Annotated in this window: 52 protein-coding genes (2 of these 52 running past the window's edge); 30 read left to right on the top strand and 22 right to left on the bottom strand. The window is 73.9% G+C overall.

Annotated features, from left to right (window positions below):
- Together MA879_RS00545 and MA879_RS00540 are read right to left on the bottom strand one after the other, a co-directional pair.
- A protein-coding gene (locus MA879_RS00545; protein WP_248122328.1) for a FecCD family ABC transporter permease crosses the window boundary here: on the bottom strand, nt 1-678 show its 5' portion. 405 nt of this gene lie to the left of the window's left edge; 678 of the gene's 1,083 nt are visible here — the first part of the coding sequence; the start codon lies at nt 676-678; the stop codon falls past the left edge of the window.
- 7 nt (nt 679-685) lie between these two features.
- Entirely contained in the window at nt 686-1,768 is a 1,083-nt protein-coding gene (locus tag MA879_RS00540; protein ID WP_248122326.1) for an iron-siderophore ABC transporter substrate-binding protein, read from the bottom strand.
- 161 nt (nt 1,769-1,929) lie between these two features.
- Here MA879_RS00540 and MA879_RS00535 point away from each other — a divergent pair, with 161 nt between their 5' ends.
- The 3 genes from MA879_RS00535 (at nt 1,930) to MA879_RS00525 (ending at nt 4,299) form a co-directional block, all read left to right on the top strand.
- Nucleotides 1,930-2,682, top strand: coding sequence for a ubiquinone/menaquinone biosynthesis methyltransferase (locus tag MA879_RS00535; protein ID WP_248122324.1), 753 nt, complete (start codon nt 1,930-1,932; stop codon nt 2,680-2,682).
- 302 nt (nt 2,683-2,984) lie between these two features.
- Complete coding sequence (locus MA879_RS00530; RefSeq protein WP_282447466.1) at nt 2,985-3,719, top strand: response regulator transcription factor; 735 nt, start codon at nt 2,985-2,987, stop codon at nt 3,717-3,719.
- A 184-nt stretch (nt 3,720-3,903) separates the two neighbouring features.
- Entirely contained in the window at nt 3,904-4,299 is a 396-nt protein-coding gene (locus MA879_RS00525; protein WP_248122322.1) for a WGxxGxxG family protein, read from the top strand.
- 119 nt (nt 4,300-4,418) lie between these two features.
- Here MA879_RS00525 and MA879_RS00520 read toward each other — a convergent pair whose 3' ends face one another.
- On the bottom strand, nt 4,419-5,318 hold the full coding sequence (locus tag MA879_RS00520; RefSeq protein ID WP_248122320.1) for an ArgP/LysG family DNA-binding transcriptional regulator: 900 nt from the start codon (nt 5,316-5,318) through the stop codon (nt 4,419-4,421).
- A 93-nt stretch (nt 5,319-5,411) separates the two neighbouring features.
- Between MA879_RS00520 and MA879_RS00515 the strand changes: the two genes are divergently transcribed.
- The 3 genes from MA879_RS00515 (at nt 5,412) to MA879_RS00505 (ending at nt 8,707) form a co-directional block, all read left to right on the top strand.
- The gene (locus MA879_RS00515) at nt 5,412-6,227 is read left to right on the top strand and encodes a LysE/ArgO family amino acid transporter (protein ID WP_248122318.1); all 816 of its coding nucleotides are present in this window, start codon (nt 5,412-5,414) and stop codon (nt 6,225-6,227) included.
- 132 nt (nt 6,228-6,359) lie between these two features.
- On the top strand, nt 6,360-6,839 hold the full coding sequence (locus MA879_RS00510; RefSeq protein ID WP_248122316.1) for an NUDIX hydrolase: 480 nt from the start codon (nt 6,360-6,362) through the stop codon (nt 6,837-6,839).
- 59 nt (nt 6,840-6,898) lie between these two features.
- Nucleotides 6,899-8,707, top strand: coding sequence for an ABC transporter ATP-binding protein (locus tag MA879_RS00505; protein WP_248122314.1), 1,809 nt, complete (start codon nt 6,899-6,901; stop codon nt 8,705-8,707).
- A 146-nt stretch (nt 8,708-8,853) separates the two neighbouring features.
- Here MA879_RS00505 and MA879_RS00500 read toward each other — a convergent pair whose 3' ends face one another.
- The 9 genes from MA879_RS00500 to MA879_RS00460 all read right to left on the bottom strand — a co-directional run bounded on the left by MA879_RS00500 (nt 8,854) and on the right by MA879_RS00460 (nt 17,535).
- The gene (locus MA879_RS00500) at nt 8,854-9,624 is read right to left on the bottom strand and encodes a hypothetical protein (RefSeq protein WP_248122312.1); all 771 of its coding nucleotides are present in this window, start codon (nt 9,622-9,624) and stop codon (nt 8,854-8,856) included.
- 109 nt (nt 9,625-9,733) lie between these two features.
- On the bottom strand, nt 9,734-10,441 hold the full coding sequence (locus MA879_RS00495; RefSeq protein ID WP_248122310.1) for a hypothetical protein: 708 nt from the start codon (nt 10,439-10,441) through the stop codon (nt 9,734-9,736).
- Between the two features lie 32 nt (nt 10,442-10,473).
- On the bottom strand, nt 10,474-11,394 hold the full coding sequence (locus tag MA879_RS00490) for an aspartate dehydrogenase domain-containing protein (RefSeq protein WP_248122308.1): 921 nt from the start codon (nt 11,392-11,394) through the stop codon (nt 10,474-10,476).
- Nucleotides 11,395-11,445: 51 nt separating this feature from the next.
- The gene (locus tag MA879_RS00485) at nt 11,446-12,417 is read right to left on the bottom strand and encodes a bile acid:sodium symporter family protein (protein WP_248122306.1); all 972 of its coding nucleotides are present in this window, start codon (nt 12,415-12,417) and stop codon (nt 11,446-11,448) included.
- 118 nt (nt 12,418-12,535) lie between these two features.
- Complete coding sequence (locus tag MA879_RS00480) at nt 12,536-13,663, bottom strand: ABC transporter permease (RefSeq protein ID WP_248122304.1); 1,128 nt, start codon at nt 13,661-13,663, stop codon at nt 12,536-12,538.
- Entirely contained in the window at nt 13,660-14,544 is an 885-nt protein-coding gene (locus MA879_RS00475; protein WP_248122302.1) for an ABC transporter ATP-binding protein, read from the bottom strand. Before MA879_RS00475 ends, MA879_RS00480 begins: the two co-directional genes overlap by 4 nt.
- Before the next feature lie 111 nt (nt 14,545-14,655).
- A complete protein-coding gene (locus tag MA879_RS00470; RefSeq protein WP_248122300.1) occupies nt 14,656-15,336 on the bottom strand; it encodes a response regulator in 681 nt (226 codons plus the stop codon).
- On the bottom strand, nt 15,333-16,598 hold the full coding sequence (locus tag MA879_RS00465) for a sensor histidine kinase (RefSeq protein WP_248122298.1): 1,266 nt from the start codon (nt 16,596-16,598) through the stop codon (nt 15,333-15,335). The genes MA879_RS00470 and MA879_RS00465 overlap by 4 nt, the downstream gene beginning before the upstream one ends.
- An 85-nt stretch (nt 16,599-16,683) precedes the next feature.
- Nucleotides 16,684-17,535, bottom strand: a complete 852-nt coding sequence (locus MA879_RS00460; protein ID WP_248122297.1) for a VOC family protein — start codon at nt 17,533-17,535, stop codon at nt 16,684-16,686.
- 73 nt (nt 17,536-17,608) lie between these two features.
- On the opposite strand from MA879_RS00460, the gene MA879_RS00455 reads away from it, so the two are divergent.
- The 3 genes from MA879_RS00455 (at nt 17,609) to MA879_RS00445 (ending at nt 20,183) form a co-directional block, all read left to right on the top strand.
- Nucleotides 17,609-18,706 carry a hypothetical protein gene (locus tag MA879_RS00455; protein WP_248122295.1) on the top strand — a complete coding sequence of 366 codons (1,098 nt, stop codon included), beginning with the start codon at nt 17,609-17,611 and terminating at the stop codon, nt 18,704-18,706.
- Nucleotides 18,707-18,803: 97 nt separating this feature from the next.
- Nucleotides 18,804-19,340, top strand: coding sequence for a phytase (locus MA879_RS00450; protein ID WP_248122293.1), 537 nt, complete (start codon nt 18,804-18,806; stop codon nt 19,338-19,340).
- Nucleotides 19,341-19,388: 48 nt separating this feature from the next.
- On the top strand, nt 19,389-20,183 hold the full coding sequence (locus MA879_RS00445; protein WP_248122291.1) for a phytase: 795 nt from the start codon (nt 19,389-19,391) through the stop codon (nt 20,181-20,183).
- Nucleotides 20,184-20,252: 69 nt separating this feature from the next.
- Here MA879_RS00445 and MA879_RS00440 read toward each other — a convergent pair whose 3' ends face one another.
- Together MA879_RS00440 and MA879_RS00435 are read right to left on the bottom strand one after the other, a co-directional pair.
- Nucleotides 20,253-22,859, bottom strand: a complete 2,607-nt coding sequence (locus MA879_RS00440; RefSeq protein WP_248122289.1) for an FtsX-like permease family protein — start codon at nt 22,857-22,859, stop codon at nt 20,253-20,255.
- Nucleotides 22,860-22,861: 2 nt separating this feature from the next.
- Entirely contained in the window at nt 22,862-23,677 is an 816-nt protein-coding gene (locus MA879_RS00435; protein ID WP_248122287.1) for an ABC transporter ATP-binding protein, read from the bottom strand.
- A 129-nt stretch (nt 23,678-23,806) separates the two neighbouring features.
- Between MA879_RS00435 and MA879_RS00430 the strand changes: the two genes are divergently transcribed.
- Entirely contained in the window at nt 23,807-24,367 is a 561-nt protein-coding gene (locus tag MA879_RS00430) for a TetR/AcrR family transcriptional regulator (protein WP_248122284.1), read from the top strand.
- A 6-nt stretch (nt 24,368-24,373) separates the two neighbouring features.
- Here MA879_RS00430 and MA879_RS00425 read toward each other — a convergent pair whose 3' ends face one another.
- The gene (locus MA879_RS00425; protein WP_248122282.1) at nt 24,374-24,694 is read right to left on the bottom strand and encodes a hypothetical protein; all 321 of its coding nucleotides are present in this window, start codon (nt 24,692-24,694) and stop codon (nt 24,374-24,376) included.
- A gap of 348 nt (nt 24,695-25,042) precedes the next feature.
- Here MA879_RS00425 and MA879_RS00420 point away from each other — a divergent pair, with 348 nt between their 5' ends.
- Entirely contained in the window at nt 25,043-26,119 is a 1,077-nt protein-coding gene (locus MA879_RS00420) for an endonuclease domain-containing protein (protein ID WP_248122280.1), read from the top strand.
- Between the two features lie 79 nt (nt 26,120-26,198).
- On the opposite strand, the gene MA879_RS00415 is transcribed toward MA879_RS00420, so the two are convergent.
- The 3 genes from MA879_RS00415 to MA879_RS00405 form a co-directional block, all read right to left on the bottom strand.
- Nucleotides 26,199-26,900 carry a response regulator gene (locus MA879_RS00415; RefSeq protein WP_248122278.1) on the bottom strand — a complete coding sequence of 234 codons (702 nt, stop codon included), beginning with the start codon at nt 26,898-26,900 and terminating at the stop codon, nt 26,199-26,201.
- Nucleotides 26,901-26,910: 10 nt separating this feature from the next.
- Nucleotides 26,911-28,197, bottom strand: coding sequence for a sensor histidine kinase (locus tag MA879_RS00410; RefSeq protein WP_248122276.1), 1,287 nt, complete (start codon nt 28,195-28,197; stop codon nt 26,911-26,913).
- A gap of 67 nt (nt 28,198-28,264) precedes the next feature.
- On the bottom strand, nt 28,265-29,479 hold the full coding sequence (locus tag MA879_RS00405) for a nitronate monooxygenase (RefSeq protein WP_248122274.1): 1,215 nt from the start codon (nt 29,477-29,479) through the stop codon (nt 28,265-28,267).
- A gap of 148 nt (nt 29,480-29,627) precedes the next feature.
- Here MA879_RS00405 and MA879_RS00400 point away from each other — a divergent pair, with 148 nt between their 5' ends.
- From MA879_RS00400 to MA879_RS12490, 3 genes are all read left to right on the top strand, one after another.
- On the top strand, nt 29,628-31,067 hold the full coding sequence (locus MA879_RS00400; RefSeq protein WP_248122272.1) for an L-lactate permease: 1,440 nt from the start codon (nt 29,628-29,630) through the stop codon (nt 31,065-31,067).
- Nucleotides 31,068-31,222: 155 nt separating this feature from the next.
- The gene (locus MA879_RS00395) at nt 31,223-31,894 is read left to right on the top strand and encodes a response regulator transcription factor (protein WP_248122270.1); all 672 of its coding nucleotides are present in this window, start codon (nt 31,223-31,225) and stop codon (nt 31,892-31,894) included.
- Nucleotides 31,891-33,360: a sensor histidine kinase gene (locus tag MA879_RS12490; RefSeq protein WP_248122268.1), complete on the top strand. Its 1,470-nt coding sequence runs from the start codon at nt 31,891-31,893 to the stop codon at nt 33,358-33,360. Before MA879_RS00395 ends, MA879_RS12490 begins: the two co-directional genes overlap by 4 nt.
- Before the next feature lie 13 nt (nt 33,361-33,373).
- Here MA879_RS12490 and MA879_RS00385 read toward each other — a convergent pair whose 3' ends face one another.
- Nucleotides 33,374-36,757, bottom strand: coding sequence for a beta-phosphoglucomutase family hydrolase (locus MA879_RS00385; protein ID WP_248122265.1), 3,384 nt, complete (start codon nt 36,755-36,757; stop codon nt 33,374-33,376).
- Nucleotides 36,758-37,239: 482 nt separating this feature from the next.
- Here MA879_RS00385 and MA879_RS00380 point away from each other — a divergent pair, with 482 nt between their 5' ends.
- From MA879_RS00380 to MA879_RS00370, 3 genes are all read left to right on the top strand, one after another.
- Nucleotides 37,240-38,964 carry a carbon starvation CstA family protein gene (locus MA879_RS00380; protein ID WP_248122264.1) on the top strand — a complete coding sequence of 575 codons (1,725 nt, stop codon included), beginning with the start codon at nt 37,240-37,242 and terminating at the stop codon, nt 38,962-38,964.
- A gap of 15 nt (nt 38,965-38,979) precedes the next feature.
- Entirely contained in the window at nt 38,980-39,243 is a 264-nt protein-coding gene (locus MA879_RS00375) for a cory-CC-star protein (RefSeq protein ID WP_248122263.1), read from the top strand.
- Between the two features lie 63 nt (nt 39,244-39,306).
- Nucleotides 39,307-40,314 carry an ArsA family ATPase gene (locus MA879_RS00370; protein ID WP_248122261.1) on the top strand — a complete coding sequence of 336 codons (1,008 nt, stop codon included), beginning with the start codon at nt 39,307-39,309 and terminating at the stop codon, nt 40,312-40,314.
- Between the two features lie 13 nt (nt 40,315-40,327).
- On the opposite strand, the gene rlmC is transcribed toward MA879_RS00370, so the two are convergent.
- A complete protein-coding gene (gene rlmC, locus MA879_RS00365; RefSeq protein ID WP_248122259.1) occupies nt 40,328-41,542 on the bottom strand; it encodes a 23S rRNA (uracil(747)-C(5))-methyltransferase RlmC in 1,215 nt (404 codons plus the stop codon).
- 12 nt (nt 41,543-41,554) lie between these two features.
- A complete protein-coding gene (locus tag MA879_RS00360) occupies nt 41,555-42,163 on the bottom strand; it encodes a hypothetical protein (protein WP_248122257.1) in 609 nt (202 codons plus the stop codon).
- A 117-nt stretch (nt 42,164-42,280) separates the two neighbouring features.
- Here MA879_RS00360 and MA879_RS00355 point away from each other — a divergent pair, with 117 nt between their 5' ends.
- The 8 genes from MA879_RS00355 (at nt 42,281) to MA879_RS00320 (ending at nt 49,344) form a co-directional block, all read left to right on the top strand.
- Complete coding sequence (locus MA879_RS00355) at nt 42,281-43,255, top strand: acyl-CoA thioesterase (protein ID WP_248122255.1); 975 nt, start codon at nt 42,281-42,283, stop codon at nt 43,253-43,255.
- Nucleotides 43,256-43,316: 61 nt separating this feature from the next.
- Nucleotides 43,317-44,591, top strand: coding sequence for a phospholipase D-like domain-containing protein (locus tag MA879_RS00350; protein ID WP_418001200.1), 1,275 nt, complete (start codon nt 43,317-43,319; stop codon nt 44,589-44,591).
- Nucleotides 44,592-44,794: 203 nt separating this feature from the next.
- Nucleotides 44,795-46,198: an MBL fold metallo-hydrolase gene (locus MA879_RS00345; protein WP_248122252.1), complete on the top strand. Its 1,404-nt coding sequence runs from the start codon at nt 44,795-44,797 to the stop codon at nt 46,196-46,198.
- 34 nt (nt 46,199-46,232) lie between these two features.
- The gene (locus MA879_RS00340) at nt 46,233-46,826 is read left to right on the top strand and encodes a rhodanese-like domain-containing protein (RefSeq protein ID WP_248122250.1); all 594 of its coding nucleotides are present in this window, start codon (nt 46,233-46,235) and stop codon (nt 46,824-46,826) included.
- 6 nt (nt 46,827-46,832) lie between these two features.
- A complete protein-coding gene (locus tag MA879_RS00335) occupies nt 46,833-47,615 on the top strand; it encodes a sulfite exporter TauE/SafE family protein (RefSeq protein WP_248122641.1) in 783 nt (260 codons plus the stop codon).
- A 71-nt stretch (nt 47,616-47,686) separates the two neighbouring features.
- A complete protein-coding gene (locus MA879_RS00330; RefSeq protein ID WP_248122248.1) occupies nt 47,687-47,965 on the top strand; it encodes a metal-sensitive transcriptional regulator in 279 nt (92 codons plus the stop codon).
- A 156-nt stretch (nt 47,966-48,121) separates the two neighbouring features.
- On the top strand, nt 48,122-48,316 hold the full coding sequence (locus MA879_RS00325) for a hypothetical protein (protein ID WP_248122246.1): 195 nt from the start codon (nt 48,122-48,124) through the stop codon (nt 48,314-48,316).
- A 155-nt stretch (nt 48,317-48,471) separates the two neighbouring features.
- A complete protein-coding gene (locus tag MA879_RS00320) occupies nt 48,472-49,344 on the top strand; it encodes a TrmH family RNA methyltransferase (RefSeq protein WP_248122244.1) in 873 nt (290 codons plus the stop codon).
- 4 nt (nt 49,345-49,348) lie between these two features.
- Here the strand turns inward: MA879_RS00320 and MA879_RS00315 are convergent, their stop codons facing one another.
- Nucleotides 49,349-50,029 carry a hypothetical protein gene (locus MA879_RS00315; protein ID WP_248122242.1) on the bottom strand — a complete coding sequence of 227 codons (681 nt, stop codon included), beginning with the start codon at nt 50,027-50,029 and terminating at the stop codon, nt 49,349-49,351.
- A gap of 193 nt (nt 50,030-50,222) precedes the next feature.
- On the opposite strand from MA879_RS00315, the gene MA879_RS00310 reads away from it, so the two are divergent.
- The 5 genes from MA879_RS00310 to MA879_RS00290 all read left to right on the top strand — a co-directional run.
- The gene (locus MA879_RS00310; protein ID WP_248122240.1) at nt 50,223-51,980 is read left to right on the top strand and encodes an ABC transporter ATP-binding protein; all 1,758 of its coding nucleotides are present in this window, start codon (nt 50,223-50,225) and stop codon (nt 51,978-51,980) included.
- Nucleotides 51,977-53,980, top strand: coding sequence for an ABC transporter ATP-binding protein (locus MA879_RS00305; RefSeq protein ID WP_248122238.1), 2,004 nt, complete (start codon nt 51,977-51,979; stop codon nt 53,978-53,980). The genes MA879_RS00310 and MA879_RS00305 overlap by 4 nt, the downstream gene beginning before the upstream one ends.
- Nucleotides 53,977-54,588: a hypothetical protein gene (locus tag MA879_RS00300; RefSeq protein WP_248122235.1), complete on the top strand. Its 612-nt coding sequence runs from the start codon at nt 53,977-53,979 to the stop codon at nt 54,586-54,588. The genes MA879_RS00305 and MA879_RS00300 overlap by 4 nt, the downstream gene beginning before the upstream one ends.
- Nucleotides 54,589-55,230: 642 nt before the next feature.
- On the top strand, nt 55,231-55,836 hold the full coding sequence (locus tag MA879_RS00295; RefSeq protein WP_248122233.1) for a hypothetical protein: 606 nt from the start codon (nt 55,231-55,233) through the stop codon (nt 55,834-55,836).
- A protein-coding gene (locus tag MA879_RS00290; protein WP_248122231.1) for a hypothetical protein crosses the window boundary here: on the top strand, nt 55,833-56,165 show its start. 723 nt of this gene lie beyond the right edge of the window; only the first 333 of its 1,056 coding nucleotides appear in the window; its start codon is at nt 55,833-55,835; the stop codon falls past the right edge of the window. Before MA879_RS00295 ends, MA879_RS00290 begins: the two co-directional genes overlap by 4 nt.

Genomic DNA, 56,165 nt, shown 5'->3' with positions numbered 1-56,165 from the left:
CGCCAGCAGGACGGCGTCGCCGAGGTCCGCGCGCGCCACCGTGCCGATCGCCCAGAACCGGAACCGGTCCTGCACGGTGGGGGAGAGCACGAGCAGGGCGGTGGTGGCCGCCGTGGCCCCGGCCGTGACGGCCGCGCCGGCGAGCACGAGGGCCACGGGCGAGGGCGCCCCCGGTGCCCCGCCCGCGCGGGCCGCGGCCGCCGCCACCGCGTAGACCGCCACGGCGGCCGCTAGGGTGCCCAGGGCCGCCAGGCCCGCGATCGCGGCGGTGGAGCCGCCCAGTCCCACGGCGATGCCCGCGGCCGTGGCCAGGGAGGCCCCGGCCGAGAGGCCCAGGAGCCCCGGGTCGCCCAGGGGGTTGCGGGTGGCGCCCTGCAGCGCGGCGCCCGCCACGGCGAGCGCGGCCCCCACGAGGGTCGCGGTCACGGTGCGGGGCACGCGCGCGGCGACCGCGGCGGCGTCGATGCCCTCGGGGACGCCTCTCCCCGTGAGCAGGGCGCCGAGGGTGTCCAGGACCACGGCCGGTGGGACCGGCCGGGCGCCCAGGGCGAGGCCGGCCACCGTCGCGGCCGCGAGCAGGGCCAGCGGCAGGAGTCCGAACAGCACGCCCTCGCGCGCCGCGGAGGGGCGCGCCGGGGCGCGGCGGGCGGCCGGGGCGGCGAGGGCGGTCGGCGGCACGGCGGAGTCAGCCCCGCGCGGCCGCGGCGACCTCGGCGATCGGCGGGACGACCTTCTCCAGGGCGAACGGGATGGACAGCGGGGAGATCGCCGAGACGGAGAGGACTTCCTGGTCGTCCGTCTGCAGCACCAGGCCGCCGGCCTGCACCGCGGGGATGGAGCCCAGCAGCGGATCGGACTCGATGGCCTCGCGCACCTCCTCGCTCTGCGCCCAGGAGACCAGGACGTCGGACTCGAGCTCGTCGGCGCGCTCGGGGGACCACGTGATGTAGAAGGCCGTGTCGTCCTCCGCGTTCTCCGCGACCACGGGGGCCTGCTCCATGCCGAGGTCCTCGAGGAAGCGGGGGCGGTTGTCGACGTCGGTGTAGAGGCTGATCTGGTCCGCGGCGGCGGGGTCCACGGTCCCGTAGAGGAACGTGGTCCCGGACAGCGCCTCGTGCTGCGCAGCGGCGTCGGCGATCCGGCCCTCGACGTCGGCCACGAGGTCCTGCGCCTGCTGCTCCCGCCCGAGCACGCGGCCGATGACCTCGGTGGTGGTGCGCCACGGGGTGCCGAATGCCGGGACGTCCTTCGGGTAGGCGACCGTGGGGGCGATCTTGGAGAGGCGGTCGTAGTCCTCCTGGGTGATGCCGGAGTAGACGGCCAGGATGACGTCCGGCTGCACGGCGGCGATCGCCTCGGCGTCGATCCCGTCCGCCTCCGACCAGGTCACCGGCCGCTCCCCGCCGAGCTCCTCCAGCTTCGCGTCGAACCAGTCCGTGGACTGCTGAGCGTTGCCGCCGAACTCCACGGCCGCCATGCCCACGGGGACCACGCCGAGGGCCAGGACCACGTCCTGGTTCACCCAGGAGACGGTGGCCACGCGCGTGGGGGCCTCGGTGATCTCGGTGGTGCCGTAGACATGCTGCACGGTCACGGGGAAGGCGCCGCCCTCGGCCGGGGCGGACGAGGCGGACGACGCCGAGGAGGCCGAGCCGGAGCCGGCGGAGGCGCCGCCGTCGGCCGGGCCCGTGGAGCAGGCGGCGAGCAGCAGGGTCAGGCCGGAGCCGCCTGCGGCGAAGAAGGAGCGGCGGGACAGGGGCGACGGCATGTCGGTCCTCTCGGTCGGGATCCGGCGCGGGACGTCGGGGGACGGCCGACACGCGGGGGAGAATTAGGCGATGCGCTCATGCGCTAATCAGGCAGGTTAGCCGACCCTAAGTTCCAGGTGCAAACGGTCGGGTGGGTCCGCTGCGCCCGTACGATGGGCGGGTGACCGAGAACCCCTCCTCCTCGCTGCCGCGTCCCGCCTCCGCCTCCCCGTCCGTCGATGCCGACCACGGCACGCGCGTGGCCTCGATGTTCGACGGCATCGCCGGCCGGTACGACCTCATGAACGCCGTCATGACGTGGGGCCAGGAGCCGCGCCTGGTGCGCCGGACGGTGGAGCGCGCCAACATCCCCGCGGGCGCCCGCGTGCTCGACCTCGCCACCGGCACGGGGGACCTGGCCCTGGAGATCCTGCGCCGGCATCCGGACGCGCAGGTGGTGGGGGCGGACTTCGCCCCCGAGATGATGGCCGTCGGCAAGGAGCGCGAGGGCGGCGACCGCGTCGAGTGGGTCGAGGCGGACGCCCTGGACCTGCCCTTCGCGGACGAGGAGTTCGACGCGGTCACCCACGGCTACCTGCTGCGCAATGTGGCGGACATCCCCGCCGCGCTCGCCGAGCAGTTCCGCGTCCTGCGCCCCGGCGGCTGGGTGGCCGCTCTGGAGACCTCCCCGGCGCCGGACAACATCATCAAGCCGTTCTCCAGCTTCTACATCCACCGGGTCATGCCGCGCCTGGCGCGCCTGATCGCGGACCGGCCCGAGGCGTACGAGTACCTCTCCTCCTCCACGCAGGCGTTCCGCTCCCCCGAGGAGGTGGCGGGCCTGTTCGCCGATGCCGGGTTCGTGGACGTGGGGCATGAGCTGTTCATGTTCGGCACCCTCGCCGTGCACTGGGCCATGAAGCCCGTGGTGTGATACATCCCACTGAGGCGGTCCCGGTCTGATCCGGGCATGTGACGAGTAGGATGTCGATCCAGTCACGCTCCACGGCCTCGACTTGACCAGGGTCCCGGAGCGGAGCTGGACGGTGCGGAGGACGGACCCATCCCCTCTGAATCCCGGATCGTCCGCGCACCCGCGGGGCACCTCCTCCTCCGCCGCCGCCTACGGCCACAGGCCCTCGGCGTTGACGCTCCGGCAGGGTGCTGGCCCCCGTCAGCGACCACGAAGGGACTCACTCCGTGAGCACTTCCCAGCACACCGTCTCCCCCGCCTCCATGTCCGAGCTGCGGCAGGTCCTCCCGGACCTGGCCCACCCGGACGGCTCCCCGGTCCGCGCCCTCGTGGTGGACGCCGAGCCCCTCGTGGCGGACCTGCTCTCCATGGGCTTCTCCCTCTGCGGCTGGGAGACCCAGGTGGCCCGCGACGGCGCCATGGGCGTCCAGGAGGGCACCCGGCGCCGCCCCGACCTGGTCATCCTCGACACGCAGCTGCCGGACATGGACGGCCTCCAGGTCCTCGCGCGCCTGCGCGCGCACTGGGCCGACCTGCCGGTCCTGGTCCTCACCGCCCAGGCTGAGCCCGCGGACCGCATCCCGGCACTGTCCGCCGGCGCGGACGACGTCGTCGCCAAGCCGTTCGCGGTGGAGGAAGTCCTCCTGCGTGCGCACCGGATCGTGCAGCGCTCCGGCCTGGCCACGGCATCGGGCGAGGAGCTCGTGGTGGGCGACCTCATCATGAACACCCGCACCCACGAGGTGACCCGCGGCGGCGACCTGATCGAGCTCACCGCCACGCAGTTCAACCTGCTGAAGTTCCTCATGGCCAACGTGCGCACCGTGCTCTCCAAGGAGCGCATCCTCAAGGACGTGTGGGGCTACGACTTCGGCGGCCGCGCGAACATCGTGGAGCTGTACATCTCCTACCTGCGCAAGCGGATCGACGCCGGCCGCGAGCCGATGATCCACACCGTGCGGGGCGCCGGCTACGTGATCCGCCCGGTCGAGTCCTGAGCCCCAGCCGGGCGGGGCGCCCGAGTCGCGTGGTCCTCGAGATCACGGAGTGCGCCTGACAAGGGTTTCCTTTGACGGGGGTGGTGCGTAGCGTGGGCCTCGTTGCTTGACGAGCAACGCCCCGGGTGCACTCCGGGGTGCATCACCGAGAGTCGGACGCCGCGACGTCCGCGAAAGGAGCACCATGCAGTTCCGCAAGACCGCCACCGCCCTGACCCTGAGCGCCGCCGTGCTGATGGGTGCCGGCGTCCCCGCCGCCACCGCGTCCACCTCCGCCTCCCCCGCCGCCACCGCGTCCACCGCCGCGCCGGCCTCCTCCTCGGCCCCGGCCGAGCAGCAGGAGACCCGCGACGAGGACAACGGCGACTGGGGCCTGTGGGGCCTGCTGGGCCTCCTCGGCTTGGGCGGCCTCCTGGGCCGCAACAAGAAGCGCGAGACCGTGCGCCACGAGCCCGTGCGCGAGACGCACCGTGTGGACACCACCACCCACCACACCGACGGCCGCGTCACCGACGCCACGGACCGCCTGCGCGGCACCGACGGCACCCGCGGCGACGGCATCCCCGGCAACGGCCGCTGAGTCCCGCCGCACGCAGCATTCTGACGGCCCGCATCCGGGAGGCATCGGCCTCCCGGGGCGGGCCGTCAGCCTGTCTGGGGGCCTTGCGTGTCCCGTCCGTCCCGCGCCGGCGCCGGCCCTCACGCCCCCGGCGCCCAGCGGCGCACCGTCTGCGTGAGCCGGTCCAGGGCGGCGGGCCCGGCGCTCCACCGCTGCCAGTGGAGGGGGATCTCGGCGTCGCCGAGCTCGGGCACCAGCGTGAGGTCCGGGTGCGTGCCCGCGAAGACGGCCGCCGGCACCTGCTCCGTGGGGAGCATGCCCCAGCCCAGGCCGACCCGCACGGCCGTGGCGTAGGCGGCCACCGAGGGGACCTGGTGGTGAGGAGGAGCGGGGCGTCCGGCCGGGGCGTGCGCCCCCTCAGCGCCGGCGCGGGCCAGCACGGCCCGCTGCAGCCCGTCGCGGGGGCCGTAGTCCACCACCGGCAGCGCGCCGACGTCGATCCGCCCCGCCGCGTCCCGGTGCAGGTCCAAGAGGAAGGCCGCCGCCACCGCGTGGTAGCGCATGGTGCCGATCCGCTCCACCGTGCATCCCGTGACGGGCGCCGGGTCGTCCGTCACCGCGGCCACCGCGGTCCCGTCCCGCAGCAGCTCCGTGGTGTGGCCCTGGTCCTCGGCGTGCAGATGGAGGACGACGTCGTCCCACGTCGCCGCCTCGCGGAGCACGGGCCGCCACCACGTGTCCAGGGAGTCGGCGTTGACCGCCACGGACAGCGGGGCGCGCCCGCCCGCCCCTCGGCCGAGGGCGGCCAGGGCCTCGTCCTCGAGGGCGAGGGTCTGCCTGGCCAGGCGGAGCATGCGCTCTCCGGCGGGGGTGGGCCGCACGGGGACGGTGCGGGCGAGCAGCACCTGGCCGGTCTGCCGCTCGAGCGCCCTGATCCGCTGGGAGAAGGCGGAGCCGGAGATGCGCAGGGCCTCCGCACCGGCGTCGAAGGTGCCGTGGTCCACGGCGGCGGCCAGGGCGCGCAGATGGTCCGAGTTCACCGGTCCAGGCTAGCGGCCCGCTGAAGGATCCCTTCAGATCCTGAAGGGAAGCCTCCTGGAGCGGATGCCCCGGCGTGCCTAGCCTCGTCCCCCGTGACCGCCTTCGCCTCCGGATTCCTGACCTACCTCGCCCTCGTCGTCGCCATCGGCGCCCAGACCCTGTTCCTGCTGCGCCAGAGCGTGCGCGGCGACCGGGCGTGGACGGCCATCGGCATCTGCTTCCTCGGGGACGTCGTGCTGCTGAGCGCCGGCACGGCGGGGATCGGCGTGGTGGCCGAGCGCTGGCCGTGGCTGGTCACCGCCCTGACCGTGGCCGGCGTGGTCTACCTCGTGTGGTTCGCCCTCGCCGCGCTCCGCTCGTCCGTGCGCGGGCACCGCACCCTCGAGGAGGCCGCGGCCGAGGTCCGGGACGACGCCTGGGCCCCCTCCGCGGAGGAGGTCGCCGTGATGACCGGGCGGCTGCCCGTGCTGCCCGCCGCCGGGCGGGCGCCGGGAGGGGCCGTGGCAGTCCCGGCGGGGACCTCGGCCGAGGTGTCGGGGGCGGGCGGTGCGGCACCGGTGGCCGTCCGGACGAGGCCGGCCCCCGCGACGGTGCGCCCGTCCGCGGCCCCGCGGACCCCGCTGCGCCGGCTGGTGCTGCTCAGCCTGTCCGTGTCCCTGCTGAACCCGCACGCGATCCTGGACACCGTGGTGATGATGGGCACCTTCGCCCAGTCCTTCGGGACGCTGAAGTGGGCCTACGCCGGCGGGGCCGTCGCCGCCGGCGCCCTGTGGTTCGGCCTCCTGGGCTGGGGCGGGGCGAAGCTGGCCCCCGTGATGAACACGCCCCGCACCTGGCGGGTGGTGGACGCCGTGGTGGCCGTGCTGATGCTGGCCATCGCGGCGAAGGTGGGCCTGACCCTGCTCTGACCCGACGCGACCGGCCCCGCCCTCCACGTCCCCACGAATCGACTGCACTTCTGACCCTTCTGAGCGCCGTACGGGCCCGGAGAAGGGTCAGAAGCGCAGTCGATTCCCGCCGGGGCGGGGGAGGATGGAGGCATGCGCACCCGTCCCGATCTGAACACCCCCGCCGCCCGTCCCGACGCCGAGGCGCCCGCGCAGGTCATCCGGGTGGCCGCCGTCGTGATGGCCCGCCCGGACGGCCGGGTGCTCACCGTGCGCAGGGCAGGGACGGGGATGTTCCTGTTCCCCGGCGGGAAGCACCATGCGGGGGAGCAGCCCGTGGACACCGCCGTCCGGGAGACCGCCGAGGAGACCGGGCTGCGGATCCGCCCGGACGAGCTCGTGCACCTGGGCGCGTGGGACACCCCGGCCGCGAATGAGCCGGGCTCCGCCCTGCACGCCGAGGTCTACGGGCTGTGGCGGCCGATCGCCCGGCACGAGGTCCCCGAGCCCACGGACGAGATCGTGCAGCTGCACTGGATGGACTCGGCCGACCCGCAGGCCCCCGCCGGGTACGCGGTGGCTCCGCTGCTGCTCCCCGTCCTGGCCGCCGTGGCGGCGACGCCCCTGTTCTGACGGGAGCCGACGCCGGGGTGCCCCGCCGCGGGCGCCGCGCCACTGACTACCCTGAACCGGTGACCTCCCTGCTCCGCATCCTCCGCTTTGCGCCCGAGCTGAACCCCCTCTACCTCGGCATCGCCGTCAGCGCGATGCTGCGGGCGATGCTCGCGCTGGCCACGCCGTTCCTGATCGGCGCGGCCACGGACCGGATCGTGGACGCGATCGCGGGCCGCTCCACCGTGGCCGAGGCCGTCACCGCGGTGACGTGGCTGGCGGCGGCGTTCCTCGCCGTCGAGCTGGCGGCCACCGCCGTGGTGTCCGTGGGCGGCTACTGGGGGGACGTGATGGCCGCGCGCATGCGCACCCTCCTCTCCGCCCGGTACTTCGACCACCTGCTGCACCTGCCGCAGCGGTACTTCGACACGGAGATCACCGGCCGCATCACCAACCGGCTCAACCGCTCCATCACCGAGCTCACCCAGTTCCTGAACTTCTTCGCGAACAACGCGTTCACCATGCTCCTCACCACGGTGGCCGTCCTGGTGATCTCGGGGACCTACTGGTGGCCGCTGGCGGTGCTGCTCGCCGTCGTCTTCCCCGTGTACATGTGGCTGACCGCCAAGACCTCCTCCCGCTGGCAGGTGTGGGAGGGAGAGAAGAACACGGAGATCGACATCGCCTCGGGGCGCTTCACCGAGGTCGTCTCCCAGATGCCGGTGGTGCGCGCCTACAACCGGCAGGACACCGAGCTGGCCGGGTTCCACGAGCGGTTCGGGCGGACCATCGGCCTCACACGGGCGCAGTCGCGGTGGTGGCACTCCATGGATGCCGCCCGCCGTGTGGCGCTGAACGTCATCTTCGCCGTGCTCTACCTGCTGGTGTTCGTGCGGACGGCGCAGGGCGAGTTCTCCGTGGGGGACATGGTGATCCTCCTGCAGCTGATGAACATGGCCCGCGAGCCCATCTTCTCCATGAGCTACCTCGTGGACTCCGCCCAGCGCGCCGTGGCCGGCTCCCGCGACTACTTCGCCGTCCTCTCCGAGGAGCGCGAGGAGGACCTGCACGCCCGCCCCGCCGTCGTGCCCGCGGACGCCCGGACCGGCGACGACGCCCCCGCCGTGCGCTTCCGCGACGTGCACTTCGCCTACGGGGACGGCGAGGAGGTGCTCTCCGGGATCGACTTCGCGATCGGCCGGGGAGAGAAGGTGGCGCTCGTGGGGGAGTCCGGCGGCGGCAAGTCCACCATCACGAACCTGCTGATGGGCCTGTACCCCGTCACGTCCGGACGGATCGAGGTGTTCGGGCAGGACGTGGCCGCCCAGGACCTGGCCGAGCTGCGCGCGCGGGTCGCGGCCGTGTTCCAGGAGCCGCACCTGTTCTCCGGGACGGTGCGGGAGAACATCGCGTACGCGGACCCGGACGCCTCCGACGAGCGCGTGCGCGCGGCCGCTCGGGCGGCGTACGCGGACCGGTTCGTCTCCGAGTTCCCCGACGGCTACGAGCAGTTGATCGGCGAGCGCGGCCTGCGCCTGTCCGGCGGGCAGCGCCAGCGGATCGCCGTGGCCCGGGCCGTGCTCAAGGACGCCCCCGTGCTCATCCTGGACGAGGCCACCTCCAGCCTGGACACCAAGTCCGAGCGGCTCGTGCAGACCGCCCTCGATGAGCTCATGGTGGGCCGGTCCTCGCTGATCGTGGCGCATCGGCTCTCCACCATCGCGTCCGTGGACCGGATCGTCACCCTGCGCAAAGGGCGGGTGCAGGAGGTGGGCACGCCCGCCGAGCTCGCGGTGTCCGGGGGCATCTACTCCCAGCTGCTCGAGCTGCAGCAGGCCGGCACCAAGCAGGCCCGGAAGCTGCTCAAGGAGTACGGAATCTCCGGCTGAGCTCCGGCCGGGTGTGGAGCGCTCTGTGGCCGAGCCCCCACGGAGAATCCACTGCACTTGTGACCCTTCTGAGCGGTGACATGGCCGCCAGAAGGGTCAGAACTGCAGCGGATTCGTGGGGGAGCGGTGGGGGGAGCCTCCTGCGCTCAGCGGTCCCGGATCTCTGCGGTGGAGTACCGCACGTCCGCGGGGACGTCCACCGTCACCGCGGTGCCCGCCTCCCCCTCGGCCGCGTCCGGGATCTCCCCGCTGAAGCCGCCGCACCCCTCGGACCACGCCACCGGCACGTAGTGGAGGTCCTGGGGGTCCAGGTAGCCGATCGAGGACGGGCCGGCGTCGGGGTCGTCGCACACCAGCAGCACCCGGTGGGGGCGGACGTCGTTCGGGGCGCCGCTGGAGGTCTCCCTGCCGTCCTCGCCCGTGCCGGTGGTCCCGCCGGCGAGTTCCTCGGCGGTCTCGTCCACGACCGGGGCGTCCTCACCCGCGGCGAGCACGCCGTGCAGGCCGTCGAGGTCGGGCCCGTCCTGAAACGCGAGCACAGACAGGTCCGGCTCCCACAGGTCCGGGAACGCGACCGCGGTGTTCTCCCTGTCCGGAGCACCGATGACGACCCCGGCGTCGGTCAGCAGGACGCGCGGGTCGCGCCGGATCGAGGCGAGCTCGGCCTCCCGGGCCGCGGAGACCTCGGCCTCCTGCGCGGCCGGGGACGACGACGTCGCCCCCGCGGTGCCGTCGGTCGCAGTCGCGGGGGAGGGGCTCGAGATGGAAGGGCTCGAGGTGACGGAGCCGGCCGCCGAGGAGGCCGGAGCCGCGGACGGCTCGGCGGGGGCGGCGCACCCGGCCAGGCCCAGCGCGAGGGCGAGGGCCGCCGTCGTGCGGGAGACGGGGCGGTGCGGGCGGGCGGCGGTGACGGCCATGGCGGACCTCCGAGCGAGGGGGAGGCGGGGCTCCCGGCGCCCGCCCGGCCTGCCGCCGTGCGGTGCGTGAGGCGAGCCTAGGCGTTCAATGTGACCGATGTCACCCCCGTCAGCGGCCCTTCATCACCGCCAGTCGTCCGGCCTCGCCAGCGGCGACGCCGAACTCGTACCGGATGGCCCCGTCCACGATGTGCTCGGCGGCCACGGTGTACCGCACGTCGATCGGGGAGCAGCGCGGCCCGGTGCCGATCACGAGGTAGGTCTGGCCGGCCACGACGTCCACCCCGGAGGTGTCCGACTCCGGGAGGGGCGAGCCGTGCTCGCACAGCAGGACCACCCGGTGGACCTCGCCCGGCCCGGAGACGGGCACGGTGAGCGCTCCGGGCCGGCTCACCGGGTCCCGCTCGGCCGGCACGATTGTCTCCGCGACCACGGGCTCGGCCTCGGGATCCCACTCCTCCGCCTGCCACACGTCGGTGGTCCGCGCCCAGGCCTCGAACGTGAGGCCGCCCTCGCCCTCGGTGAAGAGCGCCGCCGGGACGTCGACCACGGCGTACCGCGGCTCTGCGGTCGCCGCGGACTCCGACGCAGCCCGGATGGACGCGCGCGCCGAGGCCGCGGGATCCTCGCCCTGCGCGGCCGCCCGGGCGTTGGAGAGCGGCTCGCGGCTCTCCTCGGGGGCCGGATCGGCGGCGTCCGCGGACGACGACGGCGCCGGACCGGGCTCGGTCCCCGCGCAGCCGCTCAAGCCCAGCGCCAGGGTGAGGGCCGCCGTCGTGAGGGTCAGGGGGAGCCGGAGGCGGCGCGGGGATTCCATGGGGCCAGCCTATGCGCTGGATGTGCCGAGGGTCACCCGCCGAGTCTGAGCGCCCGGCGGATCGTGCGGGTGACGGACAGGGCCGCCAGCTGCGAGGTGCGCGGATTGTCCGGGGAGGGCGCGGACGCGACGGCCAGCTCGATCCGACCCGCCGGACCCGCGGCGGTGACCTCATGCCGGGTCCACTCCGCGGCGGCGTCCGCCACGAGCTCCACACGCACCCGCTCGAGGGACCGGGCGAGGAGAGCGGCGTCGTCGTCCCCGGGGCGGGCCGGGCGGCCGCGCGTGGCCCAGGCCAGGGCCACCGCCACGTTCACGTTGGCGGGGAAGCGCTCCACGGCCTCGGCGGGGTCTCCCTCCAGCACGACGACGGGCCCGTCCGCCGGCCGCAGGCCCTTCAGCCGGGCGGCCTCCGCGGCGGACATCCACGGGCGGACCAGCCCGCGGGGGTGCTTGACGCTGCGGATCCGCACCTCGTCCAGGCCGTCCGCCTCTGCGGCGGCCCCGAGGACGTCGAACCCGCCGATCGCCCCGTTGCTCACGTGGAGGCGGCCCGGACCGGCCAGCAGTGCCTCCGCCGCCTCACGACGGGCGAGGGCGCCCACGCTGGAGAGCACCAGGTCAGTGCCGCGGGCCACCACGGCCGGCCCGAACCGCCGGGCCGGGACGATCCCGGCGCACTCCACCACCAGGTCCGCGGCGGGCAGGCCGACGGTCGGGCCTTCCGGGTCCGCGAGGGGGACGAGCCGCACGCCGAGGTCTCCGCGGGCCCGGTGCACCGCCACGTCCCGCACGGCGGCCGTGAGCCGCACCCGGTCGGATTCGCGCTCCGGGGCGAGGCCCGCGGCCACGGCCCGGCCGACCGCGCCGAAGCCCAGCAGCAGCACGGAGCGGGGCCGCGCGTCGTCCGTGGAGGCGGGGGCGCCGGTGCGGGCGGGGAAGTGCGGGGTCATGGCGACCATCCTGGCATCCGCCCCGGAGCGTGGGGGCGGGCGGCGCGCCCGTCAGGCGCGGTCGGCGGTCCGGGCGTCCGACCGGCGGAAGAGCAGGGCGAGGACGGCGCCCGAGAGGTTGTGCCACAGGGAGAACACCGCGCCGGGCAGAGCCGCGGCGGGGGAGATGTACTGCGCCGCCAGGCCCGCGGCGAGACCGGAGTTCTGCATGCCCACCTCGATGGACACCGTGCGTGCCGAGCGGACCGGCACGCGGAGGGCACGCGCCACGCCGTAGCCGAGCGCGTACCCGAGGCCGTTGTGCAGGACCACCGCGGCCAGGACGAGCGCGCCCGCGGAGAGCACGGTGGCCGCGGAGTTCCCGACGACGGCGGCCACCACCAGGGCGATGAACACCACCGACACCCACGGCAGGGCGGGCAGGAGGCGGTCCACGAGGCGGTGCAGGAGCAGCCGGACCACCAGGCCGCCGAGCACCGGCAGGAGCACGATCGTGACGATCGAGGCGGCCATGGCGGCGCCGTCGACCGCCATGTACTGGCCCGCGAGCCAGAGCGTGAGCAGGGGGGTCAGCAGCGGGGCGAGCAGCGTGGACACGGAGGTCATGGCCACGGACAGCGCCGTGTCCGCGCGGGCCAGGTAGCTGATCACATTGGAGGACGTGCCGCCCGGCGCCGACCCCACCAGGATCACGCCCGCCGCGAGCTCCGGGGGCAGGCGCAGCAGCAGGGCGACGGCCAGGCCCAGCAGCGGCATGATCGCGTACTGCGCCACCACGCCCAGCAGTACCGGGAGGGGCCGCTTCGCCACCAGGGCGAAGTCCGGGAGGGTCAGGGTCAGTCCCATCCCGAACATGATGATCCCGAGGAAGAGGTTCACCTGCGGCAGCAGGGTCTTCGCCGTCTCCGGGGCCAGGAAGCCCACGAGGGCGGCCGCCAGGATCAGCAGGGGGAAGACGGTGACGGCGATGCGGGCCGAGCGGTCCTCGGCCTGCCGGGAGTCGGGTGCGAGGGAGGCGGTCATGGCGACGAGGGTAGGGGCTCGAGGGCGTGCCGTCCGCATCCCAGACGAACGATGTCCAGCAGGCGGACGGCGGGCGGGGTCCGACCGCTGCCCAGCGGCGGAGGGACACGTGCAGGGGTCAGACGGCCCGGGAGCGGAGAGCCTGGGACCACGTCATCGCCTTGCCGGTGCGCAGGATCGAGCGCTCGTAGATCGTCGCCGCGAACCAGATCGCCAGGCCCGTGGAGAGCACGAGGACACCGAGGGCGGCCACGTGCTCCCACGTCTCGCCCTGGCCCAGGAACACGCGCAGCGGCACGGCCACCGGAGCGCAGAACGGGATGAAGGACATGATCCGCAGCGCCTGCGGGTCGTCGTTGAAGAAGATCACCGCGAAGTACGGGAGCATGATCAGCATCATCACGGGCAGGGACGTGGAGCCGATGTCCTCCTGGCGGGACACGAGGGACGCGGCCGCCGCATACAGAGAGGCGATCATCACGAATCCGATCGCGAACAGCAGGACGAACCAGAGGATCGGTGCGCCCAGCCCGTCCAACGGCAGGACGGTCTCGTTGATCTGCATGCCCAGCAGGAGCACACCGGCGACCAGCGCCACCTGGAACAGGGCCATCGCGGAGTTGCCGATCACCTTGCCGGCCATCATGGCCTTCGCCGGGATCGCGGCGAGCAGGATCTCCACCACGCGCGACTGCTTCTCCTCGATCACCGAGACCGCGATCTGCTGACCGTAGGTGATGGCGATCGTGAAGAACACGATGCCGAAGCCGAAGGCGATCAGGTACTGCAGGCCCGGGGCCGCGGCGTTCGGATCCAGAAGCTCCACGGCCGGGGTTGTGGACAGCGCCTGGACCAGATCGGTCGGTGCGGAGTCCAGGCCAACGACGGCCAGGCCCGCCGGGCCGGCCTCGTCCGGCACCACGGCGGCCTCGACTTCGCCGGCGCGCACGGCCTCCCGGGCGGCGTCCGTCGAGCCCACCGTCCGAAGGTCGTAGGAGTCCCCGAGTGCTCCCACGGCCTGTGCCGTCTCGGCTGTCACGGCCACGTCCGCTCCGGCGGTCCCGCCGAGCCAGTCGGCCAGGCGGGGTCCGACCAGCACGGCCGCCAGGAGCAGGCCCAGCATGATCGCGGTGGTCACCACGAACGCCTTGGAGCTCATCTTGACCTTCATCTCGCGACCGGCCACCAGGCCGACGGCGATCCAGAAGGGGGTGCGAGCAGGGGCAGGCCGGGCCTGGGCGTTCATCGGGTGACCTCCGTGAAGATGTCGTGCAGGGAATGGTGGACGAGGCCGAAGGCGCGGACGGTGCCGCGGCTGCTGGCCTCGCGCAGGACGGCGTTCGCCGCGTCCCCCGACTCCGCATGGAAGCGGACCCAGCCACCGTCGAGGCTGGTGACCCGGACGCCCGGGGCGCAGCGGACCCAGCCGGCGTCCGTGTCGGCGGCCAGCTCCCATTCGGTCTCGGCGTGCCGCTCGAGCAGCTCCTGGCGGGTGCCGTTCGCCACCACGCGGCCGTCGGCGAGGATGACGAGCTCGTCGCAGAGCCGCTCCACCACGTCCAGCTGATGGGAGGAGAACAGCACGGGGACGCCGTTGTCGGCGGTCTCCCGCAGCACCTGAAGGGTGGTGTCCACGGCGTGCGGGTCAAGGCCGGAGAACGGCTCGTCCAGCACGAGGGCAATCGGCTCGTGCACCAGGGCGGCGGCCACCTGGGCGCGCTGCTGGTTGCCGAGGGAGAGCTCCTCGAGCTTGTCCGTGGCGCGCGGGCCGAGGTCCAGGCGCTCCAGGAGGTCCGTGGCGCGGGCCCTCGCGGCCTCGGCGGAGGACCCGTGCAGGCGGGCGAGGTAGACGAGTTGGTCGATCACCGTCATCTTCGGGTAGAGCCCGCGCTCCTCCGGCATGTAGCCGATGCCCGCGCGGTGGTCGGCGGTGATGGGGGAGCCGTCCACGAGGACCTCTCCCGAGTCAGGGGAGAGAACGCCCAGCAGGATGCGCATGGTGGTGGTCTTCCCAGCGCCGTTGCCGCCTACGAAGCCGGTCATGACGCCGGGCTTGATGTCGAAGGTGAGCCCGTGGAGGACCTGGTGGTCTCCGTAGGACTTGGTGAGGTCTCTGACGCTGATCATGTCCTCGACGCTAGGCGTCGGGCACCTCGCTGCGGATCCTCCGGGCGGGTGAGATCGGCGGATCCGTCTCCCGGGGGGCCTCCTCCTCCCGGGGAGGGAGATGGCGGCGGGTCAGCCGGCCAGGCCGTGCTGGAAGGCCCAGATGACCGCGTGCACGCGGTCCCGGGCCGGCAGCTTCATGAGCACGTTGGACACGTGCGTCTTCACCGTGGACTCACCCACCACGAGCTCCGCCGCGATCTCCGCGTTGGACAGTCCACGCGCCATCAGCCGCAGAATCTCCGTCTCCCGGGCGGTCAGAGCTGCCGTCCCGAGGGCGTCGTCCGCCTCCGCACGCGCCTCGAAGGGTGCCGGGGCCGGGCCCGACGCGCCCGGCGCCAAGCGTGCCAGGACGCGGCGGGTGACCTGCGGGTCGAGGAGCGCGTCGCCACGGCCGAGGACGCGGACGGCCGCCAGGAGCTCCTCGGGGCCGGCGGACTTCAGCAGGAACCCCGAGGCCCCGGCGGTCAGGGTGTCGAAGAGGAAGTCGTCCCGGTCGAAGGTGGTGAGGATCAGGACGGCCGCACGGGCCCCGGACGCGGCCAGCGCCCGGGTGGCCTCGATCCCGTCCATCACGGGCATCTGCACGTCCATGCAGACCACGTCGGGGTCCAGCTCGGCGGCCTTGGCCAGGGCGTCCCGACCGTCCTCAGCCTCGCCGACCACCTCGATGCCGTCCTCGGATCCGAGGATCGCGGCGAAGCCGAGGCGGATCAGGGGCTGGTCGTCCACCAGCAGGACGCGGATGGTCATCGGGTCTCCTCGGGTACGGATGCCGCGGGCACGGTGGCCCGCACGAGCCATCCTCCGGCAGGCTTGGGGCCGGCCTCCAGTGTGCCGCCCACGGAGTCCATCCGTTCGCGCATGCCACGCAGGCCCATGCGGGTGCCGGGCAGGGCGGGACGGCCACGGTCTCCACGGCCGTCGTCCGAGACCTCGAGCTCCACCCTGTCTTGACCGGTGCGCAGCCGTAGGGTCACGGCGGCGCGAGGTCCGGCGTGCTTGCGGGCGTTCGTCAGGCCCTCCTGCGCCACGCGGTACAGGGCGAGCTCGGCGGCCGGGGGGAGCTGCGGTGCCGCACCGATGCGTTCCAGCGCCACCGTCTGCGCGGACGCGGAGCGGGCCTCCGCGGCGAGGGTCTCGAGGTCGGACAGACGGGGGATGGAGGAGATCGGGCCGTCGTCGTCCCGCAAGGTGTGGACCAGGGTCTGGAGCTCCCGCACGGCCTGGCGGGAGGACTCCTCCACCCCCTTCAGGTGGGCCGACGCGGCCTCGAGGTCCGTGCCCTGCAGCAGCCGTGCCGCGCCGGCCTGCACGCCCATGGCCGTGACATGGTGGGCCACCACGTCGTGCAGCTCGCGAGCGATCCGCACCCGTTCCAGGGCGACCGCCTGCTCGGCCAGCCTGACCTGCTGGCCGTGGATCTCCGCGTGGGCGCGCTCGAGCTCCTGACGCTCCATGGCCTGCTGCCACGCGCGGTCGCCGAACGTCCAGGCGCCCGTGAAGTAGGCGGCGTTGATCAGCCACTGGATCAGCAGGAACGCGAAGAAGGCGTTCACGCCGCGCTCGCCGGTCTCCGGGTCGGAGAAGCCGTCCACGGAGACCACCAGCAGCCACACCGCCATGGCCACCACGATGGCGAGCCGGGTCCAGAACGCCCGACGCCGGTCGGGGCACCACGCACCGACCGTGTACATGCCGAGGAACAGCACCACCTGGGAGGCGTAGACCTCGATGCCCACCCAGGTGGCCAGTCCGATGTACCCGGCGGCGTAGACGATCGCCACGGTGAGCGGGGCGATGCGCCGTGCGGCCAGCAGCAGGGCGGCGGCGCCACTGGCCACCGCCACCACGTGGACCGGGGCCTTGTACCCGGCGTCCGTGCCGGCCCACTGGGACAGGTAGGCCATCTCCACGCTGGCGATCGCCAGCACGACGGCGATGATGACATCCGTGCGAAGCCAATGCTCCGGCAAGGCGCGGCCGGTCGGGGACGTGCAGGGCGTCATGGGCATGGGTTCACCCTAGGCAGGAGGGGGCACTGCCACCTCCGTCCGCAGAGGGAGAAGAGGGCGGCCGCCCGCCGGCGTCCAGCCCTCCTCAGCCCTCCGGCGCCTGGATCAGCTGGAACGTCGCGCCGGCGGGGTCCAGCACGGTGGCCACAACGCCGAACGGCGAGTCCATCGGCCCGTCCACCACGCGGCCGCCGTGCTCCTCGAGGGTCCGCACCGAGCCGGCCATCTCCGTGGTGCGGAAGTACACCCGCCAGTGGCTCGGCACGTCGTCGGGCAGCCACCGCGCCGCATCGCACAGGCCCGCGGTGGCCGCCTCGCCCGCCCCGTTCGTGGCGTAGCCGGGGCTCTCGCCGTCGACGGCGGGCTCGTCGCCCGAGCCCGCGCCGTCGTCCTGACCCTCCGCGCCCATCGGCACGACGTCCCAGCCGCACACCGCACGGTAGAACGCCGCGTCCGCCGAGAAGTCCTTGGACATCACCTCGAACCACACGGAGGTCCCCGGCGCCAGCGGCAGGTCGTGACCGCTGAACTCGCCGGGCTGCCAGAACCCCAGGTACTCGCCGCCCGGGGTGACGGCCACCGCCATCCGGCCCAGCGTCCCCACGTCCACCGGCTCCATGTGCACGGTCCCGCCGTGCTCCTGGACCAGGTCCATGGTCGCGTCGATGTCGTCGCTGCGCAGGTACACGGACCACACGGCGGGCCCCTCGGCCGCGGCCCCGTCCGGGCCGGCCGGCATCTGCTCGACGTCCATGGCGCCGGCCACCGTGGCCGCGCCCGCCCGGATCATGCGGTAGTGGCCGAACTCCTCGCCCTGGTCCTCGAAGGTCCAGCCGAAAAGGGCCTCGTAGAACTCCTGCTGCCGGGCGAAGCCCCCGGTCATGAGGTCGATCCAGATCGGGGAGCCGGAGGGGATGGTGTGCTGCTGATCGCTCATGGTGCCCAGCATGCGGGCGGGGTCCCGGATGCGCCAGAGGCCCGGGGGTGAACTCTCGGGGACAATGGCCGGGATGAGCACCGCCGCCTCCGACTCCCCGTCCCCCCTGCCCACCGACGGAGCCGCTGCCCCCACCCGCATCCGCCTCGGCGTGCTCGTGGCGCCGGACGTGGACCCGGCCGCGGCGGCCGCCCTCGACCCCGCCGCCCTGGCGGCCCGCCTCGACGCCGCCTACCCGGGGCTGGCCTGGGACGTCCGGGTGAGCGCAGAGGAGGTGGGCGATGACGACGACGACTCCCTCGACCTCCTCGAGATCACCCGCGACCGCATGCTGGACGAGGACTGGGACGTCGCCGTCGGCTTGACGGGCCACGCCCTGGTGCAGGGGCCGCACACGATCGCCGAGCAGGTCTCGCCCGTCCACTCGACCGGCGTCACGTCCTTGGGGCTCGCGGAGGGGGACGCGCCGGCGACCGTGGAGCGCGTCGTCGCCCGGCTGCTCGGCCTGGACCCGGACGAGGGGGAGCCGCACGCGGACGACGTCCGGGACGCGGTGCGCTGGGCGCGCCAGCTGGCCGACGACGTCGAGCACCGCGCCGGCGAGTCCGGCGCCTCCTTCGCCGGGCGCGTGGCCGGGCGCAACGCCCGCATGATCCTGGGGACCGTGCGGGCGAACCGGCCGTGGATGGTGGCGATCTCCCTGACCCGGTCCATGTCCACCGCGCTCGCCACCGGCGCGCTGACCCTGCTGACCACGGACCTGTGGATGCTCTCCGCCGAGTACTCGGGCGTGCAGATGGCGGTGCTGGGCGCGCTGTCGATCGTGGCGGTCACGCTGTCCCTCGTGGTGGGCGCGAAGCTGTGGGAGCGCCCGCGCCGTGCCGCCGAGCGGGAGCAGGTGACGGTGTTCAACATCGCGACGGTCCTGACGGTGCTGATCGGCGTGCTCGTGCTCCACGCCCTGCTCATGCTCGTCGCCCTGGCCGGGGGCCTGCTGCTCGTGGACGGGGACGTGTTCGAGGAGGTCACGGGCGATCCCGCGACCCTGTGGCAGTACCTGAAGCTCGCGTGGTTCGTGGGCGGGCTGGCCACGATCGGCTCCGCGCTCGGCGCCGGCCTCGAGGAGGCCGACGACGTCCGCGAGGCGATCTTCACGCGCGGCTCGCGCTGAGCCCGGGCCCGCGCGTCACCCGGGCGTGACCGGCGCGTCACTCGGGCGCCACCCGGGCACCACCCGGGCGTCAGGCGCAGGGAGCACCATGCCCTCCATGAGCATCCTCTCCCGCGCACCCCTCGCCCCCGCCCTCACCGGTCTCGCCTCCGCCGCCCTGCTGGCCGCCCTCTGCCCCCCGGCCGCCGTCTCCGCTCCGCCGGCCCACGCCCCCGCCCACGGCGTGGACCGCGGCGCCGCCACTCAGCGTGCCGTCCCCGCCGTCGAGGTCACCACGGACAACGAGACGCCCGTCCTCTACGACTCCGAGGAGGGCGGCAACGCGTCCGGCGACGACCCCGCGATCTGGGTCGACGCGCAGGACTCCGCGAACTCGATCGTCGTGGTGACCGCCAAGGAGGGCGGCCTGCGCGTCTATGACCTGGACTCGAACGAGCTCCAGGCCGTCGCGGCCGCCGAGGCCCCCCGTGAGGACGCCGCCGCGGGCCGGTACAACAACGTGGACATCGCCTACGGCGTGCCGCTGGGCGGCGAGCGCGTCGACGTCGCCGTGGTCTCTGACCGCTACAACGACCAGGTGCGCTTCTTCGCGATCGACCCGGCCGGTGCGCGCGCGCAGACCCCGCTGACCTAGGTCACCGCCGCGGACCTGCCCTTCCTCTTCCACGCCGACCGCGCCGGCGTGGACACCGAGCAGACCGCCTACGGCCTGGCCGTGTGGCAGCCCCGCCAGGGCGGCACCTACGTCGTGGTCACCCAGGAGGGCACCACCGCCCTGACGCTCGTGGAGGTCATGGAGCAGGACGGCGCCCTGGGCTACGTCCCGGTGGACACCGTCTCCATGCCCGCGCAGTTCGACCTGCCGGACGGCACCGTGTGGACCCCGTGCGAGGAGCCGGGCGTGGGCCCGCAGTTCGAGGGCGTGGCCGTGGACCGCCGGACGGGCACCCTGTTCGCGGCCCAGGAGGACGTGGGCCTGTGGGAGATCGGCCTGAGCACCCAGGGGTTCACGGGCAAGCAGGGCCTGATCGACCGCGTGAAGGACTTCGGCGTGCACGACCGCTTCGACCCGGAGACGGAGGAGTGCGAACCGATCGACCCGGCCGACGAGGGCGTCGGCGGGAGCCTGCTCGAGGCCGACGCCGAGGGCGTCGACATCTACTACGGGCGCGGCGCGAACGGCTACGTCGTCGTCTCTTCGCAGGGTGACGACTCCTTCGCCGTCTACGAGCGCAACGGCCGCCACGCCCCCGTCGGCTCCTTCCGCGTGCGCGGGGTGGACGGCGTGGACGACATCCACGGTTCCGACGGGCTGGCGATCGCCTCCGTGCCGGTGGGCGAGTACACCCGCGGCCTGCTGGTGACCCATGACGAGCCGGAGTCCGGCCCGGGCGTCGACGACGAGCAGGACCCGACGAACTTCTCCTACGTGGACGTCGGGGACGTCCTCGACGCGCTGGGGCTGCGCGGCCGCTGACGCGCCGCGTTCCGCTGACGCGCCGCCCCACCCGCCGGCGAGGGCGGGTGGGGCGGGCCCGCGGCACGGTCAGACCGTGGCCAGGCCCTCCACCGGGCTGAGCCGCGCCGCGCGGCGGGCCGGCAGCAACGAGGCCACGAGCCCCGCGAGGGCCGCCACCGCCACGATCAGCAGCAGCTCCACCCACGGCACGGCCGGCCACACGAGCCCGGCCGTGCCCGTCACCTGCGCCACCAGCTCACCGAGGATCAGCTGCGACCCGGCCCAGCCGTAGAACACGCCGAGCGCGCACCCGAGGGCGGCGGCCACGGCCGCGATCAGCACCGCCTCAACGGCGATCATCCCGCGCAGCCCGCGCCGGGTGAGCCCGAGGGCCCGCAGCAGCGCGTTCTCCCGGGTCCGCTCGATCACGGACAGGCTCAGCGTGTTGGCCACGCCGATCAGCGCGATCAGCACGGACACCGCCAGCAGCGCCACCACGATCCCCAGCAGGGCGTCGATCACCTGCGAGTACAGGGCGCGTTCACCGAGCCCTCCCTCGACCACCTGGGCGCCGTCGCCGGCGGCCGCGGTGACGCCCTCGGCGAGGTCCTGCAGGTCGCGGACGGCAGCGTCGCCGCCCGCGTCTACGAGCACCAGCCCCCCGCCCTCGGGACCGGGCCCCGCGCCGGACCCGGCACCGTCCCCGCCGTCCGCACCGACGGCGGGTCGGCCCTCGGCGCGGACCTGCTCGGCGGTCTCCGGGGTGAGGAGCACGGCGGTCTGCAGCCCGGAGCCGCGCACGGAGCGCAGGTCCTGGGTACGCCCGTCCACGGTGACGCCGGTGGTGGGATCGGCCCAGCTGGGCACGTACACGGTGCCGTCGGCGGCGAGGGCGCCGGCGTCCCGTTCGGGCTCACGGGCGACCACGGCGCGCAGGCCGTCGGCGGCCACCGCATAGGCGGGGGTGCCGTTCACGGTGGCCCCCACGGGCACGGAGCCCGCGGCGGCGCTCACCCCCGCCACCTCCGCGACGGCCCGCGCGGCGGCCGCCGGGTCCTGGCCCGGCGCCACGGACACCACGAGGTCCACGGGGAACTCGGTGTCCAGGAGGCGGTCCGTCTCGGCCTGGGCCGTGCGGCCGCCGGTGAGCACGAGCGCCACGAGCGTGGTGCCGATCAGCAGCGCCGCCGCGGTGGCGGCCGTGCGGGAGCGGTGGCGCGTGGCGTTGAGCCCGGCCAGCCGTCCCGGCACGCCCGCGGGCCGGGCCAGCACGGCCGCGCCCCGCACCGCCGTTGGCACGAACAGGCGCGCCAGCAGCAGCATCCCCAGGAAGGACAGGACGCCGCCGCCCACCGCCGGCAGGAACTGCTGCCCCAGCGCGCCGGACCACATGAGCACGGCGCCGCCCACGGCCAGCACCGCCCCGACGACGGCGCGCACCAGCCCGGCTCGGGAGAGCACCTCGGTCTCGGCGGCCGGGCGCAGCGCCTGCAGCGGGGCCACGCGGGTGGCGGCCCGGGCCGGGCCCAGGGCGGCCACCACGGCCACCCCCGTGCCGACGGCCGCCACGGCCGCCAGCTGCAGCGGGTCCCCGCCGAAGCTCAGCGCCGGCACCCCGAGCGCCTGCCGCGCCACTGCCACGACGCCGGCCGTCAGCGCCACGGCCAGCCCGACCCCCAGCAGGGCGCCGAGCAACCCGGTGAGCAGCGCCTCGAGGAGGACGGCACCGCGGATCTGGCGCACGCTCGCGCCCACGGTGCGCAGCAGCGCGAGGTCACGCGTGCGCTGGGCCACGAGCACCTGGAAGGTGTTGGCGATCACCAGCGCGGTCACCACCAGGGCCAGCACCGCGAACCCGCCGAGCACCCAGCCGAACAGGTCCGTGCCGCCGGCCATGCGGCTGAGCTGGTCGCGTGAGGCCTCGTCCGGGGTGGCCACAGCGGCGGCCACGCCCTCGCCGCGCAGCAGCTCCGCCACGTCCGCGCGCACCGACTGCGGGTCCGCGCGGTCCTCCAGCCGCAGCAGGGCCGCGGTGGCGAACGGGGCGGCCTCCGGCATCTGCAGGGCGTCCACGACGCCCGCGCCGCCCCACACCTGGGCCTGCGAGGACAGCATCGGGTCGGGGGAGACGGAGGTCAGGCCGGAGACGACGGCCTCCACGGCGCCCTGCCCGGAGCCGGCGGTCAGCGTCACGGTGTCGCCCACGCCCACGGCGAGCGTCTCGGCGGTGCCCTCGTCGAGGGCCACGGCACGGGCGTCGCCCGGGGCGGGCAGCGTCCCCTCGAGGACCCGCACGCCCGCCAGGGAGGCGTCCTGCGGCAGGGGGACGGCGACGCCAGCCCGCGGCTCCCCGCCGGCGGCCACCTCAGCCCAGGTCAGCGTGGGGGCGAACGCCTCGGCGACGCCGGGCACGCCCGCGAGCGGACCGGGCGCGTCGGCGGTGCCGGCCAGGGACGGGAGGCGGTCCATGGCGGAGGCGGCCGTCTCGCCGGAGGCGTCCCCGCCGTCGTCGGGAAGGACCACGAGGTCCGCGCCGGCGTACGTGGCGCCGAGGGTGGCGCGCAGGGTGGCCTGCGCGGAGGAGGCCACCAGGGAGGCGGCGGCCAGGAACATGGTGCCGATCAGCACCGCCAGAACCACGGAGACGTACCGGCGGGGCTGCGTGCGCAGCTGCGCGAGGGCGACGGTCCACATGCTCAGATCGCCCTCCCCTGCTGCAGCGCGGTGAGGGCCTCGGCCACGCGCTCGGCCGTGGGGGCGTGCAGCTCCCCGGCCAGGGCGCCGTCCGCGAGCAGCACCACGCGGTCCGCGGAGGCGGCGGCCACCGGGTCGTGGGTGACCATGATGACGGTCTGGCCCATCTCCCACGTCGCGCGGCGCAGCAGGCCCAGCACCTCGGCGCCCGTGGCGGTGTCCAGGTTGCCGGTGGGCTCGTCCCCGAACACGACGTCAGGCCGCGTCAGCAGGGCGCGGGCCACGGCCACGCGCTGCTGCTGGCCGCCGGAGAGCTCATGCGGGCGGTGGGTGAGCCGGTCGCTCAGGCCCAGTGCGCCGACGATCTCCTCCAGCCACGCCCGGTCCGGGCTGCGGCCGGCCAGCTCGAGCGGGAGCACGATGTTCTGCTCCGCCGTGAGGGTGGGCACCAGGTTGAAGGCCTGGAACACGAAGCCCACGCGGTCCCGGCGCACGCGGGTCAGGTCGGCGTCCGAGAGGCCGGTGATGACGGTGTCGCCCAGGGTCACGGTGCCGGCGTCCGGGGTGTCCAGGCCGGCGAGGCAGTGCATCAGCGTGGACTTGCCCGAGCCGGAGGGGCCCATGATCGCGGTGAAGCGGCCGGCCTCCACGTCCACGTCCACGCCGCGCAGGGCGTGCACGGCGGTGTCCCCGCGGCCGTAGGTCTTGGTGAGGCCGCGCGCGGCGACGGCGGGCGGCGTCGTCGTGGGGGAGGACGCGGAGGCGAGGTGGTGGGCGCCGACGGCGTGGGAGGCGCCGGGTGCGGGTGAGGCGTTCATGGGACCAGCCTCGCGCCGGGGGCGGGTCGGACGGATCGGAGCGGGGGATGGACCCGGCGGGCCCCGGGGTTCCCCCACGGGATGACCGGCGACCGGCCGCAGGCAGACCGGGGTGGGAGGATGGACGGCATGAGATCGGACGCCCTCGCCAACCGCCGGGACCTCGTGTCCGCCGCCTCCGGGCTGCTCGCGGAGCAGGGCGCGGGGATGTCCCTGCGCGCGGTGGCGCAGGCGGCCGGCGTGGGCGTCGGCACGCTGTACCGGCACTTCCCCTCCCGCGTGGACCTGCTCACCGCGGTGCTCGAGGACGTGGTGGAGCGGCTGACCGCGCATCTGGAGAGGTTCATCGAGGGGGACGAGCCGGCCGCCGAGCGCTGGCTGCGGCTGTCCCGGGCGCTCGCGGACGAGGATCTCGCCAACCTGCTGGCCGCGCGGGACTCCCTGGGGCCGGACGAGGGTCCCCCGCCCGAGCGGATGGCGGAGGCCGAGCGCGTGATCATGGCCCTGACCGACCGCGCGGTGGACCTTGCGCGCCGGGGCGGGCTCGTGGCCGACGGGGTCGGCGGGCACGACTGGTTCACCGGGCTGCTGGTCGTCACCCGGCCGCCGCTGCCCGCCCTCGAGGCGTACGTGAGCGAGCAGCGCGACTGGCTGCTGCGCGTCTACCTGCGCGGCCTCCGGCCCGACTGAGTCCGGTCAGGCCCGCCGCGGCCGCGCCAGGGTGATCGTCACCGCCGCCACCAGGGCCGCGGCGCCGAAGCCGAGCAGCACGCGCGGGATCCCCACCACGTCCGTGGCCAGCGTCAGCCCGGAGGTCACGAGGGCGGCCGTGACCAGCGCCAGGAACAGGGCCAGGCACTCGGCGTCCGCGCATTCGCGCTCGAGGTCGGCCTGGGTGCGGTCGGCGACGGCGGGGGCCGGCTCCACCACGGAGTGGCGGTCCGCCTCCTCCGTGGGAGCGGGGGCGGGAGCGGATGCGACGTCGGCGGTGCGGTGCGGTGCGGTGGCGGTGGCCATGGGGCTCTCCTCGGGTGGGTCGCCGGTCTGGGCGGGCACGGCCCAGCCTCCCGCGCAGTGGGCATGCGGCGGGACCGTCTTGAGGGGGAACTGTGCGCGGCGTGCATCATCCCCAGGGATGACCCACCCCCACGGATCCACTGCACTTCTGACCCTTCTGAGGCGCGGATCGGGCGTCGGAAGGGTCAGAACTGCAGTCGATTGTCCGGGCGCGGGCGCGAGGGCAGGCGGGGCGGGGGTGAGGGACAGGTCTGTCCCCTCCTGCACAGGCGCCCCCGAGCACTCCGGGCTCCCCACCGTCGCCCGCCCACCGGGCGGGAGAGGCCGTCCGCACGCAGGATCCCGGCCATGCGCACCCCTGGAGACTTCCCCGCCCACCTCCGCAACGCCCCCTTCACCCGTGCCGCCGCCCTGGCCGCAGGCCTCTCCGGTTCGCGCCTGCGCAGCCGAGACGTGACCCGGGTCGGCCACGGCGTCTACCGGTGGACCGGCGCGCCAGGCCCGACGACGACGCCCCCCACCCCGACGGCGCCGCCCGCGGAGGCGGCCTCCGCCACTCCGCCCGACGAGGAGCGGAGGGCGAGGGAGGCGCGGAAGGAGTCGGCCCGGCGTCGTGAGGTGGACCGGCTCCAGGAGCTGCTCGCCCGGCACCCGGACCTCGTGGTCACGGGGGCGTCGGCGGCGCGGCTGTGGGGGCTGCCGCTGCCGTCCTGGGCGGAGGCGTCCACCGAGCTGACGGTGCTGCGCGCGGAAGGCCTCCGGGCCTGCCCCGAGGCCGGCGTGCGCACCCGGCTGGCGGACCTCACCCGGATCCGTCTCCACCCGGAGCCGCTGCACGGTCTGCCCGTGACCGCCTACGCCGACACCTGGTTCCACCTGGCGGACGACCTGCCGGTGGACCTGCTCGTCGCGGTGGGGGACCGGCTCGTCCGATCGCGTCCGCAGTGGGGTGAGGAGGCCCTCGCGAGCCGTGCCGCGCTCGCCGAGTGCCTGCAGCGCCAGCGGGGGCGCCGCGGCGTCGTGAAGGCCCGCGCGGCCCACGCGCTCGTGCGCGACGGCGCCGACTCGCCCCAGGAGACCGCGCTCCGGCTGGCGCTGCTGGATGCCGGCCTGCCGGAGCCGGAGCTGCAGATCGAGCTGCGGGACCCAGAGTTCCCGAGCCGGAACCCGGCCACCGCGGATCTCGGGTACCGCCGGTGGAAGATCGCCGTGCAGTACGAGGGCGCCGGCCATGACGACCCCGTGCAGGTCGCACGGGACACGCACCGGGACGCTGTGTTCCAGCGGGCGGGCTGGCTGGTCGTCCGGGTCTCGAACTCGGACCGCAGGGCGGGGTTCGCCGGGACGATCGCGCTGATCCGGCAGGCGATCGCCGCGCATGGTCGCCTCGAGATGGCCGCCCCCGGGGATCCACTGCACTTCTGACCCTTCTCAGCTCCGCATGGGGCGTCAGAAGGGTCAGAAGTGCAGTCGATTCGCCAGGGGAGGTGTGGGGGCGGGGAGGTCAGAAGCGCACGAGCCCGGCGCGGTGGGCGACCAGCACGGCCTGCACGCGGTCCCGTGCCGCGAGCTTGGCCAGCACCCGGCCCACGTGCGTCTTCACGGTGGCCTCGGAGAGCACCAGCTCCGACGCGATCTCCGGGTTCGAGGCGCCGGAGGCCATGGCGGTGAGCACCTCCCGCTCGCGCGGGGTCAGGGACGCCACCGCGGCCACCTCCCGCTCGCACTCGGTTTCCCGCGCGGCGTCCTGGCGCAGCCGCGGCGCCATGTGGGCCATGAGCCGGCGCGTGGTGGACGGGGCGATCACGGCGTCGCCCCGGTGCACGGTGCGGATCGCGGCGAGCAGCTCCTCCGGCGGGGCGTCCTTGAGCAGGAACCCGGACGCGCCGGCCTCGATCGCGTCCATCACGTGCTCGTCCAGGTCGAAGGTGGTCAGCACCACCACCCGCGGGGCGTCCGGGCGGCGCAGCAGCGCGCGGGTCGCCTCGATCCCGTCCATGCCGGGCATCCGCACGTCCATCAGCACGACGTCGGCGCCCGCCACCGCCACGGAGGCCGCCGCCTCGCGGCCGTCGCCGGCCTGGGCCACCACCTCGAGGTCGGGCTGGGAGTCGATCAGCATGGCCAGGCCCGAGCGGATCAGCGCCTGGTCGTCCACGAGGCCCACACGGATGGGGGCGGTGTCCGGGCTTGTCGTCTCGGTCATGGGAGGGACCTCAGATCTCGGTGTAGGGAAGATGCGCGTGCACACGGTAACCGGCGCCGACGCGCGGGCCGGTCTCCACCGTGCAGCCGAACAGCGCCACCCGCTCGGCGATGCCGCGCAGACCCTGGCCCGAGCCCGCGGTGGCGGGATCGGCCGCGGCGCCCCGGCCGTCGTCGTCGACCTGCACGTCCAGGCCGTGCGGCGTCCAGGCGAGGGTGACGAAGGAGCGGGCGTCCGGGCCGGCGTGCCGCAGCGTGTTGGTGAGCGCCTCCTGCACCACGCGGTATGCCGTGAGCTCGCCGCCGCCGGGCAGGGCCCGCCGCGGGGTCCCGTCCTCGAGCAGGGAGACCTCCATGCCGGACAGGCGCATGGTCGCCAGCAGGTCCGGCACGTCCGCGAGGCCCGGCGGGGCGCGGTGGGCGTCCCGGGAGGCGGGGTCGCGGCGGCCGCGATCGGCGCCGGCGTCGGCGGGCCCGCGGAGTACGCCGAGCAGCTGGCGCATGTCCGCGAGCGCCGCCCGCCCGGTCTGCCCGATGGTCTCGAGCGTGGCGACGGCCAGCTCCGGCTTGGCGGCGGCGGCATAGCGGGCGCCGTCGGCCTGGCTGATGATCACCTGCAGGGAGTGCGCCACGATGTCGTGCATCTCGCGGGCGATGTGGCTGCGCTCGTCCGCGGCGGCGAGCTCGCGCTCCTGCCGGGCCTGCGTCTCGAGGCGCCGGGTGCGGTCCTCGAGGGCCTGCACGGCCAGGCGCCGGTTGCGGACCACGTCCCCGAACGCCCACGCGGTGAGGACGGTGAGCCCGCAGCCGACGGTCATGACCACCATGCCGGCGGGGTCCGCGGGGGAGCGGATCATGAGGCCGTCCGGGGTGGTGAACGCGGGCGGGAACAGCCAGACCTTCATCCCGTTGGCGGCGCCGCCGGCCAGGCCGGCCAGCAGCCCCGCGATCGACGCGCGGCGCGGGGCGAGCGCGGCCAGGTTGTAGACGGTGAGCGGCACCATCACCAGGGCGGCGCTGAACTCCGGGCCGAAGGCCAGGTGGACCAGGGCCGCCAGCACGGTCACCCCGGCCGAGGCCATGGGCCAGCGCCGGCGCGCCGCCCACGGCAGGGTCAGGCCGAAGCCGGTGAGCACGGCCACGAGGGCGCGGGTGCCCTCCGGGCTGGGGCTCGGGACGTAGCCGAGGACGAACCACGGCACCACCACGAGGACCAGGGCGAGCACCGCCGCCGTGATCGCGTCCGCGCGCACGGGATGACGGCGCAGCAGGTGGTCGACGCGGCGCAGGGGGTTCACGCGTTCAGCCTAGGAGGACGTCGGGCGGGGGCGCGTCCGACCGCGGGATGACCTTCGATGTGCCCGGTCACTCCCCGGGGGTCAGCGCGGCGAGGACCACCGCCGCGTCCCGCTCCGCGATCCGGTGCGCGCCGGTGCCGGCCCACAGGTGCACGTGCTCGAGGTCACCCCGCTCGGCGGCGACCCGGCGCAGCGGCCCGGTCAGGGCGTTGACCTCGGGATAGGCGGCGGGGGCGTCGGCGAACTCGTCCATGAACGGGGTCACCAGGGACCGTGCCCAGCGCCCCGTGAAGGCGCGGGTCACGGCGGTGGCGGCGCCGCCGTCGTCGGGGTGGGCGAACGCCGCCCCGGCCACGGTCTGGCGCAGGGCCGTGCGGTGCACCGCGGACGTGCCGGCCTCCGGGGTGAGCAGGAACGCCGTGCCCGCGGAGACGGCCGTGGCGCCGGTCGCCAGGAGGCGAGCGACCTGCGCGGCGTCCGTCACGCCGCCCGCGGCGACGAGCGGCACGGAGGCCGCACCGAGGGTGCGGCGCATCTCGGACAGGAGCGTGCGCAGGTCCGTGATGCCCGGCCGTGCGGCGGGGTCCAGCGTGCCCCGGTGCCCGCCCGCCTCGGGGCCCTGGACCACCAGGAACACCGCCCCGTTCCCGACGGCGGCGCGCGCCTCCGCCGCGCTCGTCACCGTGACGCCGGCCGGGATCCCCGCCGCGGCGAGCCGGGCGAAGACGGCGGCCTCCGGCAGTCCGAACGTGAAGGAGACCGCGGGCCACGCCTGCTCCTCGGCTGCGGCGAGGAAGGCCTCGAACCCCTCCCGCTCGGCCGCCGGGTCCGGTGTGACGTCCTCCGCCGCGGGCAGCGGGGCGTCCAGGTCCCGGGCCAGCGCGGTCAGGCGCTCGCGGTGGGCGGCGACGGCCTCGGCCCGCGCGGCGAGGGCGCCGGGGGTGCGAGCGGCGTCGGGGATCGCGGTGTTCACCGCGTCCGGGACGAACAGGTTCACGCCGAACCGGGTGGCGAGGGGCGAGGCCGGGGCGTCTGTGGCGGCGGGGGCGCCGTCGTCGTCGGCGAGGAGGGCGCGGAGCCGGTCCACCTGCTCCCGGACCTCGTCCGGGGTGCGCATGCCGCCGGCCAGGAAGCCGCCGCCGCCGGCGCGGACCACCGCGGCCACGAGCTCCGGGGTGGTCGGACCGCCGGCCATGGGGGCCACCAGCACGGGGACGGGCGGGGCGAGGACGGCGTCGAGGGCGGCCGGGCACGGGGCGGGTCGGGACGGGGGCGGGGTCATGGGGCCAGCGTAGGACGTCCCGCGGAGGCGGACCGGCCTGGTGACCGGCGCCGGAGGGAGGACAATCGGGGGCGGCCCTGCTCGACCCGCTTGACCCGCCCGACTCCGCCCGTTCTCGCGCCCCCTGCCTGAAAGGCTCCGCCCCGCCGTGACCGTCCTCCTGGCCCTTGCGCCGATCCTCGTGACCCTCGCGCTGCTGCTCACCCGGCTGCCCGCGTGGGCGGCTCCCGCGGCCGGCTGCGTCACGGCCGCGGTGCTCGGCGTCGCCGTGTTCGGCACGGACCCGGCGCGGCTGGGCGCCGCGCTCGTCGGCGGCGCGCCCACGCTCCTGGAGGTGGCGGCGATCATCGCCGGCGGCATCACGCTCTCGCGGATCATGGAGCGCTCGGGGGCCAACGGGCGGCTGGGGGAGTGGCTGTCCGCCGGGGCCGGGCCCACGCTGGCCACCGCGCTGCTGATGGTCCACGGCGTGGTCCCGTTCCTGGAGGCGGTCACGGGGTTCGGGGTGTCCCTGATCATCGGCGTGCCGCTGCTGGTGGGGCTCGGCTTCACGCCCTTCCGGGCCGCGGTGCTCAGCCTGTGCGGCCTGGCGATCGCCCCCTGGGGGTCCATGGCGCCCGGCACCCTGCTCGGGGCGCGCCTCACCGGGCTGGACTTCCAGCAGATCGGCGTGGCGGCCGCCCTCTGGAACGTGGTCCCCACCGTGGCCGGGGCGGTGGTCGCGGCGGTCCTGGTGCTGCGCGGCCGGGGCCGGCGCGGGCCCACGGTGCTGCGCGGCACCGCGGTGGCCGTGGGGTCGGCCGTCCTGCAGTCCGGCCTGATCCTGGCGGCCAACATCGCCCTCGGCACCGCCCCGGCCGGAGCCGTCGGCACCGCCTCGATGATCCTTCTCTGGCTCCTCGTGATCCACCGGGGCCGGCTCACCCCCGGCCCGGGCCGGGACGTGGTGCCGTACGCGCTGCTGGTGGCCGGCGTCGTCGCGGGCACCCTGGCGGCCACCGCCGAGCCCGCCCTGAACGCGCTCGGCTCCCCCGCGGTGTGGTCCCTGGCCGCGTGCGCCGCGGCCGTCCCCCTGCTGCGCCTGCCCGCCGCGGACCGGCGCGCCGTGCCGGGGGAGGCTGCCGTGCTGTGGTGGCGCACCGCGGTGCCCACCGCTCTGTACCTGGCGTTCGGGCTGGTGCTCACCGCCGGCGGGATGTCCGGGGCGCTCGCGGACGCCCTGGGTGGCATGGGCCCCGTGTACCTGTTCCTCGCCCCGTTCGTGGGCGGGGCCGGCGGCTTCATCACGGCGTCCAACACGGGCTCCATGGCCATGTTCGGCGCCCTCCAGTTGGACACGGCCCACGCCCTGGGCGTCTCCCCGGTGCTGCTCAACGGGCTGCACAACTCCGCCACGGGCTGGGGGATCGTCACCGGCCCGGTGCGCATCCAGGTGGCCTCGGCCCTCGCCGCGCCGCTGCAGCGTTCGGGCATGCCCGGGCTCACCGCGAGCCCCCGGAACCTGGCGGCCGTGATGCTTCCGGCCGTGGTGATCCCGCTGGCCGTGATGGGTGCGATCGCCGCGGCCGTCCTGCCCCGGGTGGGGTGAGGCCCGCCGTCGGGTGAGGCCGGCTCACACCTTGGGGGCGTTTTCCATCGTCATGGGCGCCCCATGCCGACGGAAAACGCCCCCGAAACGATCCGGCCCGGACCCCGACTTTCGGGGGAGCCGCGCCCCGCACAGCCCCCGTTAGGCTCGGCCGCATGATCCGAGTCCTCGTCGCCGACGACCAGCAGCTGATGCGCACCGCCCTGGAGCACTTCGTGGCCACCGCTCAGGACCTCGAGGTCGCGGGCTCGGCGGCCGACGGCGAGGAGGCGGTGGCCGTCGCCCGCCAGGTGCGTCCCGACGTCGTGCTGATGGACATGCAGATGCCCCGCCTGGACGGGGTGGAGGCCACCGCGCGGATCACGGCCGAGCTGCCGGACACCCGTGTCCTGGCGATCACCACCTTCTCCTCCGAGCAGTACCTCGTGCCCGCGCTGCAGGCCGGCGCCTCGGGCTACCTCGTGAAGGACGCGCCGCCGTCGGAGGTCACCGACGCCATCCGCCGGGTGCACGCCGGCGACGTCGTGTTCTCCCCGGCCGTCGCCCGGGACCTCATCGCCGCCGCCACCTCCGCGGACGCCCGCCGCCCCGAGCACGGCCCGGAGCAGGCCCTGGCGGACCACGAGCGCCTCACCGAGCGCGAGCTGGACGTCGTCCGCGAGCTTGCCCTCGGCTCCTCCAACGCGGAGATCGCCGCGGCGCTGTTCGTCGCCGAGGCCACCGTCAAGACGCACATGGGCAACGTCATGGAGAAGTGGCAGGTCCGGGACCGCGTGCAGGTGCTCATCAAGGCCGCCCGCCACGGGCTGGTGGAGATCGGCGCGTGAGCACGGCCGGCCCCGCCACCGGCACGACGACGGCGTCGCCCGCCCTCCGCGGCCGCCTCGCCGGGGGCTGGGGGCGGCTGCGCCCGCTCGCCCGTCGGCACCGGGGCGAGGATGTCGGGGACGGCTCCGCGCACGGCGGCGACGACGGCCTGCTGCGGCTGCTGCGCACCGACCCCGTCTCCCGGCACACCCGGATCCTGCTGTGGGTGCTGGCGGGGCTCATGCTCGTGTGGGAGGTCGGGTTCTTCTTCCTGGAGCCCGTGGTGAACGAGTGGGCGGTGTCCCAGGCCGGGGTGGACGCGGAGACCGTCAGGGAGCAGGGGATGGCGGACGCCCTCCCGCGCTCCGGCGCCGGGCTCGCCGTGCGGGGGGCGATCGGGCTGTTCGGCGTGCTGGTGACCCTGGCGTTCGCCTGGCAGCCCTCACTGGCGGCCCTCGCGGTCCTCACCGGCAGCGCCGTCCTGCTGACCGGACTGGCCGGACCGGACCACGCGCACTTCACCCCCGTGGGCCTCGGCGGCGGCTGGCTGCTGGGCTCGCTGATGACCGTGCGGTACTCCCACCGCGGGTTCGTGTGGCTGGCCGCCACCGGCCTCCTGGGGATCGTGGTGGCCTCGGAGCTGCTCGCGGACCCGGCGCCCGCTCCGGAGGCGTTCACGTGGCAGGGCGGGGCCACCGCCCTGGGGGTGCTCGCCGTGCTGGCCGCGGTGCCCGCCTACCTGGTGCGCCGGGTCCGGCACCGCGCCCGGGACCGGCTGGCCGCGCTCGCCGCGCAGGAGGAGCGCGTGCGCCAGGCGGCCGAGGCCGAGCGGCAGCGGATCGCGGTGGAGCTGCACGACGTCGTCGCCCACGGGCTCACCGTGATCTCCATGCAGGCGGCCATGCTGCCCACGCTCACGGACGCGGACCGGCGCCGCGGGGCGGAGGAGGCCATCGCGACGGCGGCCCGGCAGTCGCTCGTGGACCTGCGCCGCATGCTGACCGCCCTGCGGGGCACCTCCCGCAACGAGGACACCCAGGACCCCGACGCCGTCGCCGACCTCCCCGGCCGCCTCGCCGAGCTGCAGGCGCGCCTGCGCGGGGCCGGCTACGCGGTGGACGGCGAGTTCGAGGGACTGGACCTGCTGCCGGACTCGATGCGACTGACCGTGCTGCGCATCGCCCAGGAGGCCACCACCAACGTGCTCAAGCACGGGCCCGGGACCGGGCGGGTGTGCCTGTGGACGCGCGTGGACGAGGACGCCCGTGTCACCGTGCGGGTGGAGAGCCCGCTGGCACCGTCGCGGCCCGAGGCCGATCGGGCCCCGGGAGCGCGTGGCCCCGCGACGGCGGCGCAGCTCCCGTTCCCGGCGTCCGGCTTCGGACTGGCGGGCATGGCCGAGCGGGTCAGCCTGTTCGGCGGGACCATCTCCGCCGGCGCCCGGGACGGCCGCTGGGTGGTGGAGGCGGTCCTGCCGACGCGCTGACCGGCGTCACGGATCAGCGCTCCAGCGCCACCGTGACCTCCCCGCCGGGCTCGAGCGTGTGCTCGGCCCCCGCGATCACCATGGGCACGGGGTGCCACATGCCCTCGCCGGCCGTGACCGTCACGTCCTCCTGGGTCATGTGGATCACCACCGGCTGCTGGTGGTACCGGATCACGAAGCGCGCGCCGGGCAGCTGGCGGGGCAGGCGCGGGTCCAGGCGGACGACGTCGTCGCGCGTCTCCAGGCCGGAGTAGCAGCGGATCACGGTGTCCACGGTGCCCGCCATGAGGCCCAGGTGGATGCCCTCGCGGGTGGTGCCGCCCTGCGTGTCGGACAGGTCCGACTCGAGCGCCTCGGTGAACAGGTCCCACGAGCGGTCCGGGTCCGTGCGGGCCGCCACCCACGCGTGCACCAGGCGGGAGAGCGTGGAGCCGTGGGTGGAGCGGGCCTCGTAGTACTCCACGGTGCGCTCGAGCGCCTCCTGCGGCAGCTCGTAGCCCATCCGGCCCAGGATCTCCTCCAGCTCGGCGCCGGAGAACAGGTAGGGGAGCATGAGGGTGTCCGCCTGCTTGGAGAGCTTGTACCGGTTGGTGGCGTCGCCCTCGGACTGCAGGATCAGGTCCATGCGGCCGATGTTCCCGTACTTCGCGCGGTAGCGGCCCCAGTCGAACTCGATCAGGTCCTGATAGCCCTCGAACTGCGCGAGGATGCCCTTCTCCGGGCCCTCCTCGAAGAACGGGACGGTCAGCTTGGCGCTGATGTCCTCCCAGTGCTGGATCTCCTCCTCGTGGACCTCCATGACCTCGGGCAGGCCGTCGTCCAGGGTGTCCAGCCAGCGCAGCAGGCGGGCGGTCTCGGACAGCACCCACGAGGTCAGCACGTTGGTGTACGCGTTGTTGCGCAGCCCCGAGCCGGGGGTCTCCGGGTAGCCGTCGTGGAACTCGTCCGGGCCCATGACGCCGTGGATCTCGTAGCGGCCGGTCTCCTGGTTGAACAGGGTCATGGACGCGAAGAACCGGGAGATCTCCACGAGCATCTCCGCGGCGTAGTCGGAGATGAAGCTCGCGTCCTTGGCGATCTCGATGTACCGCAGCACCGAGTAGGCGATGTCCAGGGACACGTGGCGCTGGTTGTGGGAGTTGTCCGGCATCCACATGCGCGAGCGCGGGTTCCACAGCTCGGTGGGGGTCTCCTCGCGGCCGTCCGAGCCGGACTGCCACGGGTACATGGCGCCGGCCCAGCCCTCGGCCTGCGCGTTGGCGCGGGCCTCGTTGAGGCGGCGGTAGCGGTACATCAGCAGGCCGCGGGTGATCTCGGGGCGGCGCAGCGTCAGCATGGGGTAGACGAAGATCTCGTCCCAGAAGATGTGGCCGCGGTAGCCCTCACCGTGCAGGCCGCGCGCGCCCACGGAGGCGTCCAGGTCGCGGCGCTTGCCGAACGCGGTCTGGAGCACGTGGAACGTGTGCAGGTTCAGGGCCAGCTGCTGGCGCAGGGACGCGCCGTCCTTGCCCTCCGTGGCGGCGACGCCGACAGCGGCGGAGCGGCCGACGTCGAACACGGGCGCCTCGAAGTCCTCGCCCGGGGCGAGGTCCGCGGTGGAGCGGCGCTGGTCCCGGTGCTGCTCGGCCAGGTCGATCCGCACGCTGAACCGGTCCCAGTTCATGCCCCACCGCTGCTCGTGCAGGGTCAGCAGGTTGCGGAAGTTCTGCGCGCGCTGGGCCCGCTTGACGGCCGAGTGGGACACGGAGGCCATCGCGTGGTCGTGGGTGTTGGCCACCGCCGCGGTCTTCTCCAGCACCACGGGCACGTGCTGCTCGATGTGCAGGTGGATGTCCTGGCCCACCAGCAGGTCCGAGCCCTCCACGGGCCGGCGGATGGGCTGGTGGTGGCCCACCGGCGCCATCTGGCGGGTGCGGGTGGCGACGGCCACGTGCACGCGGGACTGGCTCGTGACCGTCTCCAGCAGGACGGTCTCCCCGTCCACCTCGCGGGCGAGGGACGGCTCGAGGTGCTGGTTCGCCAGCGTGCGGTCGTCCGAGACGTTGAGGTTGGCCACGCGCCCGTCGATCTGGCTGCGCACGGTCATCTGGCCGGACCAGTTCTCCGCCTCCACCGTCAGCTCGAGGGCGGCGAGGTGGCGGTCGGCCAGGGACTGGAACTGCCGCGTGTGCAGGGTGGTGATGCGCCCCTGCGCGTCCTCGAACCGCATGGTGCGGGACAGGACGCCGCGGCGCAGGTCCATCTCCTGGTGGTAGTCCAGCATCTCCTCCGAGCCGGGCAGCAGGGGACGGCCTCCCTCGGGCGTGACGACCAGGGGCGTCCAGTCCTGGATGTTGACCATGTGCTCGGTCTCCACGTGGCGGCCCTGCACGGTGGAGGTCAGGCGGTTGAACACGCCGGCCAGGTAGGTGCCGGGGTAGTGCACGTCGGAGATGCGGGTGCCGGGGACGGAGCCGCGGGTGCCCCAGTAGCCGTTGGCCAGGGTGCACAGCACCTCGCGGGTGCCCTCGGACTCGGGGTCGAAGCGGTCCCAGCGCAGCACCCAGGCGGCGTCGAAGGGGGTGGTGGTGCGCTTGTGCAGCTCGAGCGTGCCGTAGTCCTCCACCACGATGTGCGCGCCGGCGTCCTTGAGCCGGCCCTTGCCGTTCTCCGGCTCGCGGTTGACGCCGATCACCAGGCCGAAGCGGCCATCCGAGGCGGCCTTCACGCCGGAGACCGCGTCCTCGAGGACCATGGCGTCCGCGACGTCCACGCCGAGCTCGCGGGCGGCCTCCCAGAACATGGCCGGGTCCGGCTTGCCGGGCAGGCCGCGCTCCACCGCGGTGTGACCGTCCACGATCACGGGGAAGTAGTCGAGGACCCCGCCCGCGGAGAGCACCGCGCGGGAGTTCTTGGAGGAGGTCACCAGCGCCACGGGCACGTCCTTGCGGCGCAGCTCCTCGAGCAGCTCGGCGGCCTCGGGGAACACCCGCACCCCGTCCCGCTCGAGGACCTTCTCGAAGTGCCCCTGCTTGCGCTCGGCCAGCGCGATCACGGTGAGGTCGGGCCGCGAGGCCGCGACGTCGTCGGCGGCCTCCGGCACGTGCAGCCCGCGCGAGGCGAAGAAGGCGCGCACGCCGTCCTCACGGGGGCGGCCGTCCACGTGGTGCAGGTAGTCGGACCGGGCGTCGAAGGGGCGCAGGACGTCCGGGTCCGCGGCGACGGCGTCGCGGTTGGCCTCGAGCTCGCCCACGGCCGGCAGGGCCTCGTCGAACAGCTCCTTCCACGCCGCCGCGTGCACGCCGGCGGTGTCCGTGATGACGCCGTCCATGTCGAAGATCACCGCGCGGTAGCGGCGCAGGCGGTGGCGGCGGGAGTTCCGGTCCTGCTGCTCGGCAGGGGTGAAGGTCTGGGTCACGGGGCGCCTCGGCTCTCGGGGACGTCGGGGTGTGCGGGCATGCCAGGGCCCGCCCGGGAGCTCCCGGGCGGGCCAGCGTTGGTTGGTGCCCAGCCTACGGGCGGCGGAGGGCGGAGGGGAGGGGGTGTCGGCGGGTGCCGGGTGAGTCCGCTCTCGACGCGCGGGCGGCGGGTCCCGGAGCCCGGCTGTCAGGGAATTGCCAGGCGGCGTGGGGCGGGCGCACACGTCGGCTTCCTACAGTGGAACCACTTCATCGAGGTGCGAGCGATGAAGGTGCGAGTGATGACAGGCAAGGGGCCCCGGAGCGATCCGGGGCCCCTTCCCTGTGCGCGGGTCTTCGGGGCGGGTCCGCGTCCGACGCAGTCCCCGCCACGCGGACTTGTGCGGTCACGACTCTGAGAACAGGGAGCGTTCCACTAGTGTGTCTCGCATCACATTCTGCACCCCTGCCCCGCACGCACTTCCCCGAATGAGGTCACACGATGAACTCCCTCGTGCTCGCGCTGGTCGGCGTCGCGATGATCGTCGCCGGCTACCTGCTCTACTCACGGTTCCTGGCCAGGAAGGTGTACCGGCTGGACCCGGACTACATCACGCCCGCCCACCGCTATGAGGACGGGATCGACTTCATCCCCACCAACAAGCTGGTCCTCTGGGGCCACCACTTCACGTCCGTGGCCGGTGCGGCGCCCATCGTGGGCCCGGCGGTGGCCGTGATCTGGGGGTGGGGCCCGGCCTTCCTCTGGGTCACGCTCGGCACCGTCTTCTTCGCCGGCATGCACGACCTCGGGGCCCTGTGGGCCTCGGGTCGCAACAAGGCGCAGTCGATCGGCACGCTCTCGGGCAAGTACATCGGCCGCCACGGCCGCAACCTGTTCCTCGTGGTGATCTTCCTGCTGCTGCTCATGGTGAACGCCGCCTTCGCGGTGGTGATCTCCAACCTGCTGGTCTCCACCCCCACCGCCGTCATCCCCACCTGGGGCGCGATCGTGGTCGCGCTGCTGGTCGGCCAGGCGATCTACCGCCTCAAGTGGAGCCTGCCGCTGGTCTCCGTGGTGGGCGTGGGCGCGCTCTACGGACTCATGCTGCTCGGCGACCGCTTCCCGATCGTCCTGCCGGAGACCATCCTCGGGCTCTCGGCGAACGCCTTCTGGATCGTCGTCCTCTTCGTCTACGCGGGCATCGCCTCCATGCTGCCGGTGTGGATGCTCCTGCAGCCGCGCGACTACATCAACGGCCTGCAGCTGTTCATCGGCCTGGGCATCCTCTACGGCGCCATCCTCATCTCCTCGCCCACCGTGGTGGCCCCGTTCTACAACGAGAACGTCCCGGAGGGCACCCCGGGCATCATTCCGCTGCTGTTCGTGACCATCGCCTGCGGTGCGATCTCCGGCTTCCACGGCATCGTCTCCTCCGGCACCTCCTCGAAGCAGATCGCGAAGGAGACCGACGCCCGGTTCGTCGGCTACTTCGGCGCTGTCGGCGAGGGCCTGCTGTCCCTCGGCACCATCATCGCGGTGACCGCGGGCTTCCGCTCTCTCGCGGACTGGGAGGAGGTCTACTCGGCCTTCGGCCAGGGCGGGGTGCAGGCCTTCGTGACCGCCGGCGGCCAGATCCTCAACACCGGACTGGGCATCCCCACCGGCCTGTCCTCCACGATCCTCGCGACCATGGCCGTGCTCTTCGCCGCGACCACCATGGACACCGGTGTGCGCCTGCAGCGCTTCGTGGTGGCGGAGATCGGCGGGATCCTGGGTCTGAAGCTCGGGACCCTGGTCTCCACGCTGATCGTTCTCGCCGTGACCATGGGCCTGGCGTTCGGCGCCGGTGCGGACGGCTCCGGCGGCATGGTCATCTGGCCCCTGTTCGGCACCACCAACCAGCTCATGGCCGCGCTGACGCTGTCCATCGTGTGCGTCATCCTGCTGCGCCTACGCCGTCCGGTCCTGCCGGTGCTCCTCCCGCTGGTGTTCGTGGCGTTCATGTCCGTGTACGCACTGTTCGTCCAGCTGGGGCAGTTCTGGAACGCGCAGAACTGGCTGCTCCTGGTCCTGGACGTCATCATCCTGGTCAGCGCGCTCTGGGTGCTGGTCACCGCCTTCGGTGCCATGGCCGCCGCCCGCAGGGCCCCGGCCGTCACCCCGGAGGAGGACGAGGCCGTGGACGCCGAGGACGCCTTGGAGCCCTCCGGCGGCCGCCGCGGCTGAACGGCGGAGGAACGCATGGGTGTCGGCGAACGCCTGAGGGCGCTCTCGGAGGGGCTGAACGCGTTCTACGCCGGCCCCTACCGGGCCACCTTCGCCCGGGCCCGCCGGGACGAGGAGGACCTGTTCATGATGATGGTCTTCTCGGACGCCCTCGGCGTGCCCAATCCCGCCACCTACTACACGGTGGAGCTGCTGCCCGTGGTCTACGAGCGGTTCCACGAGTGGCACCGGCGGATGGGCATGGAGCGCTCCCCGCTGGACACTATGAGCTGCTGCTGAGCGGGGTCCTGCACCCCGCCCCGCACCCAGCAGAGGACTCGGCGAAGGAGGAAAGGACATCCGGTGGGCTCCACGACGACGGACACGGGCCTGAGCACGCACCTCGCCTCCCGGCAGGTCGTCTTCTTCGGCGGCAAGGGAGGCGTGGGCAAGACGACGGTCGCCTCCGCCACCGCCGCGGCCCTCGCCGCCGCCGGGCGGCGCGTGCTCGTGGTCTCCACGGACCCGGCGCACAACCTCGGCCACCTGTGGGACACCGAGGTCGGGGACACGGAGACGGACCTGCTGACCGCGGAGGGCGGGGGAGCCGTCGTCGGGGTGGAGGTGGACCCGGACGCGGTGGCGGCGCGGCACCTGGGCGCCGTGAAGGACACGGTGCGCGGCCTGATGCCGGAGCACCTCCACCAGGAGGTCGACCGGTATTTCCGGCTCGCCGCGGCCTCACCCGGCACGCATGAGGCGGCGCTGCTGGAACGGATCTCCCGGATCGCCCTCGAGGCGCAGGAGCGGTTCGACGCGGTCCTGTTCGACACGGCCCCCACCGGTCACACGACGCGGCTGCTCGAGCTGCCCACCCTCATGGGCGCCTGGGCGGACGGGCTGCTGGAACGGCGCGACCGGACCGAGAGGTACGCGGACGCGATGCGCGGCCTGGACGGCAGGCGCGGGCTCGAGGGGCCACGGACCGCGCAGGAGCGGCGGGACCTGCGCATCCGCGAGGTGCTCACCGCACGGCGCCGGATCTTCGCGGACATGGAGGCGTTGCTGACGGACCCGGACCGGTGCACGTTCGTGCCGGTGCTGACGGCCGAGCGGATGCCCGTGCTGGAGACCGTGCAGCTGTGCCGCCGCCTGGCCGAGGACCGGATCGCCGTGGCGGCCCTGGTGGTCAACCGGCGCTCGCCCGAGGACGCGGGCGCGGCGCTCGCCGCGCGGTCGGTGTCCGAGGCGGGGCACATGGCGGATCTGGTGCGCCAGGTGCCGCACGTGCCCGTGGTGCAGGTGCCGTGGGTGGACGGCGAGCCCACCGGCCGGGAGGCCGTGACGGCGATCGGACGGCTGCTGGGCTGAGGGGCGGGCCGGGTCAGCGCCGCCGGAGCAGCACGAGCGTCTCGGTGTGCGCGGTCTGCGGGAACATGTCGAACACCCGGACCCGCTCGGCCCGGTACGAGGGCATCCGCGCGAGGTCCTGCGCGAGGGTGCGCGGATTGCAGCTCGAGTAGAGGACGGTCGGGATCCCCGAGGCCTCGAGCGCCGCCGAGAGGTCGGCGCCGATCCCGCGCCGGGGCGGGTTCACGACGACGGCCTCCGGGAGGCCGGCGGGCGCGTCGCCGTCGTCGGCGGACGGCTCCTGCCCCTCGGGGGACAGCGCTCGGGTGGCGTCGCCGGCCGCGAACCGCACGCGGTCCGCCGCGCCCAGCTCCCGCGCCGTCTCCTGCGCCGCCGCCACGGCCTCCGCGGTGGTCTCCAGGCCCCACACCTCGGGCACGCCCGCGGCCGCCAGGTGGAACGCGAACCCGCCGACGCCGCAGTACAGGTCCCACGCCGCGGCGGGGACGCCGCCGTCGCCCTCCGTGAGCCAGCGGGCCGCCGTCGCGTACAGGCCCTCGGTGACCGCGGTGTTGGTCTGGAAGAAGCCCTGCGGGCGCAGGCGCAGGCCGACCCCGTTCAGGCGCATCGTCAGGGTCTCCGCCCCGGCCAGCAGGATCTCCTCGTCCCCCTCGGGCAGGGCCACGTGCTCGGGCAGGAGGTTGGCGCTCACGACGGCGGCCGGCGTGCCCCGGGCGCCCAGGTCCGCCAGCAGCCCCGGCACCGCGGCGCGCAGCGCCTCGAGCCGCTCGCGCGAGCGCAGCACGAACCGCACCATCGCCTCCCGCTCGGGGGAGAGGGTCACGATCACGTTCTTCAGCTCGCCCGTGCGCGCGGCGACGTCGTAGGGCTCCAGGCCCGCCGCCGTGATCGCGGCCGCGCACGCGTGGAACACGCCCTCCATGCCGTCCAGGTAGAGGCCGCAGTCCCGCAGGTCCACGCCCGTGCCGTCGTGGTGTCTCGGGTGCTGCCGGGGGTCCAGGATGCCCAGCCGCGGGGCCTGCGCCGTGCCCGTCACCACCAGCTTGGCCTTGTTGCGGAACCCGGACTCGGGCCCGGCGAACGGCTCCTCCACCACCGTCCCCGCGTCCAGCACGTCCGCCAGTCCGGCCAGCACCGCGGCCTGCTTGTCCGCGAGCTGCCGCGCGTACGGCACGCCCATCAGGGGGCAGGAGCGGCACTCGCCGGCGTCGAAGTGGGGGCACTGCACGGGTCCGGCGCCTCAGTTCTGCGGGGCCGGGTCGAGGTCCGGGCGGCCGAGGCGCTGCGCCACGTGTGCCAGAGCGAGCTCCGCGGCAGCGGCCAGCTCCGGGTCCAGGTCCATGACCATCGCGGAGAGCGTCGGCTCCACCCTCTCGAGGTCCTCGGCGCGGGCCAGCGCACCCAGGGCCGAGGCCGCGGCCTCGCGCACCTCCGGGTGGGGGTCCCCGGCGGCGTCGCGCACCCGCTCCACGAGGGCCCGGTCCACCAGGGCGTCGGCCCGCAGGGCGTCCGCGCGCACGGCCAGCACCAGCAGCGCGGCGGCGCGCACGTCCGGGGCGTCGGCGTCGAGCGCGTCCGTCAGGGCCGGCACCGCGCGTCGGTGCCACACCGAGCTCAGCGCCAGGGCGCCGGTCGCGGCGGGGGAGAGGGCGCCGTCGTCGCCGGTCAGGGCGCGGGCCGCGCCCGAGGTCACGTCCTCCGGCGTCACGGCCCCGGTGAGCAGACGCACGGCCAGGCCCGCCACGGCGGCCTCGCCCCGGTCGTCGACCACCGCGGCCACGCGCCGCGCCAGGCGGGCGTGGGGGGTCTGGGGCTCGACGGGCAGGGGCAGGGGGTCGCGCGGGGTCATGCCCGCCATTGTCCCGCGCCCGCGGACCCGTCGGCGACCTGACGCCCGCCTGGACGTCCCATGGGTGGAGAGTGAGAGAGATCACCTGGGACGTGGCGTCGGTGATACCTTCGGGGCATGAGACGTCCCGGAGCCCTGTCCCTCGACTTCCGGGCGGAGAGCTTCGACCACCCCTCCGGCCTCGTGGACGCCGGCACCGTGATCGGGTGGATCGACAAGGTCGCGTACGCCGTGGCCGCCTCCTGGTCCGGGATGCACGTCCGGGCGCGCTACATGGGCAACATGCAGTTCCGCCGGCCCATCCCCGTGGACACCCGCGTGACCGTCCAGGGCCGGGTGGTCCGCACCCATGGCCCTGCCGTCCACGTGCAGACGCGGCTGCTGCTGCCCGAGATCCTCGACGACGACGGCCATCCCGTGGTCTCGACCAGCTCCCTGTGCGTGTACGCGGCGGACGAGGGCGGCCCGCCCCAGGATGTGCCTGAGTGGATCCCCGCCACTCCCGGTCAGATCGAGCGGGACGAGCAGGCCCGGACATCGAGCATCGAGCGGCGTGCGGTGGAGCGGGCCATGGCGCGCCTGCCCTTCCCCGAACCGGGCCAGGTCCATGACGAGATGGTCAGCCTGGCGTTCATCGCCCCCGTCGCCGAGGCCTCGGTGGGCGGGACGGTGCGCGGCGGTGCCGTGATGCGCTGGCTGGACGAGGCCGCGGCGGTGTGCGCGGCGCGCTGGACGGGGCATGAGAACGTGGCGGCCGTCTTCGCCGGCGGCGTGCGGTTCGTCCGGCCGGTGCGGGTGGGGGACCTGGTGCGTGTGGACGCCCTGCTCGTGAACACGACCCCCCGGTCGATGTACGTGGCGCTGCGCGTCCACGCCGGGCCGCGCAGTGCCCGGCAGCCCGAGCTGGTGGCGCACTCGATCTCCGTCATGGTGGACGTGGGCGACGACGGACGGGCCCTGCCCGTGCGGCCGTGGCGACCCGAGGGGGAGGCCGCCCGGCACCTGCGCGACTCGGCGGTGGAGCTGGTGCGGCTGCGCTCCGAGGTCGGTGCCGCCTGGACCGAGGCGGCACCCTCGGCGCGGGTCGGCTGAAGGCGCGGGCCGGATGGCCCCCGGGTGGGTGGGGCCCGCAGCGCGTCAGTACACTCGCGCCATGAGCCCGTCTGAGCGTCTCCGTGTCCAGCGCCCGTCCGATATCCTCACCTCGGTGGCCGTGCGCGCCGCGGCCGTCTACGGCCTGGCCTTCGGCGCCGTGCCGGTGGCCGCGGCGCTGGGCGTCACCGTGTACGACATGGCCAAGCGGCAGGGCCGCCTCCGGCGTCCCGCCCAGCGGCCGGGGACGTTCCAGGCGCAGGTCTCCACGTCCGCGCTGACGATCTTCACGTCCGGGCAGGACGTGTTCGACGACATGATCGCCGCCATCGATGGGGCCCAGGAGACCGTCAAGCTCGAGACCTACATCTGGAAGGACGACGCGACCGGCCGGCGCTTCAGGGACGCGGTCAACCGGGCGGCGCAGCGCGGGGTGGACGTCTGGGTGCAGTACGACGGGTTCGGCAACCTCGTGGTGCCGCGGTCCTTCTACCGCGGCTTCCACCCGGACGTGCGGGTGTTCCGGCTGCCGGCGTTCGCGCGCCCGTACTGGCGCGGACCGGTGCGGCACAGTGGCTTCAACCACTCCAAGATCCTGGTGGTGGACGGCAGGGTCGGCTACGTGGGCGGATACAACATCGGCGACGAGTACGCGACCGAGTGGCGGGACACCCATGTGAAGGAGGAGGGGCCGGCCGTCTGGGGGCTGGACCACTCCATCAGCCAGGTGTGGAACGCCGCGCACCCGCAGGAGGAGCAGATGGGGTGGATCACCCCGCTGTCCTGGGAGCCGGTGGTCACGGTGGCGGCGAACATGCCGCTGCGGCTGACCTATCCGATCCGCACCGTGTACCTGGAGGCGATCGACCGCGCCCAGCGGCGCATCTACATCTCCACCCCGTACTTCATCCCGGACCGGCAGGTCCTCGAGGCCCTCGAGGACGCCGCCCGCCGGGGTGTGGACGTGCGCGTGATGATCCCGAAGGACTCCAACCACGTGGTGGCGGACTGGGTGTCCCGGGGGTTCTACGCGGAGATGCTGGACGCCGGCATCACGGTCGTGCTGTACGCGGCGGGCATGATCCACGCCAAGACCGCCACGATCGACGGCGAGTGGTCCACCGTGGGCACCGCGAACATCGACCGGCTGTCCCTCAGCTTCAACTACGAGACGAACCTGTCCGTGGTGGACCGGGACTTCGCCGCGCGCATGGAGGAGATCTTCGCGGCGGACTCCGCGGTCTCCGAGGTGCTCACCGGTGCGCGGTGGAAGGACCGGCACGGGATGGCGCGCGTGGTGGAGACCTTGATGCGCCCGCTGCGCCCCCTGCTCTGACCCCGCGCACCGTGACGACGGCGGGCCGCCCCTTCCGGGCGGCCCGCCGTCGTCGTGCGGGGCCGTCGCCGAAGCCCCTCTTGCATACCCCCGGGGGTACCAGGTACGCTCGATTACATACCCCCGGGGGTATGGCGATGGGCTGACGGCCCGGCGCGCCCCCACCCCGATGCCGGCCCCGCCGGCCCCCGACAGGAGAGCGCATGCTGCTCGAGCGCATCTACGACGAGGACCTCGCCCAGGCCAGCTACGTGATCGGCTGCCAGGCGAAGAACGAGGCGATGGTGGTGGACCCCCGCCGCGACATCCAGGTGTACCTGGACCTGGCCGCCAAGAACGGCATGACCATCACCCACGTGACCGAGACCCACATCCACGCGGACTACCTCTCCGGCACCCGCGAGCTGACCCACGCCACCGGCGCCCAGATCCACCTGTCCGGTGAGGGCGGCGAGGACTGGGCCTACGGCTTCGAGGGCAACCTCCTCAAGGACGGGGACATCGTGAAGCTCGGCAACATCACCGTCGAGGCCGTGCACACCCCGGGTCACACCCCCGAGCACCTGTCCTTCCTGGTCACCGACGGCGCCTTCGCCGACGCCCCGGGCTACATGCTCACCGGCGACTTCGTGTTCTCCGGCGACCTCGGCCGCCCGGACCTGCTGGACGAGGCCGCCGGCGGCGTCGACACCCGCTTCGAGGGCGCCCAGCAGCTCTTCGCCTCCCTCAAGGCGAAGTTCCTGACCCTCCCGGACCACGTGCAGGTGTTCCCGGCCCACGGCGCCGGCTCCGCGTGCGGCAAGGCCCTCGGTGCGCTGCCCTCCACCACGGTCGGCTACGAGCGCGAGTTCGCCTGGTGGTCCGACTACCTGAAGAACGACGACGAGCAGGGCTTCATCGACGAGCTGCTCGACGGCCAGCCCGACGCCCACGCCTACTTCGCCCGCATGAAGCGCCAGAACAAGATCGGCCCGGCCATCCTGGGCGAGCTGCCCGAGCTTGTGGAGCTCGACGCCGAGGGCGTGCAGGCGACGCTCGCCGAGGGCGCCGTGTTCGCGGACACCCGCGCCGTGGACGAGATCCTCGCCGGCACCGTGCCGGGCGCGCTGGCCTTCCCGTCCCGCGGCAAGGTCGCCACGCACGCCGGCTGGGCCTATGACCCGGAGAGTGACGACGCCGCGATCGTGCTGCTCGCCGAGGACCGCGAGGACGCGGACATGATGCGCAACCACATGATCCGCGTGGGCGTCGACGCGGCCGCCGCGTTCACCACCTCCGTGGACGGCCTTACGCTGGAGCCGGTGCCCACCGTGCAGGCCGCCGAGCTGAAGTCCCGCATCGAGGCCGGCGAGGTCGGCGCGGAGCAGGACACCGTGCTGGTGGACGTGCGCAACAAGACCGAGTTCTCCGACGGCACCATCGCGGACGCCCAGCAGCTGAACTCCGGCAAGGTCCTCTTCCACCAGGACGAGCTCCCGAAGGACAAGACGCTGGTGACCTTCTGCCAGTCCGGCCTGCGCAACATCGTGGCCGCCCAGGCGCTGCGCCGCGCCGGGTTCGACGTCGTCGAGCTCGAGGACAGCTACGCCGCCTGGCAGCAGTCCTGACACACCCCCAGACCAACCCCGAGGAGCCCGTCCCATGAACGTCACCCTGTCCCCCGTCACCCCGCGCGACCTGAAGGCCGAGCTGGCCGCCCGCCCCGACGCCGTCGTGCTGGACGTGCGCACCCCCGGCGAGTTCGAGACCGAGCACATCGCCGGCTCCTACAACGTGCCGCTGGACCTGCTCCAGGAGCACGCGGACGAGGTCGCCGCCCGCCTGGACGGCACGGCGGTGCTCGTCTGCCAGTCCGGCAGCCGGGCCGGCACCGCCCAGGACCGTCTGGCCCAGGCCGGCTTCACCTCCGCACGCGTCCTGCAGGGCGGCATCTCCGCCTACGCCGAGGCCGGCGGCGAGGTCGTCCGCAGCGGCAACCGCTGGTCCATGGACCGCCAGGTCCGCATGACCGCCGGGTCCATCGCGCTGGTCGGGGCCGTGGCCTCCCAGGTCGGCTCGAAGCGGTTCGGCCTCATCCCCGCCGCGATCGGCGCGGGCCTGTCCTTCTCCGCCGTGTCCAACACGTGCGCCATGGCGTCCGTGCTGGCCAAGATGCCGTGGAACCGCCCCGCGCGGGAGCGCTCCGCGGGCGACGTGATCGGCCGCATCCCCGCCGGCGCGGGGAAGCGGAGCTGACCCGTGATGTGGATCGTCCTCGCACTGGCCCTCGTGGTCGGCCTGCTGCTCGGCCTCATGGGTGGCGGCGGATCGATCCTCATGGTGCCGCTGCTGACGTACGTGGCCGGCCTCGAGCCGAAGCAGGCCATCGCGGGCTCCCTGTTCGTGGTGGGTGTGACCTCGCTGGTCTCGGTGCTGCTGCGCTCGCGGCACGGCACCGTCCGGTGGCGCACCGGCCTGATCTTCGGCGCGGCCTCGATGGTGGGTGCCCTCCTGGGCGGCGTCGTCGGCGGCTTCCTGCCGGGGACCCTGCTGCTGATCGCCTTCGCGGTGATGATGCTCTTCACGGCGTGGGCCATGATCCGGCCCAAGAAGAAGCAGCCGGCGGCCGCCCCCTCAGTGGAGGCCTCGGCTGACGCCGTGCCCCGCCGCCACCCGCTCGGGAAGATCCTGCTGGAGGGCGTCGTCGTCGGCTTCGTCACGGGCATCGTCGGCGCCGGCGGCGGGTTCCTCGTGGTCCCTGCGCTGGTCCTGCTCGGCGGCCTGCCGATGTCCGCCGCGGTGGGCACGTCCCTGCTGGTGATCGCCATGAAGTCCTTCGCGGGCCTCGGCGGCTACCTGACCAGCGTGACGCTGCCGTGGGACCTGCTGCTGTGGGTCACCGGTGTGGCCCTGGTCGGTGCGCTGATCGGCGTCCCGCTCGTGAAGCGGGTCCCGGAGAAGGCGCTCAAGAAGGGCTTCGGCTGGTTCGTGCTGGCCATGGGCGTGGTGATCCTCGTCCAGGAGCTCATCGGTCTCCTCGTGTGACCTCCGGCGACGCCTCCGGATACCCCCGGGGATATGATTTCCCTTCCCATCCCCGTCAGAAGGAGGCCGCCGTGCGCACCGCCGACGCCGAGACCCAGCGCAAGATCGTCAACCGCCTCAAGCGGGCCCGCGGCCAGCTGGACGCCGTCATCCGCGAGGTCGAGGGCGAGGGCCGCTGCAAGGACGTGGTCACCCAGCTCTCCGCCGTGTCCACCGCGCTGGACCGCGCCGGCTTCGCGATCGTCTCCTCCGCCATGCAGCACTGCCTGGCGGACCCGGCCGAGGCGGCCGAGGGCGAGGAGCAGCTGACCGTGGCCGAGCTCGAGAAGCTCTTCCTGTCCCTCGCCTGACCCGCCCCGTCCCACCCCCCCCGCCCCCGCCCCCCGCGAATCCACTGCGGTTCTGACCCTTCTGAGGGCGGAATCCGGCCCCAGAAGGGTCACGAGTGCAGTGGATCCAGGGAGGGGGCGATTCCCTCCCCATCCCCTACCGAGAGGGCCCTCATCATGTGTCGTGCAGTGACCTGCGACGTCTGCGGCAAGACCACCTGGGCCGGCTGCGGCCAGCACGTGGCCTCCGTGAAGGCCGACGTGCCCGCCGGTCAGTGGTGCGACGGCCGCCACGGCCCCGCCGAGCACGCGGCCGGCGCCGGCGCCGCGGAGCCCCGCGGCGGCTTCCTGTCCCGGCTGTTCGGGCGCTGACGCCGCAGCGGCCGTCCGACGCCGCCGACCGGTCCGCCCACCCGCCCACCTGCGAATTCCCTGCACTTCTGACCCTTCTGAGAGCCTCGTCCGGCCTGAGAAGGGTCAGAAGTGCAGTCGATTCGGCGGGGGTGGGGGAGACCTAGGATGGCCGCATGTCCTCCGAGCAGCCCTCCGCCCCGTCCGACGCCGCCCCTGAGACCCGCGACGGCGACGCCCCCGCCGGCGTCATCACCGACCCCAAGGACGCCCGCCTGGCCAAGGTGCGCGAGCTGCTCAAGGGCAGGAACAAGGGCTCGCGGGCCATCATCATCGACGACGAGGAGCCCCTCGCCGAGGCCCTGCGCCACGGCGTCGCGGTGTTCACCGTGTTCCACGGCGAGGACACCGAGCTGCCGGCGTCCGTGACGGAGCTGCTGCCCGCCGACGCGGACGTGCAGGTGGTCTCCACCCACGCCGCCAAGGAGCTGTTCGGCGTGGAGCGGCGCTCGCGGATCTTCGCGCTGGCCCGCCGCCCCAAGCCGCTCACCGTGGCGGAGCTGCTGGAGCACCCCGGGGACGTCGCCGTGCTGGACGGCGTGAAGCTCATGGGCAACATCGGCGCGGTGACGCGCTCGGCCAAGGCCCTCGGCTTCGCGGGGCTCATCCTCGTGGACTCGGACCTCGCCTCCGTGACGGACCGCCGCCTCGTGCGGGCCTCGCGCGGCATGGTCTTCGCCCTGCCGCTGGCGCTCGCCACGGCCGACGACGTCGTCGCCCACCTGAGCGAGGCCGGCGTCCCCCTGGTCTCGCTGGACCCGGAGGCGCGGGAGCCGCTGTCCGGGATCGCGGGGATCGAGGGGCGCCTCGCTCTGCTGCTGGGCTCGGAGAAGCGCGGGGCGTCCTCGCGGCTCGAGCAGGCGGCGGAGCGCTCGGTGCGGATCGACATCCACCCGGACGTGGAGTCCCTCAACGTCTCCGTCTCCGCCGCGCTGGCCATGTACGAGCGGCGCGGGGCCAACCCGCTGCCGTCCCCCTCGGAGGGCTGAGCGCTCAGCCCTTGAGGGCGCCCGCGAACGCCACGATCAGGCTGTAGAGCGCCTCGCCGGCCCGGCTCGCCTCGTCCGGCCGGGGTGCGGGGTGGACTCGCCAGGCGAGGGGCATGCCGGGGGTGTGGACGGCGTCGGCCAGCGTCCAGGCCTGGTCCGTGCTCCCGTCGACCGCCAGGAACTCCGTGGTCCCCGCGTCCACGTGGTGGGCCACGTGCAGCTCCGTGTGCCACGGGTCCTCGGCGCCGGGCCCCTGCCACGTGGCGGCCAGGCGCTCGACCTCCCCGCCGGGCTCCCGCGTGCGGTGGGCGTGCCACAGCCGGGCCTCCAGCGGAAGCTCCGGCGCGGCGAGTCCCTCCACGACGTCGGTCAGGATCCGGCCCGCGTCCGAGCGCTCCGGTGCGCGGAGCCAGACGGGGGCGCCGCGGTCGTCGGGAAGGAGGGCGAGGCCGGTGGACGCCTCGTCACCGAAGAGGCCGGTGCGCACGAGCTCCACCTCGAGGCCCTCGACGGGGCCTCCCGCTCGGCGGGTGTGCAGGGCGAGTCCGCGCGTGTTCGCGCGGTCCTCGATGGTGAGGCGCCCGGGACCTCCCGCCAGGCGCCCCTCCACCCGGACCACGACGACGGCCCCGTCACCGGTGCGGACGCGGAGACTGGTCCCTGCATGGTGCTGGCGGCCGGCCATCGCCTCCCCCTTCCGCCGAACACGTGACGGCCGTATCGGTCGCGGGTGAATGTTCGGCCACTGTAGACCGAGCCGGGCGGCGCTGCCGTCGTCCCTGTGGGGAGGCTTATGCTGTCCGGAGGTTCGTGGAGAATCGTCCTCGACGGGCCGTGACCCCACGGACGCCCTGCCTCGACACCTCGTTGGGAGCCCCATGCTCTGGACCCTGCTGCGCCGGCACCTGCGCCCGTATGCCGGCGCGGTGCTGGCCGTCGTCGTGCTCCAGCTGGTCAGCACGCTGGCCATGCTGTACCTGCCCAGCCTCAACGCGCGCATCATCGACGAGGGCGTGGCCCGCGGGGACACCGCCCGGATCTGGGACCTCGGGCTCGTCATGCTCGGGGTGGCGCTCGTGCAGGTGGTGGCCGCGATCGCCGCGGTCTGGTTCGGGGCGAAGGCCGCCATGGGCGTGGGCCGGGACCTGCGCCGCGCGGTCTACACGCGCGTGGACGGGTTCTCCGCCGAGGAGCTCGGCCGCTTCGGCGCGCCCACGCTGATCACGCGCGGCACCAACGACGTCAACCAGGTCCAGATGCTCACCCTGATGGGCCTGAACTTCATGGTGGCGGTGCCGATCATGGCGGTGGGCGGCATCCTCATGGCCGTGCAGGAGGACCCCGGGCTGTCCTGGCTCGTGTGGGTCTCCGTGCCGGTGCTGCTGGTGATCGTCGGGGTCATCGTGGCGCGCCTGATGCCGCTGTTCCGGCGCATGCAGGACGAGATCGACGCCGTCAACGGCGTGATGCGCGAACAGGTGACCGGCATCCGCGTGGTCCGGGCGTTCGTGCGCGAGCGCCACGAGGCGGAGCGGTTCACGGACGCCAACGGTGCGCTGGCGCGCACCTCCGTGCTGATCGGCCGGCTCTTCGTGCTGCTGGGCCCGGTGATCACGATGATCCTGCACCTGGCCACGGCGGCGGTGCTGTGGTTCGGGGGCCAGCGGGTCGACGCCGGGCTCGTGGAGGTCGGCTCCCTCACCGCGTTCATGCAGTACCTGCTGCAGATCCTCATGGCTGTCATGATGGGCACCTTCATGATGATGATGCTCCCGCGCGCCGTGGTCTCCGCCGGCCGCATCGGCGAGGTCCTGGACACCGTGCCCACCCTCGCCGAGCCGGTGCACCCCGTGGAGCCCGCGCAGCGGCGCGGGGAGGTCGAGTTCCGGGACGTCACCTTCGCCTACCCCGGCGCCGAGGCGCCGGTGCTGGACGGCGTCAGCTTCACCGTGGCCCCCGGCACCACGACGGCGATCATCGGCTCCACCGGCGCCGGCAAGTCCACGCTGGTGAACCTCATCCCGCGCCTCTACGACGCCACGGACGGGCAGGTGCTGCTCGACGGGGTGCCGGTGACGCAACTGGCGCGGGCGGAGCTGACCCACGCCGTGGCGCTCGTCCCGCAGAAGCCGTTCCTGTTCTCCGGGACGGTGGCCGAGAACATGCGCTTCGGCGCGCCGGGCGCCACCGAGGAGCAGATCTGGGCGGCCCTGAAGACCGCGCAGGCCGCGGACTTCGTGCGGGAGCGGACCACCGGGGAGGGGGAGACGGCGGCCAGCGGGCTGGAGTCCCGTCTCTCCCAGGGCGGCACGGACGTCTCCGGCGGCCAGCGGCAGCGGCTGTCCATCGCGCGTGCGCTCGTGGCAGCGCCGCGGATCCTGGTGTTCGACGACTCGTTCTCCGCCCTGGACGTGACCACGGACGCTCGCCTGCGGGGGGCTCTGGACGCGCGGGCCGCGGGCATCACCCGCATCGTCGTCGCCCAGCGGGTGGCCACCATCACCGAGGCGGACCAGATCGTGGTGCTGGACGAAGGCCGGGTGGTCGGCCGCGGCACCCACGCCGAGCTGCTGGCCGGCAACGAGACCTACCGGCAGATCGTGGACTCCCAGGTGCGCGAGGAGGAGCCGGCATGAGCGAGCAGCTGACGGACGCCGAGCTCGCCGAGCTCCAGGAGGCGGGCGTCACGGACGAGTGGGGCGGTGGACCCGGCCGGAAGGCCAAGGCGTTCTGGCCGTCGGCCCGGCGGCTGCTGGGCCTGTTCCAGGCCGAGCGCACCGGCCTGGTGGTGGTCGCGCTGATGGTGCTGGTCGCCGTCGTGTTCAACGTGTGGGCCCCGCACGTCCTGGGACGGGCGATGGACGTGATCTTCGGCGGCCTCGTCTCCCGGGAGATGCCCGCGGGGATGAGCCGCGAGCAGGTGATCGAGGGCCTGCGAGCCCAGGGTGAGGGCCAGGCCGCGGACATGCTGTCCGGCATGGCGTTCACGCCGGGGCAGGGGATCGACTTCGGCGAGCTGGGGCGGCTGATCCTGATCGTCCTGGCCATGTATGTGGTGGCGCAGACGTTCATGTGGCTGCAGGGGCGCGTGCTGAACGACCTGGTGATGCGGATCGTGTTCCGGCTGCGCCAGGACATCGAGGCGAAGGTCAACCGGCTGCCGCTGAGCTACTTCGACACCCGCCAGCGCGGCGACCTGCTCTCCCGCACCACCAATGACGTGGACAACGTCCAGCAGGCCCTGCAGCAGGCGTTCGCCACCCTCGTGTACTCGGTGCTGACCATCCTCGGCATCGTCGGGATGATGTTCTGGCTGTCCTGGCAGCTCGCCCTGATCGCGCTGATCGCACTGCCGGTGGCGGGCGTCGTCGTCGGCGTGGTGGGCAAGAAGTCCCAGGCGCTGTTCACTGCGCAGTGGCGGGAGACCGGCCGGCTCAACGGGCACATCGAGGAGTCCTTCACCGGGCACGAGCTGGTGACCGTGTTCGGGCGGCAGGCGGACATGGCCGAGCGCTTCGACGAGCGCAACGAGGCCATGTACGAGGCCTCGTTCAAGGCGCAGTTCTACTCCGGGATGATCATGCCGATCATGCAGTGGGTGAACTGGCTGGGATACGTGGGGATCGCCGTGGTGGGCGGGCTGCGGGTGGCCAACGGCCAGATGACCCTGGGCGCGGTGACCGCGTTCATCCAGTACTCGCGCGAGTTCAACCAGCCGTTGGGTCAGGTGGCCGGCATGGCCAACATGCTGATCTCCGGCGTGGCCTCGGCCGAGCGCATCTTCGAGCTCCTCGACGAGCCCGAGCAGGCCCCGGACGGCGACGCCGTCGCGCACCTGCCGCGGCCGGTGCGCGGCCGCGTGGAGTTCGAGCACGTGCGGTTCTCCTATACCCCGGAGAAGCCGCTCATCACGGACCTGGACCTGGTGGCGCAGCCGGGCCAGACCATCGCGATCGTCGGGCCCACCGGCGCGGGCAAGACCACCCTGGTGAACCTCATCATGCGGTTCTACGAGGTGGACGGCGGCCGGATCCTGGTGGACGGCGTGGACATCCGCTCGGTGTCCCGGGCCGAGCTGCGCGCCGTGACCGGCATGGTGCTGCAGGATGCAGTGCTGTTCGGCGGGACCATCCGGGAGAACATCCGCTACGGGCGGCTGGACGCCACGGACGAGGAGGTCGTCGCCGCGGCGAAGGCCACGTTCGTGGACCGCTTCGTGCGCACGCTCCCGGACGGCTACGACACGGTGATCGAGCAGGACGCGGACAACGTCTCGGCCGGCGAGCGGCAGCTGATCACCATCGCGCGGGCGTTCTTGGCGCAGCCGTCCATCCTCATCCTGGACGAGGCCACCTCCTCCGTGGACACCCGCACCGAGGTGCTGGTGCAGGAGGCCATGGCGGCGCTGCGCAGCGACCGGACGAGCTTCGTGATCGCGCACCGCCTCTCCACCATCCGGGACGCGGACGTGATCCTGGTGATGGAGCACGGCGACATCGTGGAGCAGGGCTCCCATGACGAGCTGCTCGCCGCGCGCGGCGCCTATCACCGGCTGTACACGAGTCAGTTCCAGGGCGGGGAGGACGAGCACCACGACGACGGCGGCGCGCCCGCCTCGCGCGAGGACGCCCGGTGACCCCGAGGCGGGGGGACGCCGGCGCCGAAGCGGTGGCCGCCGTCGTCGCCGCGACGCGGGACCACCGCATGACGTTCCCCATCCAGGCGCGGGTGAGCCTCACGAGCCCGCACCAGCCGGAGCCGGAGGTGTACGAGGTCCGGGCGCGCGGCGACGGCGGTTTCGCGGCCCGATCTGCGCGGCGCGATCTCTTCTACGACCCGCGCACGGGACAGGAGCGGCTGGTGGTCCACGCGTCGCCGGGGCAGGAGGGCTTCACCCGGGAACGGGTGTGGCCGTGGTTGTCCCCGTCGCACCGGGTGCTGGCGATGTTCGCCCCCGCCGAGCTGGGGATCTGGGGCGGGACCCATGACCAGCACCGGGTGTGCGCGGCCCGCTGGCTGGGCGAGCGCGCCGTGCGGGTGGACCTGGTGCGCCGAGAGGAGCCGGCGGGGAGCGAGGCAACAGGGTACGCGGAGGTGGATCTCGGCAACGCCGTAGTCACGCGGATGCTCCTGGACGGCGAGGCCTACGTCCTGGAGGCGGCGCGCGTCGTCGACGACGGGGACGTGACCGGGCCGGTCGTTGGGCCGCACCTGCCGGGGTGGCCGCGCTCATTCGTCCCCTGAGATTGCGCATCCGTCACGCGCAGGACCCTCTTGTCTCCCTGGTGGGGCACGTCTGTGGACCGACCGAGAATTCTCTGGACACAGGGCGAGCACCTTCGTATAGTGTGACGTAGCTCACGACTGGGCGTGAACCATAAGGATGAGCGACATGGGTATGAGGCAGCGGATTTCTAAGGTCGGTGCCGGCGTGGCCGTCGCTGGACTGTTGGCCGTCTCCGGTGCGGTGCCAGCGCAGGCGCTGACGGACTCCGGTCGGCAGGACTGCAGCGCAGGAGGCGGGTAGGTGGGAGCACGAGGCGAGCAGCAGCGGTACGGGGATTACCTCACGGTGTCGGTTGGGGGAGTGTCGAGTACCAAAGCCAACTACTACGTGAGGTACTGGGAGCCTGGTCTCCGAGGCACCCAGACCTGGAAGGCCGATTCGGTCTCATTGCTTCTTTCGGGTAGCAATGGCTACTGCTACTACCCCTACTGATATTTTCTCTGCGAGCGCTGGGGTGTCTTGTGCCTGAGGGGCGAATGACAAGCGGTTTCGCTGGTGCCATGGTCGGACTCGTCGGGGCCCTCTTGTTGGCGGGGTGTGCTTCCGGCGCGGACGCAGGAGCGTCGGCGCACGCGGAGACAGGCAGTACCCCCTCAAAGGTGTGGGATGCCGCCACATGGAAACCGACCGAGGTCATCGAACCCGTTCTGGCGACGGAGCCGGAGAAGGAAGCGGCCTACCGAGAACAGATGGACCGCCTGGCAGAGAGCGGGGGAACTCCCGAGATCCTTCAGGTCCAGCGGAAGGACTGGTCCACGACTCCCCTGGAATCAGATCAGAAGGTCGCCTCGTGCATGAGGGCAGACGGATTCCCCGTCGAGGTCTCGCCGACGGGCGGTCTCCGATACTCCACGCCGCCGGCTGCGCAGGCTCGCGCCTGGGCGCTGGCGATGAACACCTGCATCGCCCAGCACCCAGTCGACCCGAGCTATACCCAGGATTGGAGCGAACCGCAGCTTCGCCTTGTCTATGACTACTGGGACCAGTACCTCATCCCTTGCCTCGAGGCTCAGGGCTTGCACGTGGACACGAGTTCCCGTCCATCCAAAGAATCCTTTGTGACCTCCTTCTTCACGCAGGACCGCCACGACTGGTGGCCCTACAGCACCACCATGGTCGGAGTCTCGGAGGAACGGGAGGCCCAGATCGCCCAGACCTGCCCGGAGCTGCCGCCACAGGACGTCTTCTGGGGAACGGCCCCATGACCCGCCCCGCCCGCTGGGCCGCCCTCGTCCTCGCGGTGGTGCTCGTCGCCGCCCTCGCCTTCTGGGCTGGCCGGGCCACGCTCACCCCTCCGGCCCAGGCCGAGCAGCGTCCGTCCGAGGACGCTCTCGTCACCGTCGCCGAGCAGGAGCTCGGCCGCGTCATCACCCTCGGCGTCTCCGTGACGCGCGAGCAGGCGCCCGCCGCCGTGAACGCGCTGTCCGGCGTCGTCACCCGGGCCGGGGAGTCCGGTGAGGTGGCCGCCGGGGACGTGCTGTACGCCGTCGCGCAGCAGCCCGTGATCACCGTGCAGGGCGAGCTGCCCCAGTGG

This window comes from Micrococcus lacusdianchii, assembly GCF_023155805.1.
Lineage (GTDB): Bacteria > Actinomycetota > Actinomycetes > Actinomycetales > Micrococcaceae > Micrococcus > Micrococcus lacusdianchii.
Note: the sequence above shows the minus strand (reverse complement) of the source record. Positions and strands in the feature narration are given on the sequence as shown.

What these genes read in the sequence shown, in the direction of transcription:
- MA879_RS00510 (WP_248122316.1), top strand. Translation starts at nt 6,360, where the DNA reads ATGCGCACCCGTCCCGATCTGAACACCCCCGCCGCCCGTCCCGACGCC.
- MA879_RS00495 (WP_248122310.1), bottom strand. Translation starts at nt 10,441, where the DNA reads ATGGAATCCCCGCGCCGCCTCCGGCTCCCCCTGACCCTCACGACGGCG.
- MA879_RS00490 (WP_248122308.1), bottom strand. Translation starts at nt 11,394, where the DNA reads ATGACCCCGCACTTCCCCGCCCGCACCGGCGCCCCCGCCTCCACGGAC.
- MA879_RS00420 (WP_248122280.1), top strand. Translation starts at nt 25,043, where the DNA reads ATGCGCACCCCTGGAGACTTCCCCGCCCACCTCCGCAACGCCCCCTTC.
- MA879_RS00540 (WP_248122326.1), bottom strand. Translation starts at nt 1,768, where the DNA reads ATGCCGTCGCCCCTGTCCCGCCGCTCCTTCTTCGCCGCAGGCGGCTCC.
- MA879_RS00380 (WP_248122264.1), top strand. Translation starts at nt 37,240, where the DNA reads ATGAACTCCCTCGTGCTCGCGCTGGTCGGCGTCGCGATGATCGTCGCC.
- MA879_RS00345 (WP_248122252.1), top strand. Translation starts at nt 44,795, where the DNA reads ATGCTGCTCGAGCGCATCTACGACGAGGACCTCGCCCAGGCCAGCTAC.
- MA879_RS00460 (WP_248122297.1), bottom strand. Translation starts at nt 17,535, where the DNA reads ATGAGCGATCAGCAGCACACCATCCCCTCCGGCTCCCCGATCTGGATC.
- MA879_RS00305 (WP_248122238.1), top strand. Translation starts at nt 51,977, where the DNA reads ATGAGCGAGCAGCTGACGGACGCCGAGCTCGCCGAGCTCCAGGAGGCG.
- MA879_RS00485 (WP_248122306.1), bottom strand. Translation starts at nt 12,417, where the DNA reads ATGACCGCCTCCCTCGCACCCGACTCCCGGCAGGCCGAGGACCGCTCG.
- MA879_RS00430 (WP_248122284.1), top strand. Translation starts at nt 23,807, where the DNA reads ATGAGATCGGACGCCCTCGCCAACCGCCGGGACCTCGTGTCCGCCGCC.
- MA879_RS00415 (WP_248122278.1), bottom strand. Translation starts at nt 26,900, where the DNA reads ATGACCGAGACGACAAGCCCGGACACCGCCCCCATCCGTGTGGGCCTC.
- MA879_RS00440 (WP_248122289.1), bottom strand. Translation starts at nt 22,859, where the DNA reads ATGTGGACCGTCGCCCTCGCGCAGCTGCGCACGCAGCCCCGCCGGTAC.
- MA879_RS00335 (WP_248122641.1), top strand. Translation starts at nt 46,833, where the DNA reads ATGTGGATCGTCCTCGCACTGGCCCTCGTGGTCGGCCTGCTGCTCGGC.
- MA879_RS00425 (WP_248122282.1), bottom strand. Translation starts at nt 24,694, where the DNA reads ATGGCCACCGCCACCGCACCGCACCGCACCGCCGACGTCGCATCCGCT.
- MA879_RS00360 (WP_248122257.1), bottom strand. Translation starts at nt 42,163, where the DNA reads ATGACCCCGCGCGACCCCCTGCCCCTGCCCGTCGAGCCCCAGACCCCC.
- MA879_RS00375 (WP_248122263.1), top strand. Translation starts at nt 38,980, where the DNA reads ATGGGTGTCGGCGAACGCCTGAGGGCGCTCTCGGAGGGGCTGAACGCG.
- MA879_RS00435 (WP_248122287.1), bottom strand. Translation starts at nt 23,677, where the DNA reads ATGAACGCCTCACCCGCACCCGGCGCCTCCCACGCCGTCGGCGCCCAC.
- MA879_RS00470 (WP_248122300.1), bottom strand. Translation starts at nt 15,336, where the DNA reads ATGACCATCCGCGTCCTGCTGGTGGACGACCAGCCCCTGATCCGCCTC.
- MA879_RS00455 (WP_248122295.1), top strand. Translation starts at nt 17,609, where the DNA reads ATGAGCACCGCCGCCTCCGACTCCCCGTCCCCCCTGCCCACCGACGGA.
- MA879_RS00325 (WP_248122246.1), top strand. Translation starts at nt 48,122, where the DNA reads ATGTGTCGTGCAGTGACCTGCGACGTCTGCGGCAAGACCACCTGGGCC.
- MA879_RS00465 (WP_248122298.1), bottom strand. Translation starts at nt 16,598, where the DNA reads ATGCCCATGACGCCCTGCACGTCCCCGACCGGCCGCGCCTTGCCGGAG.
- MA879_RS00355 (WP_248122255.1), top strand. Translation starts at nt 42,281, where the DNA reads ATGAGACGTCCCGGAGCCCTGTCCCTCGACTTCCGGGCGGAGAGCTTC.
- MA879_RS00320 (WP_248122244.1), top strand. Translation starts at nt 48,472, where the DNA reads ATGTCCTCCGAGCAGCCCTCCGCCCCGTCCGACGCCGCCCCTGAGACC.
- MA879_RS00530 (WP_282447466.1), top strand. Translation starts at nt 2,985, where the DNA reads ATGTCCGAGCTGCGGCAGGTCCTCCCGGACCTGGCCCACCCGGACGGC.
- MA879_RS00310 (WP_248122240.1), top strand. Translation starts at nt 50,223, where the DNA reads ATGCTCTGGACCCTGCTGCGCCGGCACCTGCGCCCGTATGCCGGCGCG.
- MA879_RS00350 (WP_418001200.1), top strand. Translation starts at nt 43,317, where the DNA reads ATGAGCCCGTCTGAGCGTCTCCGTGTCCAGCGCCCGTCCGATATCCTC.
- MA879_RS00480 (WP_248122304.1), bottom strand. Translation starts at nt 13,663, where the DNA reads ATGAACGCCCAGGCCCGGCCTGCCCCTGCTCGCACCCCCTTCTGGATC.
- MA879_RS00405 (WP_248122274.1), bottom strand. Translation starts at nt 29,479, where the DNA reads ATGACCCCGCCCCCGTCCCGACCCGCCCCGTGCCCGGCCGCCCTCGAC.
- MA879_RS00340 (WP_248122250.1), top strand. Translation starts at nt 46,233, where the DNA reads ATGAACGTCACCCTGTCCCCCGTCACCCCGCGCGACCTGAAGGCCGAG.
- MA879_RS00315 (WP_248122242.1), bottom strand. Translation starts at nt 50,029, where the DNA reads ATGGCCGGCCGCCAGCACCATGCAGGGACCAGTCTCCGCGTCCGCACC.
- MA879_RS00525 (WP_248122322.1), top strand. Translation starts at nt 3,904, where the DNA reads ATGCAGTTCCGCAAGACCGCCACCGCCCTGACCCTGAGCGCCGCCGTG.
- MA879_RS00475 (WP_248122302.1), bottom strand. Translation starts at nt 14,544, where the DNA reads ATGATCAGCGTCAGAGACCTCACCAAGTCCTACGGAGACCACCAGGTC.
- MA879_RS00500 (WP_248122312.1), bottom strand. Translation starts at nt 9,624, where the DNA reads ATGGCCGTCACCGCCGCCCGCCCGCACCGCCCCGTCTCCCGCACGACG.
- MA879_RS00450 (WP_248122293.1), top strand. Translation starts at nt 18,804, where the DNA reads ATGAGCATCCTCTCCCGCGCACCCCTCGCCCCCGCCCTCACCGGTCTC.
- MA879_RS00395 (WP_248122270.1), top strand. Translation starts at nt 31,223, where the DNA reads ATGATCCGAGTCCTCGTCGCCGACGACCAGCAGCTGATGCGCACCGCC.